The organism is Epilithonimonas sp. (genome assembly GCF_032055105.1).
In the GTDB taxonomy this organism is placed as follows: domain Bacteria; phylum Bacteroidota; class Bacteroidia; order Flavobacteriales; family Weeksellaceae; genus Epilithonimonas.
In genome coordinates this window covers 57,672-115,342 of sequence record NZ_DAMBRK010000011.1, presented here as the reverse complement: position 1 = coordinate 115,342, position 57,671 = coordinate 57,672, and the positions used below count along the sequence as shown (strand labels likewise).

Here is a 57,671-nt window from a genome sequence, read left to right as displayed (position 1 = left end):
AGATTTTCAGAGAGCATTTCGATGCGGATGAGTTGGACTATCGGGAATCTTTCTTTGCATTATATCTGAATCAGGCAAACAAGGTATTGGGAATTAAGAAAATATCCGAATCTGGAATTTCTTCGACATTGGTCGATGTCCGAATTGTATTGCAGGCGGCTCTTCTTTGTAATGCATCGGGGATTATTGTTGCCCATAATCATCCGTCAGGAAATTTAAATCCTTCTTCAAGTGATATTAAAATGACTGCTCAGATTAAAGATGCTTCCAAGGTGATGAATATGACTTTGCTGGATCATGTTATCCTGACTTCGGATTCTCATTATTCCTTTGCGGATGATGGGATGATATAAGTTCTTAAAAGCTGTCTTGAAATGTAATGCAAAGCTCTCAGGCTTTTACAACGTCATGAATTGTAAAAGTTAGGAGTTTATTGAAACTTAATTCTGTTAAGACAGCTTTTTTAAAGATTCATCTTACAATGTTGTTAAAATACAGCAACTCCTATCCGTTGCAGAATGTTTCACTCCATTGTAGACATTTCAAACAAGTTGATATATCAATTTAAAATTAAGGACTAAAGACAATAAAAACAACTCATAAAATCAGCGTCATGAATAATACAGTCAATAATACATCAATTTCAGAAGCCAATACCTTATTGGTACTGCACCACAGTAATAATTCCGTTGGAATGGTTCAGAATGTCAGTCAAAATGGACATCTTATCGATGTTACACCTGATTCTGCTGGTGTCGATTCGATGATACGAATCGATTCTTCAGCAGAGTCTTTTACTAAATTCTATACGGATTTTTACAATCAGCTTAAAAATCCTGAAGCCTACTCATTTTTTAAAGTGACAGAATTTGAAGCGGTAGAAACTGCGATAGGATTACAAGATTATATTGACAGTTCATCATCTATTGATAGAGAAGATTTGAAAAAGTATGAGGTTTCGATTGATGCAGTGGAGGTTTTGAAGAATAAAAAGAAATTGAAGAGTGATAGCTCGAATAATAGCAATTCTTATTCTAAGAAACCATCTGCTGATGTTATTAACCCAAGATACCGTTATCAGATTGAAGATGTAGACTGGAATGCGTTAGCTAAAATTGGACTTGAGCGGGAGATGTTGGAAAAGTGTAATGTTTTGGATGAATTATTAAAAGGATTTAAAACTTTGGTATTGCTCCCTATAAGATGTGATGACGGGGAAGGGGAAGGTAATGTTAATGCTAGATTACAGTTAAAATTAAATGACAATGGGGAAGTGGTGCTTCACGTTTATAAATCACAAAAAATGCCTGATTTCAGGAAGAAGTTTTTAGGTCATAGGTTTTCAAAGGAAGATCGACTAAATCTTTTGAATATCGGAAATATGGGTAGAGTAGTACAGCTTATGAATCCTATCACAGGAGAAGCGATTCCGTCATTGATTAGCAGGGATAAGCTGACCAATGAACTGTTTTCTTTGCCAATGGATTTTGTGAGAATTCCTGCGGTGGTCTGTGGCGTGGTTTTGAGTTTAGAACAGCAGGAGGTTCTTCGTTCGGGAAAACCTTTGTTTGTTGAAAATATGTTATCCAAGAGTAAAAGGCTTTTCAATGCGACCTTGCAGTTTAATGCGGAAAAGCAGTGGTTGGAGTTTTTCTTTAATAAGAGATTGAAAGGAGGTAATAATGAACATAGCTTTGAGTTTATAGTTCCTTCGACTTTCAGAGGTAAAGATCTTCCTAGATGGCAGATTGAGAAATTAAAGGCGGGGGAGATGGCTTATATCAGTGGGTTGGTTAGTGAAAAAGGGAGGGAGTATCAGGGTTACATTTGGGTTGATAAGGAGGTTGGGAGGATCGTTTTTTCTTTTAAGAATCCCATAAGATAATCATATGTATTATGGAGGCTTCAGTAAGCTGATATAAAAGGATTATTTAAGTTTTAGTTGTGCTTTAAGAACCTGTAGAGTGGATGGCTTTACAGGTTTTTGAGGTTGATGGGATAGGGAAAAGTTGCGGCAAAAATGCAATTCCTCTCGCTGGTCGGAATCGCATTTTTGCAGTGTTTGGAGCAACTCTATTTGTAAAACATTTCTCGATTTTTGAAGGGATATGTTTTTGAAAAAGGTTGCCGAAATCTATTGAAGCATAGTTAAAACTTTCTTCGAAATTATTTCATTTGTAAATTCTTTAGTTCTTCCAGTGATTTAAGACCAATTTTATTTAAACATTCTTCTTGATGATTATTGGGTAAATCAATTAATTCAAATTCATTCTCAAATCCTGTAAGCTGTACTATTGCATCATTTCCTACAACAGTATGCATCTTATGTTTATAAAGAGAGCATTCGCCAGCAACTATTAATTGCAATTTTTCTGTTGCAGTGGGAGTTATTGCTATATTGAATCCCTTACCAGATACTCTTACACTCGGATAAAATATACCGTCAAAACCATTTTTAATTGCTATTTCAGAAAATATTGCAGAAATCATATAGTCATAGTCATGATTAATTTCTTCTTTTGCAAACTCATCAGCAAGATATGTTTGAATTTTTAAAGATCTTTCAACAATATCAGGGTGCTCTTGCAATACATCACTTGGAATATTTTCAATTGAAGTATTATACGCTCCAACTAATTCACGCGTAAAGCTGCTTTCTTTAAAATAAGTTCTCTGTGCACTATCGCTAACAAATTTAAATTATCAATTACCTTCCATTTACCAAATGATATTTTTTTATAGAATGAAGATTCATTATCTCTAAGCTCAGGTATTGATTCAAGAACACCTATAATTCTAAGGCTGTCCAATTCTCCAGTTTGTAAATTATCAGGAACAGCTGTTGCATAAAACATAGTTTCGTTTGGAGTACTAGCTCTTTGGTAAGTTTTATTAAATTGTTGCGGTTTAAATGAAAAATCGCTTTTCTTACTAAATCGAACACTCTCACTATCATGAGGCCGTGCTCTCATCACAATTTTACCAGGATGGAAATTTACTTGCATTGATGCCATCTTTCCAATATTATTTAATAAAACTCTAATTTCTTTTTCGGGATATTGTGAAAGATCTAATTTTTTTAATTCAGTTATTATTTTTTCAATTTCCATGAGTTTTTAATTTTTAGATTTGGCGTATTCTTTTGCTTTTTTATAGTCTGTAGATATTGAATTTTTTAACAATTGATGATGACAATTTTTGTATGATTTTCTGCTTCCACAGTAACATTTCGATTTTTCAGTTGCTCCGCCTTTTATCAAAAGATCGAGCTGTCCTTTCCACATTTCGTATTCTAATATAATTCTATTGATATTTGGTGAAATTAAAAATTGCTGATCATCTATTCTTTTACCAAAATTATAAAGTTTAAAAAAAAACTCAGCAATCAATATGAAGTCATCGACTATAATATTTTTAGTAATATTAATCCTAACATTATCTAGACTTTGTCCATTATCTATAAATTTATTATCTGAAACAAATAATATTTCCGCTTTTTTAAGTTGATTAGGAGTTATATCAATTAAATCCCCTGTTTCATTTTCCCATACTGCATGATGCTCGGCTTCGTATATCGATCCATTTTCATGTATATTCCATCCATAATGAATACTGCCCCCATCTTCTAATACTTTCTTCTCTACATTGCTATAACAACTTAGAGGAATCGAGTATTCTTCTATCATTACGGGGACTATTTCAGGGTCGTATTGAACATTAAGTTTTTCTAATAAAATATTGATAAATCTATTGGTCATGTTAATTATATATTTGTATGGGAATTAATTTTTAAATTGATATTATTAATTAAATATGAATCCCAACTTTAGTTGGGATTCATATTTGAAGTCTTTTCTTCGATTTTGTTTAGTTATAATTATATGTTTTCTTTAATAGTAAAATTATCTATATGCTTGCTTAATGGAGAAACAAAGCCTAGATGAAATCTTTTTACACATTTTGCTAATTCTTGGAATGTTACTTGAAAATCAAAAGATTGTATTTCCGCTTTATTGTCATTGTTTTCTAAATATTTAGAAATTTCGTCAAAAGAATTACCGTATTTTTTCGTTTCAAGAAGAAGTACAAAACAGTAAATAGTATTTTGTTTTGAAACATTTGTTAGAGAACTGGTTCCAAAATGAACCCCAACCAAGAAAAACTTCTTCATGTCAATACCTTTATCAGTACATAACTTGTAAAAATCAAAACTATCACTTCGATCGACTTGGATTAAACCACCGAAATCGCCGTATTGTGTATTAACAATATTCTCTAATAGATTTAAATTGAATTTATCGTAACTCATTTTTTAATTTTTTAAGGTAGTTTATATAATTCTTGAAATTATTCTATTTATTATTTCGTTCTGTACAAAGGGCAAAAATTCTTCATAAAGGGTTGCTGCTCTTACATTGGTTAATTTCCCCGTATTTGAAGGTATCGTAATAAAGAATTCTTCAGTGTCGATCCATTCGACAGGCAGTTCAAAATTATTTCTCGTACTAGATAAATTTTCTCCCTTCTCAAATAGAATATTGAGAAATGAATTTCTAACAAGTCCAATTCCTTTAATTCTTAGATCTAATGATCCTGGTCTGTTTGCTTTCAAGTATATAATATCTCCAATTTTTACAGATGAGAGCATATTGTATAAGTCTTGAGCGTCGTTAATATCCCATCCGATCACATAGTTATTATTTGCGAAGAAATCATCTTTAATTTCGTCCCCGTCCCAATTGGAACCTGCACCATAAATTGCCATAGTTATAAATTTTATTTATTGTTCTTTTGAATAATATTTATTATGTTATTACAAATCTATAAGTTAGTATCAGTACTCCCGTACGGATTACCGTAATGTTCGAAATTAGTTATTTTGACAATGTCTGAATTCAGTAGAATCACTGAATTTTGCTATGTATTGCTATGTATTGCTATGTATTGCTATTTAAAAAACTAAGCTCTTTTTTATGTAGATCTGTATGGTGGTTCTGATAAGATAATGATATTTAGAAGTGAAACTATATTAATTATCAGAGGATGTTTTTTATTAGATTGATCAACATTATTTTTATTAATCTTTATGTTCCGAAATATATCCAAACTCAGAGATCGAGAAAGTCCGTTTCTCAAAAATAGATTTCATAATGAGCCACACATTGTCAACAAGTGTATATTCCTTATTATAGCTATCATTTTGGATAGTTAAAATTCCAATGAAATTTATACTGCTGATATATTCTTTAATATTGTTGTGGTGTAATATAGAGTAGGTAAAGTCATAAGCTTTAGCAATAACTAAAGAAGGTTTTTCATGATGAAGCTCATTCTTAAAATTCATTATAGCATCCGATAGCTTATTTTTAATTCCTTTGTGGTTCTCAATAAAGATTTGGTATTGCTGTTTTTCAGTTAATTTTATAGAGTCACCGTTAATAGTCTTTGCACTAATTTCGAGGACCATAGGGCGTCTTAAATTGCTTTTTACATTTAAATTTAGAATTCCGAATTCTAACTCTTTTTGTATGTCATCATCTTCGCTTCCTGTTTCCTGTAATTGAACTAATTTTATATTGTAATGGTTGGCAAATTGTTGGGCATCATTTGTGTAGCCTTTTTTTGAAACAATTATACCTTCTTCTATATCAGAATCAGACATGATTGCCCACAACTTCATAACAGTATCTTTGTTTATCTTTTTATTCCAATATTTGCATTCTATGGCAGTTCTGAAGGAATGAACATCATTGGATTCCGATATTAAAACGTCTATCTGATGCTTAACACCAGATTTTCCTTTAATTTTACAGTCATTACCATATCCCTCTATATTGACTTTGAATTCTTTTTTCAAAGTTTCGTAAATATATTTTGTAATGGACTCATAAGTTTTCCAATTAAGAGTATTTCTTTGTTCCATCAATTTTAAATTCAGATAAAAAGTGAAATAAGTATCAATTTAATAGTGATTAATTACGCATATTCTTACTTCGAGTTGTAGTCGTATTTGTAAAATATCCTAATTCCTGTTTAGCATGCTCGATCTTTCGCAATGTCTGGTCATCTAAATTTTCGATATCAAGATAGAAAATATCGAAAAGAAGCTTTTTCTCAGGATCTTCTCCCATAGAGATTCCAATTACTTTTCTTGCTGATGGATTTTCCTTTCTTGAAATAAGACATCTTAATTCAAGTTCCTTCTCTTTATTGTCCCAATTCTTAGAACTTAGCGGCATAATCACATATGAATGATCACTTCCATTAAATGGCTTTATAATTCTTCCTCTTAATTTTTTTTTGATGGCATCTCTGAAAATCATTCCTAACTCGATTCTGTTCATTCTCGATTCAATTGTCAAAATTCTGGTTGCTGTTTCAAGATCGGACAGCATTTCTGTATTCCCCCTATCAACAATATGGATTTTATGAAGGTGAGAAACTATCTCATCCCAAATAAAACTTTGTGGTAATTCTTTTTGCCAATAAGCATATTCGTCGGTTTTCAAATACTCTTCCCACATCCCATCATCAAGCAAAACACTGTCAGGATCAAAATCAAATTTCAAGGATGTCGAAAGATACAACGCGAGAAAATCAACTTCTCTGGGAACAGAAACGAGCTTGTTTGCTAAAAAATCTTCCTTTGCTTTCAGATATGCTACAAAATCAGTTATTGTGTCTAATTCTTTTAAAACTGTAAATGTTGACTGTTCGTCAAATACATGAACGAATCCGTTTCCAAAGTTTCCATTGTCCAGAGGATAGTTATCCTTTTTACCGAAAGCTACCGCTATTCTAAATATTTCTCTTTTTGAAAATTCAGGTAATTTGATTTTTGTGATTTTATCACTTAATGTTATCTCATTAACTGTTTTTAAATACCGCTCGGCACCATAGATCTGATCTATGGAATCTTCGATTGCCTTTTTCTGCCATCTTTCGTATTGGATATTCTCATCAGGATGTTCGGATACCTTAATGTCTTTTATGGAAATAATGATGACGGTATTTTCGCAAACTACCAAAACATCGCAAAGTTCTTTATTCTTCTTTCCTAAAGGACTTGCAAAACTCCAAAAAGGGAGAAAGGATTTTTCACACAATTCGGATACAAATTTTTCAGATGGAGTCATTTAAATATTTTCTAGATTATTAGTTGCTTATAATTTTTATCGCAATTGCGAATAATTTAATCAAATGTAAAACCTTCAGGATAAACAATTCCAATGAATTCTGCTTGCTCATAGAAATCCATAAATATCATGAATAGGCCTTGTGCAGAAAAGTATTTGTACCTAAATACTTCGGGATTGTTATATTCGCCCTCTTTGAGGAGCTGTGGATGCAAATCCTCCTTTAAAAAATCAACAGCAGCATTGGTGTTGAAACCCTCATAAACAATTCTTTTCGAGACACTGTGAATAATTCCTTTTGCAGGTTTTTCATGATGATAGAAATAAATACCTCTAACTATTTTTTCAATAAATATTTTGGCTTCATTTTCCTTTAAGGAAAGAAAGAAACATGATTTGCCATAGATAGTCCCGGATCTTGCATTTTCTTCTAAATCTTGTATAAAACTTTGTTTTTCCTTTCTTTGCAAACCTCTTAAAACCCTATCTTCAAAGTCTTTTTTTGCAACTGGGTTTGTTTTGAATGCTTTGATAAAAAATTGGAATTTTTCATCAAGTTCCGAAAAGCTATTATTATGCTTTTCACAAGCTGGTACTGTCATTAGATTATTTCTATGACCTTTCGGAAAAAAGGCTAATGGAGGAACATGTTCTCTACTAAAAAAAACTTCTGTCAGAGAACATCCGCACCAGTAACATATATGAGGTAGGTTATTTTTCAACTCGCTGTATAGCTTATAGAATTTACATTTTATCTGATACTTTGATCCTTCATCAAAGCTCGCCATTCCTCAGGTAAAATCTCATTTTTAAAATAACTATGTGCCAGATATCGCATGCATGAAAGTCCCAAATCATCTGTGTCATATGATTTTGATACCTCTTTTTTTTCTATAACTGATTTTTTAAACTCATTAAAATCAGCTTCAGTCTTAAGAAGTGTCATACCATCTTGAACTCTATCAATCCATTCAACATAGTATTCATTATGTAAATGTTTCTCAAACAACAATTTTTCAACATTATATTTATTGAAATCTATTGATACTATCTGCAAACTAAGATTATCATCAACAAACGATAGTATTTTTTCAAATAGCTCTTTAGAGTTAAAAATAACACAAATTTCCAGTAGAATAGCCAATAAAATTGAAGAAGTATCGCAGTAACTTTCCGGTCGGTTCTTAGTAGCAATAAATTCTATGATCAGATCGATGTTATTATGCAATTCTGGTAATCGATCAGACTTTATTTTTTCCAAATGAATATTGGTAACAGTCTTATCAATATAGCTGAATAAAAATTCAACATCTTTCTGTCTCAAGGAATCTTTGTCGCTAAAAAATAACAACAATTGAACGATAGGAATGGAGTGGTTGTCAAAAAGAGGTCTTTTGAAACTGGTGTTATTATTGATCAAATCAATGATAAGGTCTTTCTGCTTATGATGTATGGCGGTCTTATTTCTTGACTCATATAAAGTATTCCGTAGTCTACAATAGTAGATCACATCATCTAAATATTCAAAACTTCTTAATGGATAGCCTACTTTTTCATAGAAGGCACCAAATTCAGAAAAGAGACCATTCTCGGTACGAGCAACAGGGAAAGTTGATTTGAAATATTTGCCAAATATTTCAAATTGACCCTGAAGAATTTTTCTAAACTCCATGACAACTGGTTTTTTATGTTGTAAGTTATTATCTAGAATCCAATGCCATGTTTTGAGAACCAAAAATTTAGAACACTCTTTAGCCGGTACAAGATAATTGTTTTCTGTACTGTAATGAAAGATGATCGAGTTCAATAAGTTCAATGTTGCGAATAACTTCTTAAAAGCCCTACTTCTGATATCTTCAAAAGTTCTGAATTGAATATTGACCAGTTCTTTGAATTCCTTCAATTCGTTGTCTGGTGAATCCAGAAAAGCCAATGTTTTTTTTAATAATCTATTGCTTTCAGCATCGGAAAGCAAATATTCGTCAAATAGATACTTACTGAAAAGATCTGTCAGATGATAGATGTCCCAACGTTCGAATTCACCATCCTTAAATTCGCGGGATATAAAGCCTTCGAATGTATCTCTAATATTGGTTTTTAATATCCCATTATGAACTATGACTATTTTTACAGGTAATTGATTAAAACCTGAAACTGATGAATCTTTAAAGACTGTATCCTTTGCCTCAATGATTGATTCCCTGATTCCATCTGATTTTGAAAAATTAGACTGAGTGATGTCCCTATCTGAATAACCTTTGAGCTCAAAGTACCATCTGTGCTTGATTCCTTTTTCATCCTTTCCTACAGCAATGATATCCTTTCCGTACTGGGATTGTCCTTTTGATTCTTTGGCTGTCTGAATTATTCTGAAACCCATTACATTTAATAAAATGGGGAATAGGTGATCGAGTTCCGTATCCTCTTTTAATGAAGATAGATACTCACGTACAATAATGTTGCTGCTATTCATTGTCAATTGTTTTTATGATGTTTGCAAATTCTTCATCGTTCCAGTCTTGTCTGATCATCATTCCTATTTCCATGTCATATCGGTTTGGATCTATAAAATAACTTCTGGGCATTGTAAAGCTTGTTCCAAATGAACTTAACTGCGCAATTTCTTTTTTTGTACCAAAACGGTATCCTCCTCCTTTGGACAGTTGTACCGTACTTCCTCCCAATACCGAAAGAAAGCTATCTTCTCTAGCTCCCTGATTAATCGATCTGCTCATATTCTTATGAAAAAGATCATTGAATTTTTTGATATGCTTGAAGTGGGTATTGTAAGGATCGAACTCTGAAAGAGCATTTTTTGAATTTGTGTGTTTATCATAAAAATCCCTGATGTATTTTTTAATTCTTTTGATTGCGCTATTATGGGTTGGCTTATTAACGTCAAGATTTTCTTCCAGTACCTCCAGTACATACCCTCCGTAATCTTCTGATATTGCTTCCAATTTGCACAAAAAACTTTCCCTGACCAATTCACTTTTGGAGTCCAACAAAGGTAGCAAAGCATTCAGTCTGTCCTTTGGTTGGTGAAAATCTCCCGTCAGTGCCATCCAAAGTTTATACTGTGAAATTGGCGGTAATGTTAAGATATCAAGTGTAAATCTGTATGGAGTAGGTTGGGACAACTCCTGAAATATCTCAATTCCTGTAAATCTTTTGCTTGCGGTATTATCGGTCAGAAGTTCTATCATCAACCTGTCGATCTCGATCTTATCGACGTTATAAATAAATGTGTGAAATTTCTTTATAAATAGGTTGAAAGGAGAAACATTGATGATGCTCAAAATAATTTGTCGAAAGTATTCGATATTTTTAAAACGCCTTACAGATTGAGCAATTGCAGGTATATATTTATCAATAGTGAAATAATCCTGCTGAATCAACTTTAAAACGATACCGGTCTGTTCAACGCTGTAAGCATCTTTCAGATCAAGATTACGCAATATATAATACGCAGTAATCTCATCTTCTACAGCTGACTTTAATTTTTCAAAACAAAATTGATGATGAACGGCATGGATACTTTTTAGAACTGAGAAAACAAGAGATAGAACAGCTATGGTCAGATTTTTGTCATCACCATATTCTTTTATTATATCTAAAAATAATTCAGAATCTTTTTCAGAAAGATTTGAAACTTTGGACAGTCCAAAAAAGATAGTGTTTAGGTTTTCACCATCAGAAATCATTTTTTTTAGAACTGATGTGTAAAATTCATCATTCTTATTTTCATACAGTCCTGTAATAACAGCAGATGTCAATGTGTCGTTTGTGGCTTGAAGGTTCAAAGACTTTTCCAAAATTTGCAAACCCTTATCGTATTCGTTTTTAGAAACATTTCTGATGCCATTCAAAACCATACCCAAATCAACATTATATTCCATTTCGCTTTTTGTTATTTTTTCCAATATCAGAAAATTATCAACAATTTCATCAACAGATAAATCCAGTTCTGGTAATAAGCTGGAATAAGCTTCTATAAATTCGTAGAAACCTTCAGGAGTATGATCACGATCTATAGAAGTAAGATACTCGGAAAACGAACATCCGTGATCCAAGTTTGATTCCTTGATGATTGTTTTCCATATATTGTTTGAGAGTATCAGATAATCTGTGTTAAATCGTGTGCTATTAAAATCTTGTTCTATATTTTTAATGAATTCTGCATTATTCTCGAATGAGCTACCGATCACAGTATTAAATTTTTGCTTATATTTTGTGAGGAAATGCTTCGTTATTACTTCATAATCAGATATGAATACATGATCATTTTCAATTTTTAAGATTCCATTTTTAATGAGAGAGGGGTCAATATGAATTTGATCCACTGAAAATTGAAGTTTTTTATGTTCAATAAGAAAGTCAATAAACGAATTTAAGCTTTTGTCCATGAGTTAAAGAATGTTTTTATGGGGTGTAAAATTTACTCATTTCGCTTCAAAATATAAATCTATTCTGTTATATTTGTGTATAAATATTAATTAGCAGTATTTGTTAATTATTGTGAATTTGTAATATTATGATAATCAATAAAATAGATTTGCTTAATTTTCGGAACTTCGAAAATTCAACCTTTCATTTTTCTACCCAGTTCACCGTTGTTATTGGAGAGAATGGAAAAGGTAAATCATCCATCTTGCAGGGGCTTCGTGTTGCTGCCGGAACTTTTCTTATGGGAATTGATGAAGCAGAGCGTTATCATATTCAGAAAGAGGATGTACGAAGAATCGATTTAGAAAATAGATTTGTACCGCAGAAAGGATCAAGTGTAAAAGCATATGGTATCGTCAATGATATTAGTGTTGAGTGGATGCGATCAAAAACAGCAAGTCGTACAGATTATAAAAATGCTATTAATATTATTAAAATTGCTGAAGAATTAAATCATAAAGTAAATGTTGAGCTTCAGGAAAATATAGATTTACCAGTTATTAATTTCTTTAGTACATCACGCTTATGGGTTGAACCTAAGCAAACGGTTAAATTGAAGAAAAAAGGCTCTAGATTGCGAGATGGATATGCGCGATGTATTGACAGTCGTACCGATAAAACCTCTCCAATGGAATGGATCAAATCAGCGTATTGGAAAAGGCTTAAGGGTAAAGCTGAAAGTGTATTGTTAGACGCTGTATTTGAAGCTATTGATATTTGCATACCCAATTGGTCACCACAGGAATGGGATGAAGACTCTGATGATCTTGGCGGGATTTTGACGGATGAAAATGGTAAAGAATCATTCATACCTTTATTTTATTTAAGTGATGGACTTAGGACTATGGCTGCGATGGTAGCAGAAATCGCTTATCGCTGTGTTGTTTTGAATTCTCATTTTGGAAGAGATGCAGTTAAAAAATCAAAAGGAATTGTTTTAATTGACGAAATAGATATGCATCTCCATCCCAAGTGGCAACAGGGCGTTGTTAATGATCTTAAAACTGCGTTTCCTAATATTCAGTTTATTGCAACAACACACTCACCATTTATCGTACAGTCACTTAAAGTTGAAGAATTGATTAATCTGGATGCAGTAGTGGAAGAAGATCCGGACAAGATGAGCATTGAGGAGGTGACTTCTCATATCATGAAAGTAGAACCAAGAAGTCTGGAATATCAAAAAACTTATGATAACACTACATATTATCTTGAACTTTTAAATAATATTACCTTAGACGATGATTTTGGTATTCGTAAAGATAGTTTGAAAGAATTAGATAAAATTGAAGAGGATGCTGAAATAAATGATCCCGCAGCGGCTGCATTTCTAAGAATGACCAGATTGGCTGCTTTAGGCTCGGATAAAAAACTAAAAAAAGGAGAACAGTAAATATGCGTCCTGTAGAGCGAGGTCCAGTACCGTTAGAGGCGGACGGAAGTAATAGAGTTTATTCTGCGTATGATCAGGCAAGACGTGATTTGATTGAGAGGATGGGACAGTACTGCTCCTATTGTAATCAAAAATTACCATCTTCTCTAGCTGTCGAACATGTACAGCCAAAAAAACCTAATCCAACATTGGAGCTAGAATGGACTAATTTTCTTTTAGGTTGCACCAATTGTAATTCTACTAAGGGTAAAAAGCCAGTAAATCTTACCGATTATTTATGGCCGGATGTTCATAATACACATATACCATTTACTTATACTCCTGATGGTAAAATTGACGTGAATCCTTTATTGCCAGACCCTTTAAAGGTTAAGGCGCAGAATATGTTGGATTTAGTTGGTCTGCAAAGTTACCCTGACAATCCAACTGCGAGTGATCGTAGATGGCTTAATAGAAAAGATGCTTTTGTCAAAGCAAACATAGCGTTGGTTCTTTATCAGTCGGCTGCTGCAAAAGGAGCATCTTCAGAATTTGAAAAGGCCTTAGGATTATGGGCTTCTGATAATGGTTTTTTTTCCATTTGGATGTTTGTTTTTAATGCATATCCTAATGTGAAAGAACAAATAATACTATCATTTACTGGAACAGCAGCAACTTGTTTCGATGCAAATCTTGATCCAGTAAATAGAACTACGGAGTTGTAGATTATAATAATTCTAATCAAATTGACATAAGCTCTTCTGGATAGATTGAGTAGGATTCTTTAAAATTGTTTCTGATCCAGTCTTTCATTTCTTCATCTGAATATTTAGTAGTCAACCATTGATATCTGTATTTAAACGGTCCTTTTTCTGTAATCCATTGGAACGTCATATCGTAGGTTGTATTGGATTGATAGAAGATTTGAAAGGTTTCCATAGTATTCACTTCATGATGATCATCGAAAATAGTAGGTCTGATTTCTCCACCGATAACATCTATAAATAATGCCTGATGTTTTTTAAATATCTTTTCAACTATATCAAGATCTTGATCTTTACTAAGCTTACTTGTCATCGATCTACCAATCCAGCAGAATATATTGGGGTATTTAACTTTATCTTCCTGAAACCTTATATATTTAGCGGTGAAAAGTCTGATGGGCAAATTTTCGGATTTAAATTTCATTTTACTTTCTTCAGATAATAAATCCTTGATAGAATTATGCTTTTCAGCCCATTCTACAACAATTGCACTTCCTACCCATGGTGGTAGACAGACAATGCTCTCGCACAGCTGCTCCGATAGATTTATATATTCTTTTCGTGAATATTCCTGAACAGCATTAATCCATTTATCCTTATCTTTTGATATTGAAATGCAAAGCAACGTAAATCTCATTCCAGGATCGTTAGAAACAATGAATGATTCGTAGTCCAATATTTTAGAAGGAAAGCCTTCTGTTGGATTGATCGCAATATCGCAGATAAGTAAGAACAAACCAATAACAGAATTATTCAAATTATCTGGTCTTTCAATCTCTGTAAATCGAAGAAAAATATCGAAAGCTTTGATATAAATGCCTTCAAGCATTCCCATCGCCACAAAATCACTATAAGTGAAATTATCACCAGTTGCAATTGATAAATACTGAAGCTGATTAAATCTTGCTTGTCCTTCATAGATTGCAGTAGTGCCCAATTCTGTTATGGTCATTCCTGAATCTGTTACAAATCCAGATGCCTGATCTTTTTCTGCTTGTCTGAAATTCTCTCCCCATTTATTTATCTTTGGGAGGAATTGAAACTCGGGATCTATTGAAACAGAAAGCATACTTATAGAGGTTGACCATAACATATGAAAGCAGTGCCCCATATGTAGAAAAAAGCGAAGGTCTTTACAAATGATTTCAATGTTTCCATTATCGGCAATAAACCCCTTTGCGTAGCTTATGTCGTGATAATAATTCAGAATTCTGTTAACTTCAGGATTATTGTGGTTTCCAGTCTGAGAATAAATATATTTGTCATATCCCATTATGGATTTGAATTTCTGATTGCTTTTTACAAGTATGTTAAGATCACGATGCGTAATATGTGCTAAAGCTGGATAGCTAATGCTTGTGATAAATCCGAGATGCGATCCCACATGTTGCCACCAATGAATAGTTTCATGCATATAAGTTGAAAATGCTTGAATTCTTTCAAAACTAAGATCATCCTTTTCCAATGCCTTATGAACTTCATCATGAAGTCTTATAACTGACTGTATTGGATTATAGATTCCTCTTGCCTTTTCACCATTTAAGCCAGATTCTAAATCCGATTCATAAAGCTCATCGGTATTCAGTAATTGCGGATTTAGTTTATTCATTACTATTAATTTTAACCTGATAGTACGCTAATTATATTAAAAAATTATTAGTAGGATACTCACACCTTACTGTAATTATACCCTAAAATCTCAACTGCATCATTGGCTTTCTCATTTCGAATAGGGTACTTTTCAGGCATTACCCAACCTATTAAATCTTGAATCCCTGACAAGCTAAACTCTTTAAGTTTATATTCTGGATTTACATAGAGATTATGAATTCGTAATTCCAATTCCTCATTAGAATACAACAGATATTTGAATGAAGTTCTTATTTGTTCTATGGAATTTTTGGTTGCAAATTTTTTAGCTGCGTCAAATCTCTTTGTACGCATTGCTCCGGAATGTAAATTAGAAAAGATTTTTTGAGCATCGTCTTCAGTTAAATTTTCAATCCTATTTTCAGATAATAAGAACGAAAAAATTGTTTCTGAATTTTTAGCCATTTCTTGCGTATAGCTTCTATCTGACTTGTCCCAGTCGCAATACTCCTTAAAAAGTTTTTTAATTTTTAAAGCTTTATTAGGTCCCATTCTCAACTGGATTCTATTTCCTGTCCAGATAACTTTAACCCAATGCCAAAAATGATCGATGACCAGATATACGGGTATGTCAGGATATTCTTCTTTCGAAAGCTCTGATACAATGTCTCTAATTTCATTTACTGCAATCCAAAATTTATAATCTTCTTTTGCTTGCCTACAAGTTCTTACCTTTCTGCTTTTAGTTGATCGACCTGATAGAAGTTCCCTTTCGAACTCCTCATATTTTTCTTTTTCTTTTTCAGCCTTTCTTTGAAATTGATCAAATATTATTTTGAATGCTTCAAGATCACTTGGCTGCAATTTGTGAGAGTTACCCCATAATTTCGAAAATTCACGATCAACCTCCTTTAGATATTTCTGATCATCCAGCAATACATTTGTTTCGATATTATTATAAATTCCTCCTGCTGTAAAGTTGGATGAACCTATAATGCATGCAAAAGGCTGGTTGTCAATATAAAAAATAAAGAATTTAGAATGAAAATCTTTTCCAAGAAATTGTACGCTAACTTTTTCTTTATTATAAATGCTATTAAGAGAGTAGTAATTTGTCGGGGGACGCAGTGAGACCAATAAGTTAATGTTTTTATCAGCCTTATTCCATTGATTTATTAATTTGGTATCAGAAAAAAATGCAGTTGCTAGTTTTATAGTATCTGCCTTTTCGGACAAAGAGATCAATAATTCCTCAAAATCTTTACTTCCGTCATTAGTCCAGATCTTATTATTTTTTTTAGCCATTTGTAGTAGAATTCTATTTCATTTAAATAATGATAGTTTAACCTTATTTTGATAATCCCTTGATAATATCTTTTAAGGTTTCAAACTCAGGCTCGTCTAAAATATCTAAAGAGTTGTTCGTAGCAAGAAGTATTGCCTCTCGGCAGACATTAATTCTTCTTAAAAGAGGTATAACGATTGAGTTTCCGTGTAGAACATATTTTTTTATTTCCTGATTACTCGTAGGTATTTTGTATCCTTCACGGCTGCTGGCAATCAGAATACCCTTATCTCTTAAACTTCCCACCATATTTACAAACTGTTCTTTGCTCAACTTTGATTCTCTATTAACATTTAGATGTTCTATGAATTCTTGAGCGGTAGTATAGTTTTTGTAATGATTGGATTCATGATATCTTACGAGAACCTTTAAGAAATTGATGGAATCTTGTATAAGTTGTGTATCAGATGATGTTGTATCAAGATAATCGAAAATACTTCTTAAACTAAGATCACTGATAGCCTGATTATAGAACTCATCGGTAGAAAACTCAGTGTATTCATTGGTTTTATACAATTTGGGGAAATGGTTGATGCTGATGATCTTATCAGAAATAATGTCCATAAAGCTATCAGAAAATGAACTTTTTTTGTGTTCATCAAAAATATATCCCAAGGTTCCCGCCATCAAATCTGCCACTTGTACACCAAGTTCTTCCTTACTTTCACTGACAAAAAAGTCAGAGCCTTCGAATAGGGTTCGAATGTGATTTTGCTTTACATATTCTTTAAATTCAAGCATAAATTCATTACCTCCATGTTCGTCAACTTTAAGTTCAAGTTGTGGGAAGGATTTGTAAAGTTCCTTGTAGAGGATGCCATTCAAATATTTGTAAAATGATTTTTTAAATTTGAAACCTTCACCATAAAGTTTGGTTTTGTCTACTACAACGGAGTAGACATTAAATTTCAGCTTAACAATTTCATTGAGTATAATTTTCCTTCTGGTATGATTGTCCTTAATCTTGGATGATTTTATTTCTCCTGTCTGAAAATATTTTGCTCTTATATTTTCAACACCATCGTAGAATTCATCTAAGTCCTCAATATTTACAATAATCGCCGCTGCAATAAAATGTGTACTTTCCGATGAGAATTTGAATGAATTATTTCCAAATTCGTCGGCAAATGCAATTACTTGTTTCATTTTTTTTACTTGAATTTTAAATATACAAATATTATAAAATAGTTAAAGTTTTAATTTATTTAGAATTAGGTCAATACAGCGGTTAATTAAAAATAAGCGCTTTTTTTTAATAAAAAGTAAGCCCACAGACATTTTAAAGGTTGTATATTTGTAGTTATCGCTCGTGCGAAAATTAAGAAAAATATAAAAAAAATGAGTATTGGCAACGTAATAAGATCCATAAGGAATATAATGAGAAAAGATGAAGGAGTTGACGGCGATGCCCAACGTATTTCTCAGATGGTATGGATGCTTTTTATGAAAATATTTGCAGACAAAGAAGAAGAATGGAAAATAGGAAGAAAAGAGTATAAAAGTCCAATTCCTGAAGAATTAAAATGGCAAAATTGGGCGGCCGATGAAAATGGCTTGGCAGGTGATGAATTGATTGAATTTATTAATGAAGAGCTTTTTCCTGCTCTTAAATCGATACACCCAACAGATACCGATCAGTCCGTAATTATAAAATCTGTCTTTAATGACACTTATAATTACATGAAAAGTGGAAATTTGTTCAGACAAGTTGTTAATGAAATCAATAAAATAGATTTTTCAAGTCGAAATAAAGATATCCACGTTTTTAATGAAATTTATGAATCTATTTTAAAAGAACTTCAAAGTGCAGGTTCATCGGGAGAATTTTACACTCCCAGAGCGGTTACTCAATTTATGGTAGAAATGATAAATCCTCAAATAGGAGAAAGTATATTGGATCCTGCCTGTGGAACTGGTGGCTTTTTAACTTGTAGTTTAGATAATTTATCCTTACAAAATCACTTTGACAGATCTTCACTAAAAATTCAGGAGTCTATAAGAGGTGTTGAGAAAAAACCATTGCCGCACTTGCTATGCACAACTAATTTAATCCTACATGGAATTGAAAAACCAGCTATCACTAGGGGAAACTTATTATCGATACCTTATGATAGTTGGAATACAAAAAACCAAGTAAATATTGTACTTTCGAACCCTCCATTTGGTGGTCAGGAAGAAGACGGGACTGAAAAAAACTTTCCGGAAAAGTTTCGTACCAAAGAAACAGCTGATTTATTTTTAGCATTAATCATTAAAATTCTGAAGAAAAATGGTAGAGCTGCAGTTGTCTTACCTGATAGTTCTTTATCCGGAGAAGGTGTTAAAACCAGAATTAAAGAAGAGTTGCTGACGAACTGTAATCTGCATACAATCGTGCGTTTACCTAATGGTGTTTTCAATCCATATACTTCTATTAAAACTAATCTTTTGTTCTTTGATAAAGGAAAATCCACCAAAGAAGTTTGGTACTATGAGATGCCTTTACCTAATGATGTAAAAAACTTTAACAAAAATAGAATAATAACTATTGAAGATTTCGATTCAATTAGAAAATGGTGGACTGATAGAGAAGAAAATGAATATGCCTGGAAAGTAAATATTGAGTCAATAACTGCGTCTAATTATGATTTAGATAATGAAAATCCTACCCGGAATGAAGTTGAAAAAACAGAATCTGTTGAGGTGTTAATTGAAAAGATAGAAAACTCAATTGTCAGAAGTAAGGAATTAATTAATGAAATTAAAAAGACTTTTTTATGAGAGATTGGAAAAAAGTAAAATTAGGATCATTATTAACTGAATCTAAAATAGTTTCGAAAAATCCAGACACGGATAAACGTCTTAGAGTACGGTTGAATATGCTTGGCGTTGAAAAAAGACCAAAAACAAACGATAAGGAAGGTGCTACAAAATATTATACTAGGAGAGCTGGGCAATTCATTTATGGTAAACAAAACCTACATAAAGGTGCGTTTGGTATTATCCCTAAAGAATTAGATGGTTTTGAGTCCAGCTCGGATATTCCAGCCTTTGATGTGGATGAATCTTGCTATCCTGAATGGATTTATTATTTCTTTAAAAAAGGTAATTTCTATGCAAAACTAGAAGGAATGGCTAAAGGAGTTGGTTCCAAGAGAATACACCCATATCAAATATTTGGATTTGATATTTACTTACCTAGTAAGGAAGAGCAAAATGAAATTTTAAAAAAAATTTGTGAAGTAGAAGAAAAATACAACGGTCTATTATCTGAAATTGAGTACCAAGAGAATTCACTTTCGGAACTTCGTCAATCTGTTTTTGATAAAGCAATTAAAGGAAATCTTACTGAAAATTGGAGAAAAGAAAACCCCAATATAGAATCTGCAGATAAATTGCTTGAGCGTATATCGATAGAACGAGAATTGCTTATCAAAGAGAAAAAGATAAAAAAAGAAATAAAATATTTAATAGATAAAAACAAAATTCTATTTAATGAACCAAATAATTGGGTATGGTGTAAATTGGGAGATGTTATTAAACTGACTTCTGGACAGGATTTAGCTCCTGATTTATATTCAGATACTGTAGACCGAGGAATTCCTTATATAACAGGAGCTAGTAATTTTAATGAAGAGGCAGTTGTTATAAACCGTTGGACGGAATTTCCAAAGTCGATAGCCGTTAGAAATGAATTATTACTTATCTGTAAAGGATCTGGAGTTGGTAAAATGGCTTGGTTAAATTTAGACAAGGCTCATATTGCTAGACAAATAATGGCAATAAATACCATTATAATCCCTGTAAAGTATATCAAGTTAATATTAGATGTAAATAATGATTATCTCAAGAAAAAATCAACAGGAATTATTCCTGGAATTGATAGAAAAACAATTCTCGAAATAATAGTATGTATTCCTCCTGTTGAAGAACAAATTATTATAATAGAAAAAGTTGATCAATTATTAAATTACATAGCTCAACTTGAGCAGGTTATTATAGAAAATAAGATTAATGCTGAAAGCATTATTCATAGCTCGCTTATAAAAATGTTAGGGGAAAACGATTTTGATTTCATAAAAAAAGAACCAAATACAATTGATACGTCAGTCCTTTCAAGAAATATCAAATACGATAGCAAAACCACGCTTATGGAACTCATTGATTTATTAAAAAAGCACGGAAAATTACATGCTGAGGATCTTTGGAAAATGTCCAAACACTTTGACAATAAAAATATTGGAGACAGTATTGATAAGTTTTATGCCGATTTGAAAGAAAAGATTGAGATTGATAAGACTGTCAAGGAAGTAGAAAACGAAAAAGGTTATATTGAATTGGTATGAGAATCGATAAATTATACATAGACGAATTCAAAAATCTTCGTGATTTTAATATAGATTTGAATGAATCCAACATGCATACTGTTTTATTGGGGCAGAATGCTGCTGGAAAATCAAATTTACTTGAAGCTCTTGTTATTATTTTTAGGGATCTTGATTTAGATGATCAAACATCATTTAATTACATCCTTGATTATAAATGTAAAAATCTGAACTTAAGAATTGTTGGTGGACCCAAAACCAAAGGTAATTTCCAGATATATAGTATTACAAAAACGAAAGATGGTTTAGTATTGCAGAATACTAAACCCATATCTAAAAAACTCATAAAAGAAAATAAGTCTGACTATTTTCCTAAATATGTTTTTAGTTATTATTCTGGGGTAAGTAATCGACTATTAGAACACTTTGATAAACATCAATTTAGGTTTTATAAAGCCTTATTAGATGGTGTTGATGCTCCGCAAAGACCTTTATTTTATGCCAGACTAATACATAGTCATTTTGTTTTATTAGCTTTTTATGGATTTAAAGAAAAGACGATTAACTCATTTTTAGAAGAATATTTAGATATTATTGGTTTAGAATCGGTACTTTTTGTTTTGAAAAAACCTCAATGGAAAGGGGATAAAGAAATAGGAGATCCGAAGTTTTGGTATGCAAAAGGTGTTGTTAAAGACTTTTTAAATGATTTATGGGAAGCGTCAATGGCTCCTATATATAGCAAAGCAAAGGTAAGAGAGGACTTCAATAAACATCCTGAACAAGAACAGCTTTACTTATATATATCTAACCAAAGTAAGCTTCAAAAAATTGCTGAAAAATATGGCTCTAATACAGAGTTTTTTAAAAGTTTGGAAAGCACATATATTTCAGATTTGATTCAGGAGATTAGAGTTAAAGTACGTAAGCGTAATGTGAATGGGGATATTACGTTTAAAGAGTTATCCGAGGGAGAACAACAATTACTTACAGTTTTAGGTCTTTTAAGATTTACAAAAGATGAAGAATCTTTGATACTATTAGATGAGCCGGATACTCATTTAAATCCTTTGTGGAAATGGAAATATATGAATCTTTTGGAAGAGGTCGTACAAAAACCTAAGACTACTCAAATTTTAATGACAACGCATGATCCTTTAGTGATTGGAGGTTTAACTAAGAAGGAAATTCGCATTTTCCAAACTGTAAAAAGTGTAGATGATAATGGAGATGAATATCAACAAATCAAAACATTTCAGCCTGATTTTGATCCTAAGGGATTAGGTGTTGCTGGAATTTTAACTAGTGAATTTTTTAATTTGCCAGCAGCGATGGATGAAGACACTTACCTTGATCTAAACCGAAAAAGAGAATTGGAAGTATTAAACAGAGAAAATAAATTGAATGAAGCAGAAAAAGAAGAACTTCAAAAATTAATTATAAGCTTATCAAAAGTTGGTTTTGAGAAAGTTCAGAGAGATCCTCTATATGAAAGATTTATACAAGCGGTTTATAAAAACCCTGATTTGAAAAAACTTCCTTCAAATATTGATGAAAGAAATCAACAAAATGAAAAAATGGCGGCTCTGATAAAGCAAATTATGGATGAAGAAAAAAGCCTATGAGATATATTGACTTAAGTAAAATCGAACTTCCAGCGGGTTGGTTGAATAAAGCCAACAACTTAACTCAACAATTAATTGATGCTGATTCTGAAGAAGCTCGTGATATTATTATTGATAAAAATCAAATTTGGCGAGAATTATTTATTCCTTTAAGTAAATTATCTAATGGAAAATGTTGGTATTCAGAAGCTTTAGATGTAATGTCTGATAGAGATATTGATCATTTCAGACCAAAAAGTAAAGCTATAAACATAGAAGAAATTCCACGAGGCGATAATGATGGTTACTGGTGGCTTTGTTATGATTATGAAAATTATAGATTTAGTAGTCAATACTCTAATGAGTTGAGAAGAGATAAGTTCAATCTTGAGAAAGATACGGGGGGAAAATGGCATTATTTTCCGTTATTTGAAAATAGTGCTGTAGCAAAAAATAAGGGAAGATGTAAAGATGAAGAAATAATGTTGTTAGATCCTTGTGATGAGGATGACCCATATTTATTAACATTTGACTCAAAAGGTAAAGCAATACCAAATTCTGCTGCAATACTAAATGCTAATGATAATAGAAGAGTTTTAACATCAATAAAACTTTATCATTTGGATCATACACCTTTAGAAGAGCTAAGAGAACGGACATGGAATTTTTGCCAAAGGATGATCGATGAAATCAGAAATATTTCTTCAATTCCAGAAGGGCTTTCAATATCAGATACGAATCGAGTGAAATTTTTAAAAAATGAGATTAGACGGATTATGAATAAAGATGAACCTTTATCAGCTGTTGCAATTGCTTGTTGTGAGCAAAATGGACTATCAATTTTAGCAGAGAGAAGATGATAATTCAAACAGGAATAAAACAAAAGCTTGAAGCCGAATTATTAGAATCTAAGTCCGTATGGATTGCTACGGCTATGATTAGCTATAATGGTTGGAAATTTATCCAAAAAAACCTCTCAAAGGAAGTGGAGCAGCATTTTTTAATAGGTATTGATCTAGCTACTGAACCTAAAGTATTTGAAGAAATATTAAATAATCTTCATATCAATGCCCGTGTGTATCAGACGAATTACACATTTCATCCTAAGGTGTATCTTCTTCAAAAAAAAGATAATTCATTTACTGCATTTATAGGATCTTCCAATACTACAAGTTGGGGTTTAGATAAAAATGTTGAAATGAATTTTCAAGTAAATGACCAAAATGAATGTAAAAAAATATTGAAATGGTTTACAGAGCTATATCTTAAGGGGTATCTTATCACAGAAGGCTTTGTAAATACTTATAAATCAAACTTTATCAAAGCTTCTTACAGAAAAAAACAAAATCAAATTGACGTTGATTTAATAGGGGATGAAATTACTAGAGATAAAGATCAGTTTTTTTCGAGAAATGATCATCAAATTTTTGAAACAAAATATCACCGTATCAATAGTCTAGACTTAAAGAGAATTAGAAAAGATGTTAGCAATAAATTTAAGAAATTACATAAGATAATTTATCCCCAATTTAAAAACTATGGATTGAATGAATTATATTGCCATCATAATTCTAGAGAAATCGTTAGTAGACATTTTTTTAATCGTTACAGTGGTAATTATATAAATTCTATTTGGCTTCATTATGGAAAATCTAATGTTGAACTTTCTAAATATTTAAATGAAGATAAGTCTATCAATAAACCATTTTCTTTCATCAATAATATTCGTTTGCAAATTATAATTCACGATGAAAGTTTAGGTATTTGGCTGGTATTAGGAAGAAATAATGGTAGTGGTGCTGATAGAGAATACTTCAAAAATCAATTGCAAAACAAAAGTAACCTAAAACAATATTTTTCAATAATTAAACAACTACAAGATTATTGGATTGATTCTGGAAGGGAATCTGTTGCAATTACAAATCTGAAGGATGAAAATCACTTACTTGATTTAGTAGATAAATCCGAAATTGATAACTATTTTATAATTGGCAAGGAAATTCATTATTTAGATGCAAGTATATCAAATCAAAATATTTCTAATACAGTTTTAGTTGAATTTCAAAAATTATATCCACTTTATATTTTTATGAAAGACTCATGAATATTATTAAAAAAATCGGCATTTCTGGCACAACTTAATTAACAAACTGCTATAAAATCTCCACACAGATTAAAACACCTTCTGTATAACTATACCCGTATCCAAATCCATAACTTCCACCACCGCTTACTTTTTCTGTCTCAGAAAAAACTCTTCGTGAACTTGATATTCCTTCAGAGCTATATTGATAATTATAACGACCGGAAGAGATAGGAACGATTGAAATGATTTTAGCATTTTGCGAGCATAGTTTTTCAAGCTCATTGTTTATATCTGCTGATAATCTTTCTCCGTCAATTTCTGAATCTGACCATCCCACAACTTTGGGTGAAACCACTCTTTTAGTGACTTGTTTTTCTTGTCCTAACCAGTTCTTTTTAGTTTCTCCTGTTGGCACGTCATCAGCTAAATTTTGTATTATAGGTTTGAAATGTGCTGGAATAAATATGGTTTTTATCATTCTGATAATTTAAAATTTTAATATTGGTTTCTTTTAGTGAAAATGACAATTTTGAAAAGAAGCTAAGCTTGAAATCCCAACTATTGTTAAGATTTATTACTTAGATAAAAGTTTTATAGTAAAAACCTAAATTATTTCCTAAGATACTTTTGAACTTTGGCGGCAGAAGTTCAGATAGCTTTAACTTCTGCTTTCAATTGTTTTATGGCAACATCAAATTTTTTTGACTACTGGTCTAATTCTCAATCCTAATCGCGTCAAGAGGTTTTTACTTAAATGATAGCCCATCATAAAAAAAATTGTCTAATAAAAGTAAAGGTAAACAGTTTGTTAATATGATAATTACGGATTTCCGTAAACAAAAATAAAAAGCATCCCAAAAAAATTACTCTGTATTTTTACTGAATTTACCTCACGATTTTTAATGATTTTTTCTAAGAAAAAGAACAAATACGACTTTCGTCGATATTTTATACAATTTACGGGCTTTTTTGAAAACTTAAATTTATTTTCGAATTATCTCATCACTTTAGCAACAGATATTTCAAATGCTTTAAAAACTTCTTTCAAAATTTAGTTCTTAAAATTTATTTTTTGACAAATAGTCTAATATTTGAAAAAGTTTTTATTGACATAATGATGTTTAGTGCAAGATGATCCTCTAATTTTATGCGACAAAAAAATATTTATTGTATGATGATTATGAAAGACCTCATGTAACTATAAAGATACTTTTCAACTAATTAGAATTTAGATTAGTTCAAAAATAAAAAGAGATTATTTAGAATGTTATAATTATTTAACTTCTTTTTATTTTTCTTCGTCTAATTGCCTTACCTGTATTAAGTGATTTTTGCAGACCATAATGTATCGAGTATCTAACATCTTCTTTAACCTTTGGATTAATATTTGAGTAGGTTCGTTCTCTGAAAGACCAATGTATATGTGTATCATTTTCCGTATCTTCAATATAACAAATTATATTCAAGTCATATAAAAATTGAAGAAGGCTATCGCTTGACTCAAAAAAATATGGTACATTTAATTCATCCTTTTCGATATATGTTGCGAAATCTTCATATGATTTTAGATATTCATCATAAGTGAAACTTGCTTTACCATCTAAATATTCAAAAAATTTCAGAAATAATTCATAATCTTTATCTGAATGGTAGAATGCTAGATAATCTTTTATTTCACCTAATAAATAATCAGAATAATTATTTCTAAATTCTTGACTTTCAAAATCATTTTTATCTATAAGTGGAAACTTTCTACCGGCATTTATTTCCATTTTTACCTTCTCTTGTAGTAAAGTCATCATCGTTATTATATCTCTTGGTCTAAACATTGAAAATCTAAGAAAAGATACAAAGGAGTTTTCTATTTTACCATTTACAGTGGGTGTGAAGTTGAAGTAATGATTCCAACAAGTACCAAGATCAAAAGTTTCTTCTTGTTGAGAAGATAAAATATTGTCACTCAATTTAAAGATTTTTGATGTATTAAATATTGGATAGGTTGTTCGCCAATCTAATAATACACTATTATCGCGAATTTTAGTATTTAAATTTTGCAATCCTAAGTGTGAAAATATATCAGGTCTAAGTAATAAAATTACCTTTATACGTCCTTTTGAACCTTTTATATTTGCAAAAAAATCATTATTTAAGCTCCAAGTGGCATTAGCCAATCCTTTAATACATTCTAAATAATCTTCATAATCAATATTTCGGGGTCTAATATCTATGCCATCAATAAACTGGATATGGTTTTTTTCCAAATTAAGAGAACTTAAAGCTGTCTCAAATTTCCTTTGAATAAACATTAGATTAACCTGAAATTGTGATTTGTTAAAACTTTCAATTTTTTTGTCGTAACCAGAGATATTAAAATTTTTGCTTAAAATAGATGCTGCAACTTGTGATTCTTCAATAATATTTATAGCATTAATTATTTCTGGAGAAAATGCTGATTTGTAGAATTCATCAATTGCATCATTTAGTGGTTTAAATTTGGAATGAATTGAAAATAAAACGTTATCTTTTTCTGACTCTTTTATTTTAACACTGATTAGAAGATATAAAAGAACTTTCCATATATTGGTATAATCAGTTAAGTCTAAATTTTTTGATTTTTTTAAACTAATGAATTTAGAATATTCAGTTTCCCGTATATAATTGATTTTTGAATTTGTATTTTGATATTCGCTATTTGATAAATATATGGAATACGCTGTTTTACCTGTACCTTTATCTCCGATAAGAAAATAAATATTCTGATTTATTAAGGAATTTAATTCGTCAGTTTTAATAAAATATTTCTTTAGTAAATTTTTATTTTCTCTCTTTTTATAATTTTCTGCATCTGCAAAGCCTAAATTTAAATCTGTAAATATTTTCATGTTTTAGTTTTATTATACACTATCAAATATACAAAATGTTACTATTTTAAAAAATGAAATAATTTTTTTATTAGCTTATTGAAAAATTAATGGTGTATTTAGATATTTTGTTTCAATATAAAGAAATCATACTCTTTAAGATTCTTTATATGCTTTTTTGACCAATATTCCTTTACGATCTTTTCTAAATTTTAGTAACTTATTTTTATCTTCAACTCTTTTGAAAAACTCTGACATGGAAATTTCGAAATAATCGCAAATTGCAAATAGTTTGCTGCAAGTAATATTATGGTCTGTAGAAGTATAGCGTTCTAAAGCAAGATTTTTTCCAAATTCACTATAATATTCATTATTGACATCTAGCAAAGCCTTACCGCTCTCTCTATAAAGTTCTTTAATCACATCTGAAATTGCATCAGTTAGTTCTGGAATTTTTGTTTGCTTTCTCATATTAACAAATGGAGTGATAAAAAACAATCTTAACAATTACACATGTGTAAATTAATTTTGGTATATTCGCATTATGAAACATCAAATTATTGATGTAATTTTGCGAAACTTCAAAAAATATTAGAAGCCATTCGCTTAGAATCTCGGATAGAAAACTGGCACTTTTTAGCAACGAGACGATAAGCAGAAGGCTCACGACCATGGCGTGAGCTCTCTTATCTGTTGCAAGGTATGCCAGTACCTCTATCCAGTAAGTAGAGTTTCACGCCGTTTTATTTCAATGTTGTCAGATATTTTCTCTACACCCTAAGCTGCTTTCTAATATAATAACTGACTGCACGATACAATGGGGTGTACAACTCATTGCGGCTTTAAAGCTTTCACGGGACATAATTTCATTCATATTAAATGGCTTTCAGGTGCCTTGCGGTTATCTTAGGCGAAATCCTTTACCAAAGGGCACTGCGAAAGTTTTGTTTTCAAATACCTGAATCCAGAAGTAATAATAAAAAAGAAGAAATGAAATAGAATCATCCTCCGCATAAAAAAAGCTCCTCCCATAAGTTTGCAGACCCGGGAAAGAGCTAGAGTTTATTCGAGGATTTTAATAAAATTAAAACCCATACAAAACTATGAAAAAATCCTATTCTAACATAGGAAGCATCGGTCTTGTGTTTATGTTTACCGTAATATGCGGAAACATTAAAGCGCAGACCAGGACAGTGACAGGAACTGTTACTGTCGGAGACAATCAATCACCGCTTTCGGGAGTTGTGGTCTCGCAGGAAGGTAGTGATCAGGTTACTTTAACCAATTCAAAAGGTATTTATCAATTAGAAATAACAGGAGAAAATCCATCTGTCATCTTTCGGCATCCTGAATATGCGGAAAAGAAAATCGCTCTTGGCGGTAGAACAGTTATCAATCTTAAGCTGGATCAAAAGGAACAGGGCATTGAGGAAGTGGTTGTCAATGCGGGATATTATAAGGTTAAGGACAAGGAAAGGACAGGAAGTATTGCTCGGGTTTCTGCTAAAGAAATTGAAAACCAGCCTGTGACGAATGTGTTGGCATCTGCACAAGGTCGTATGTCAGGAGTAAGCGTTATGCAGAACTCTGGTACTGCTGGTGGTGGATTTGATATTCAGATCAGAGGAAAAAACAGCCTGAGATTTGATGGTAATTATCCTTTAATTATTGTTGACGGTGTACCCCTCAATGCGCAGTCCAACTCTTTAAGTACTTTATCGAATAATATTCTTTCCAAGGGAGAATCAAGTCCGCTTAATTCCATCAATCCGAATGATATTGAAAGTATGGAAGTTCTTAAGGATGCTGATGCAACGGCAATTTACGGTTCCAGAGGAGCAAATGGGGTTGTGATTATAACAACAAAAAAAGGTAAAAAGGGAAAATCTTTGCTGGAATTTAATGCCATTACTTCTGTATCAAGAACTAATAAGTTGGTAGAAATGGCCAATACTGAGCAATATCTTCAATTGAGAAGAGATGCCTATGCCAATGATGGAATCACAACCTATCCTGTAACAGCATACGATATTAATGGGAAATGGGATCAAAGCAGTAATACGGACTGGTACAGAGAATTCATTGGGAAAACTTTTATAAGCCAGCAGCAACAGCTCGCTTATTCAGGAGGATCAGAAATTGTTCAGTATTATCTGGGGTTGTCTAATTTGGAGCAGGGTAGTGCTTTTGGTCATGGTTTAAGATACAAACGTTCTGGATTTAATTTTAGCACCGTCATTACAAGCCCCGACAAGAAGCTTAAAATAAGTCCGACTATTTATTATACTAAAGAAAATAATAATCAGACAGATGCAGATCTTACCCGACAGATTTTGCTGGGTCCTGATGCTCCAATGTTATATCAGTCTGATGGTAGTCTTAATTGGGAAGGAAATACTTTTACCAATCCTCTGGCAAAACTGGAAAATAAGTATTTAAATGCTATCAAATCATTGGTAACCAATGTTAATGCATCTTATGAGATTTCAGGACATTGGGCTTTAAAATTGAATGCAGGGTATACACAAACGCAACAAAATGAATCAAGAATCAATCCCTCCTCCGCCTTCAATCCAAGTTTAGGCTATACGAGCAGTATTTCTGCACGTTATGAAGGATTGGTCTCTAAGACAAGTTGGATTGTTGAACCTCAGCTTCACTGGAATACAAAATGGAATAATCATTCTTTCAGCGCATTCCTGGGTTCTACATTTGAGGAAAGAAAAAATGATATCGTAAGATTACAGGCATCTGATTTTACTTCAAATGAATTTATAGATAATTTGTCCAATGCGAAAGTGCAGAAAATAATTGAAGATACGAATATCGACTACCGCTATACTGCTTTTTTTGGACGTTTTAATTGCAATTATTCAGGGAAATACATTTTTAATCTGACAGGTAGGAGAGATGGTTCCAGCAGATTTGGTCCGGACAAAAGATTTGCCAACTTTGGTGCTGTAGGTGCAGCCTGGTTATTTTCCGAGGAAGGCTTTATTAAGCAAAACTTAAAGTGGTTGAGCTTTGGAAAGCTGAGAGCTAGTTTAGGGACTTCCGGAAGTGATCTGATTGGAGATTATCAGTATTTGAATACTTATACAACCACATCACAAGCTTATGATGGAACAATAGGAATTTATCCTTCAAGATTATATAATCCGGATTTCAGTTGGGAGAAAACGACAAAGCTTGAGTATGCTTTAGAACTTGGATTTCTAAAAGATCGGATTAATCTTTCTGTAGGCTGGTTTAGAAACAGATCATCTAATCAATTGGTAGGAATTCCTTTGCCTGCTACTACAGGTTTTGCAACAATACAAAGTAATTTTTCTGCAAAAGTTCAGAACTCAGGAACTGAGGCGGATCTGAGTATTTCAATTTTAAGGGGACAAAATGTGAGATGGAAAATGACTGGAAACTGGACTCTTCCAGAGAGCAGGCTTTTGGAATATGATAATTTGCAATCATCATCTTATTCTTCTACTTATGAAGTGGGGCTATCATTAAACATTAAAAAGGTTTATGAACTTAAAGGGGTTAATCCAACTACAGGATTGTTTGAATTTTCTGATTTAAATGGCGATGGTAAGATAGATTCCAATGATAGAACGAAAGTGGTTGATATAGGTGTTAAAAATTTCGGTGGAGTAGGAAGTCAGGTTTCATATAAAAACTGGTCATTGGATTTTCTTTTTCAATTCGTTAAACAGAGACAATTCAATTTAGATTATAGTTTACCATTATTAGGTTCTATGTCCAACGTTCCAACCTATATGCTCGATTACTGGACTCCTGAAAATCCTAATGCACGTTTTCAACGACCCAGTACAGGTTCTAATAGCAATGCATCCAGAGCTTTTGCGCAGTATCAAGCCAGTGATGCAGTCATTGTAGATGCTTCATTTATAAGGCTGAATAATGTACAGATAGGCTACAAAGTTCCTCTGTCGGGAACTTTGATTAATGATCTGACACTACAATTGCATGCGCAGAATCTTGTGACTTTCACTAAGTACAAAGGTATTGATCCCGAAGTGCAGGGGTTATTTCTGCCTTTGGCAAAAACGTTCGCCTTTTCAGCTAATATTAAATTTTAACAAAATGAAAAATTCATATCATTATAAAAAGTATTTCTTACACTCTATTATTCTATTTTTCGGTTTCTATGTGATAAGCTGTGAGAAGTTTCTTGAAGTGGATGACCCAAACAATCAGATATCGCAATCTATGGTGTTTAAAGATAAAAGCCTTGCTTATGCAGCTTTGTCGGATGTTTATTCCAATTTAAGAGCCAATACGCTTTTAAATGGTTCGCTTTATGGGGTAGGAACATTAATGGGCTGTTATACGGATGAGCTCAATTCTGTTAGTAATCAGTCTCTGGATTTTAAAAGCTTTTTTGATCTTAGTGTCCAGCAAAATACCACTGTTGTTAATACGATCTGGGTGAATGCCTACAAGCAGATCTATGCTGTTAATAATATCATTGAAGGAGTTGAAAAAAGTACAGCTTATCTTGATCAGCAGACCGTTAATCAGATTTTGGGCGAAGCTTATTTTATACGAGGGTTCTTACACTTTTACCTGGTTAATCTTTATGGTGATGTACCGTACATCACTACTACTGATTATCTGCAAAATCAATCTGTTTTAAGACAGAGTTTAGATAATGTATATGTTCATATTGAGGAAGATTATCAGAAAGCAGATCAGTACCTGACAGACCAATATCCTACAGCCAATCGTACGAGAATTAACAGATCAGGCGTCAGATTGGCATTAGCCAGACTATATTTATACAAGCAGGAATGGGCAAAAGCCAGAATAATGGCGGATTTGATTATTCAAAATCCATTGTATACAATGGAAACGGATATTTCAAAGACGTTTTTAAAAGACAGTAAAAGCGCTGTCTGGCAATTTATGCCTTTAGAAGCAGGAGTCAATACTTTAGAAGGACAGTATTATATTTTTGTCACTTTGCCTCCGCAAAATGTCGTTTTATCTCAAAATTTATTGAATTCATTTGAACCCAATGATCAGAGAAAACTAAAATGGACAAAGGCTTTATCTAATGCCACGATGAATTATTCTTACCCCTATAAATATACCCAGAATAATAAAACTTCATCATCATTAGAATTTTCAATTGTATTGAGAGTCGAAGAGGCTTATTTAATTTTGGCTGAAGCGGAAAATGAGTTAGGAAATATTCAGACTGCAATGACCCGATTAAATCAATTGAGACAAAGAGCAGGGCTTGTTGGTCTTGATAATTTAAATCAACAGCAGATAAGAACTGCTGTGATGGATGAGCGTCGACACGAATTGTTTACTGAGTTTGGACATAGATTCTTTGATCTTAAAAGAAAAGGTCTTTTAAATATCTATATGCCAACAGTTAAATCCTCTTGGAAAAACTATATGTCTCTATTGCCCTTACCTGAAAATGAATTGATTGCCAACCCATCTCTTAAACCTCAGAATAATGGCTACTAAATTTTATGCATCATTATTGGCTTTATTGTGTTTTTGTTGCGGAGAAATTTCTGGACAAAAGGTTTTAGATGATCAAAGATTTGATAAATGGTACAAGATTGTTAATTCAGATATCAGTAATAATGGTCATTGGAGTTCATTTAATAAAATTTATGACAACTCAGAAAAAAGAATGGTTCTGTTAAATGCACAAACTAAAGACACCATCTCTTTTAAAAATGTCGTTAAAAGTTTTCTCAATAATAATCTCTTTGTAGTGCTTCAATCAGATAATAGTCTATTAATAATCAACTTAAAAACTAAAGAGAAAAAAGTAATTAAGGATGTATCTGATTTTAATTTTAAAGATGATTTTCAATATGGTTTTATCATTACACGTTCTAGCAGCCAGCTTGTTAGCATTTGTCAACCCTTTAAATCATCTAATATTGCTCAAGGGGTCACAAAAATTCAACCCCTTGATGATGACCTGTCATTGGTTTTAGGCAGTGATTTTTCTTTTATCGTTAGTTATAAGACAGGTAAGATCATAACGAGATTTGACAGTATAAAATCGCAAGAGCTGATTAATCACACACCTGATATTTCAAATAGATTATCAAAGTTTATTGTAAAAGATAGTGGAAGATTGAAGGTCTTATTCTACAATTGGAATGGAGAGAAAAGATTTGATAAATATATTGATAATAAGTTTAATGATTTTACGGGGTTTGGATTTGGTGATCATGATATGCTTATTGCATCAAGAAAAAACAAACCCATTTCCTACAAAGATAGCATTGAAAATTGGTATAGTAATGATCTAGCTTTGAAACCTAATTTCGAGGCAAGAAAAAATAGAGATTTTGAAGCATTACTGCTCAATCTCTCAACCGGGGAACAGATATCTAATGAAAGTGATCCAAATGTAAGCAATCGTTATTTGATTTTTAATGATCAGTATATTTTAGAGGTTCTGGATTTTGCCAATGGTGATTCCGATACTGAGTTTTTAATTCCTTCCATTAGGATTAGAAATGTTTATAGTCATAAAGTTGAATTTGAAGTTCAAAAAGCGAAACAATTTTATCCGGTAGGAAAAGGGGTATTGATTTACTTTGAGAATCGAGATTGGTGGATGTATAATTTACATTCCAAGAAGAAAGAAAATCTGACGAGTAAAATAAATGAAAACTTTTATCGATTTAACAGGCAAAATGAGAGCAACATCAATTCAGCAGGAGATCTGTTTTTTTCGAATAATATGAGTAAAATTTATCTAACCTCAGTTAATAATTTGTGGGAATACGATCTGAATTCTAAAACATATAAAAATATAACTAACTCTTCTGATCCGGAAGTATCCTTTAAGATATTAAATAGAGCAGTAGTGACAAGTGCACCTCTTAGATGGACTAGATATAGGAAAATCAAAGAAAATTATATTTTAATTAAGGTTAGTCATAAAGATGATATTAGAGAGGGGCTTTCTGTGTATGATGATAAGAAACTTGAAAGGATTTCAGGTTTGGATTTTTATAAGCTGGATCAATTCGTTTGTTCTACAAGTAATATTAGTTTTACTAAAGAAAATGCTAATACGCCCTATATGTTAGAAAAATACAACATCAGAGATAAAACATTGAAAGTGATTTATGAGTCCAATAAGGAAATGTTTCAGAAAGAAAAATTTCCAAAAGCAGAATTAATTGATTTTAGGGATGATGTTGGAAATACAACGTATGTAAGTGTTATTTTACCTCCGGGCTATCATCATGATAGAAAGTATCCTGCCATAGTATGTGTCTACGAAAATGAAGCAGCTTCCTACAAGACTTTTTATTTTCCCAGTGTTTTCAATCAGTCCGGATTCAACCGATCTTTGACTGCTATGGAAAATTATATTATTATTTTACCAAGGATAAAGTATATTATTAATCAACCTGGGGAATCTGCTCTTAGGTCAGTTAATAAAGCTATTGAAATAGTATCTGATTCTTTTAGTATAGATCAAAGTAAAATAGGAATAATGGGGGAATCTTTTGGAGGATTTGAAACAAATTATATCATTGCGCACTCGGGATTGTTCAAAGCAGCAATAAGTGGAGCTTCCTTATCTGATATTACAGCCTCTTATTTTTCAGTCAGTAAAACCAATTTTAGACCAAACATTTGGAAATATACAGATCAAAGTTTTAGATTTTCTGGTAATTTTTATGATAATAAAAACGTGTATTTTAATAATAATCCTGTCTTTAATGCTGATAAAATAAATACACCGCTTTTGCTGTGGGCAGGAAAAGAAGATCGGCACGTTGATTTTGAGCAAAGTATTGCAATGTTTGTAGGATTAAGAAGTCTTAAGAAACCTGTTGAACTTATGTTATTTCCACAGGAGGGGCATACACTGATGAAACCTGAAAATCAAAAGAAAGCAACGCAATATTTCTTGAATTGGTTCAACCATTATCTTAAATAGAAACTATGATAAAAATAAAGAAAGCTGCCGATAGGCAGCTCTTTTTATTATGGTCTGTAAAGAGACTCAGGGCAACTGGTTCCCTGAAGTTCTCGCAAAACGTTACCGTTGCCATCCTGACAGGCAAAAGCCGAAGGAATGGTTGAACATGCAATAAATGTATTTTCACATTTTGGATTAGCCGGATCTGAAACATCCAGCATATGTCCATCTACAATAGCACTGTTATGCGCTTTGAAACTTTGAGTTGTCAATGCTGCTCCTGTAGCTAGTAATCCTACACATACAGGTAAAATGAATTTTTTCATAATAAAGTAATTTTAGTTTTTGCCTACTCTTTTATAGGTTTTGGGCTTTCCCTAATCAATTGTTTTGATATCACTTGCGCATAGCGGTACCTTACAATTTCGCTTCCAATCAATGTATAAAAAAACTGATCGGTTGCTAACATTTGGGTCATCTTATTGTCACCGCGGTTTTCGACGTAAAAACTTCCCAGATATTCTCTTTTACTGATGTTATACATATCTACAACACTATTGTTTTTCCAGTGTTTTCTTAGTTCATATCTTCCAATTAAATTCGATTTATTAAATAAAATATCCTGCTGAACAGTGGCATATGCATTGACAATCTGTGGTGGTGCAGCCATTTTCTTAATACCATTTTTCATTTCGACCACTTTAATTTGAGGCCTTGATATTGTATCAATGGTATGATGTATCGATTTTTGACTTATGGTTTTATCAAAAACATCAAAACGGTTTTTGTAGTAATAAACATAGATCAATGACTCACTAAACGGGCTGTATAATAACTGTCCATCTGTTTCAAATAGACCATTTCCATCTAATGAGGTATCATTCAATTTTACTTGGTTATCTTCTGAAAGATTTAATATTCCTAGTGTATTTGAACCACTATGACTGCTTTTAGAACGCAAAGCGATATGATCATTGTCGACACTTTCCAAATCACTGAAATAAGCGTCGTTTTCACTAATGATCTTCATTTCAGATTGCCCTATCTGCGCTTTGTAAATTACAGGAATTTTTCCATCGTATAAAAATACATACGGAGGAGCAACTTTAATCTTAGTACTTGACCACTTGAATTTCTTATAATTTTCAGGTTTCAGTAAATACTGTTTATAAAGTTTTAAGTCTTTTGAGATTTCAGTTAGAAGAAATGGAGAAGTATAATTTCCAAGATAGATTTTATCATTATCATATCCTGCAAAATAAAATGAATTGAACTTCAAATCATAACGATCTATTTCAACCACGCCATGATGAGGAAAACGCCTGATAAAATTGTTTTCTTTTTTTATCACATATTCAGAGGTATAATACAATAATACCACTATACCACTACTAAATACCAACATAAAAAGAACTACCGAGATTGTTCTTTTTATGTTAATATTTCTGTCCTTTTCTACTATAAAATAGGAGATTATGGCAATAAAAATACAGCCCATGTTGAAAATTAGATGTGTATTCCAATCCATTTTTTCCAAAATACCGCCACAAGAACAAGGTATAAATTCACTATAATTCAAAATAATATAAATGTAAGCTGTAAATGCTCCCATCAGTCCTATTGAGGAATACAATCCAAGCCTGCGAGTGGTAGGTATAGCTAGTAAAAAAGAAATCACTATTTCAATTACTATAGTGAAATAGGACACAATTCCTGCATAAGCACTTAACAGTGGTGATTGCCCTATTTGTATTTGAAAATTTTCAAAATCTAATATCTTACTAATGCTGGCGTAGCAAAATAGCAGTATAAAGAAGTAACAGGTGAATTCAACGAATATTATCCCTAATTTTTTCATGGTTATGTTTTAATTTTAACCTGGTTTTAGCAAAATCCATTTTACTTTCTTTCCACAGTATAAAGGCATTGATTCTCCTTTGGAGACGTACACTATTGTGCTGATTGTACCACTGGATTCCCATTCACCACTAGCTGTACATGTCTTTCCTGATTCAATGATAATTTGCTTGCGTATTTGTTTGTCATGCTTTTCATTTTTTGATGATTCAGCCATTATTTAATACTATCATTCTGGATTCTCCAATGTGATTTATCTTTCCTCGGCTCATCATCATCTCCTGTTTCAATATTATTTGAAGAGGGATTTTCAGGAGCTGTGTCATTTTCAGATCTGGAATATATCTTCTCCGAAGTACTTGTTGTTTTTGGTAGAATTTCATTTTCAGAATCTATATTAAGATCTGATCTTTCACATGATTGCAGAACTACTGCCGTAATTAAACTTAATATTGAGATATACTTTTTCATAGAATTTTAATGATTTTAAAAAGTTATCCCGGCCGGTTTTTGATCGAATTCGTTAAGCGAAAATACTTGGCTTGTATCGATAAACAAAGGGAATATCGTGACAAGAGATATTTAATTACGTGATAAAAGATACTTTGTCACTTGTGTTTTTGTCTGTAATTAACTGGTAAACAATTAATTATTTTAGAATCGAGTATTCGGCGATCACAGAGGACGTTTGCTCTGTACATTTTTTTTTTAAATTTGATGTAACAACACCATGAAAATCTTCAACAAATTTCTTTTATTATTACTGTTTTTCACATTCTGTAATTTTCAAAGTCAGGATGTTAAGAAGTACACCTATTCAGAGCTCAATAAACTTTTCGATGACTATCCTGAAAATGATAGCCGTGCAATGATCTTTGTCAATTTATATATTGACAAGGCTAAAAAAGAAAAAGAACTATCAAAGCTCATAGCCGGCTATGAGGAAGCGGTCTATTATAATCGTTCGGTAGAAAGAAAGATAAAATATGCGGATAGTGCTGTTGCTGTAGCTCTTGAAACCAACAATGGAGACAGAATCTCGATGGCGTATTTAAAACGAGGAATTATCTACTACTACAATGAAAGGAATTACAACAAAGCGTTACAAGAATATTTGACTGCATTTAAGTATTCAAAGAATACAGAAGATCATTATCTGTATCATAAAATATTATATCACTTAGGAATTGTTAAATGTTATTTAGGCTTTTATCAGGAAGCGGCAATGCATTTCAGTGAAACAGCTTCTTACTACGAAAAAGAGGCTTCTCGCAAATTACACCCTAATTTAAGACTGAACAATGAACATGGCTATCTAAACAGTATTTACAGGTTAAGTTCGTGCTACAGAAATCTAAAATTTTATAAGAAAGAAGATTCTCTGATTCAGATCGGCTTTGAAAGAGTCCAAAATTCTAAGCAATTTGCTCTCGAACTGGCCTATTTTCAGAAAGCAAAAGGTATTCAAAGTATAAGAAAGAAACAATCTTCTCTGGCTTATCAATATTTGAAAAGCTCAGAGAGAACTTTAAAGAATGAAGACGATTTTGTATCACTGGCGACAGTGTACTTTTATCTTGGAAAATTAAATTTTAACAATGACGACCAAAAGAGTGCTTTGCTATATTTTAGCAAGGTTGATTCAATTCTCAATAAATTTAATTTTGTTACTCCGGAAGTCGTCAATAATTATAAGTACCTCATCCAATATGCAAAAGAAAAGGGAGATGACCATCTTCAGCTTTATTATACCAATAAACTATTGAGAGCGGATTCTATCATTTCCTCGGACTTTTCTACATTATCTACAAGAATCTATAGTGAATATCAGGTTGATAAATTAAATCAGAGCCGGGATAAGCTTATCAGAAAACATAATTGGGAAAGTTCTTTTCTTAGTTTGATCATAATTTGTGTGTTGTTAATATTTTTTTACTTTTTATTTCGTCACAGACAAAGGCAAAAAATTCTAACAAAAAAATACGATGATCTTTTAGAAAAAATAAAGAATAATGATTTAGCAGATAAGGAGCCAAGAGTACTTAATGAAAATGTAATTAAAAGTATTTACAGTGACGAAACTATTGATGAGATCAGAAAAAATCTACAGATTTTTGAGGACAAAAAACAATTTCTAGATAAAGATCTCAAATTACCGGATGTTGCAAGATTGATAAAAAGTCACAGATCAGCATTATCATTTGTTTTAAATGAACATATGAATACTTCTTTTACCCAATACATTAAGATCTTAAGGATTAATTACATCACCAAAAAGATGATGGAAGACAAGATCTACTTGAAATATAGTATGGATACGTTGGCTTCAGAATGTGGAATGAAGAATAGGAATGTTTTTTCAAATCATTTTTTAGAAATTAATGGAATTAGACCTACTGATTTCGTTAAGAAAAGGCTTCAGGAAAGGGAAAACAACTGAATTTTATTTTTTTTAGCCCGATTTTTACGTAAATAAAAAAATAAGACGTATGAACGGAAAACTTTTCAGAAAGAAGGTCGATCAGCTATGGAGTAATCTCATGGCAAATGTAGAGCAGATCAACAGAGGTGAAAATGATATTATCGGTCGGGCTGAGGAAATTTTAATGGAAACAGATGCTGCAATAAGGCAATTGAAGATTATTTTACGACAATATCAATTTGCAGATTGGAGTGAAGAGATTTATTTTTTCAAAAATACTAAGCCACAGTTTGTGGCGATGTATATCTATTACTCGAAGATTCTATCAATAGAGGCATCAAAACCTTTTGCCGACCTCGATGCATTGAAATCATACTATCAGAACGAAAGAAATAACCTTTTATATTTTTACAACGAGCAGAAAGATTTTATTAGTTACTACCGTAGAAAATCGACTTTTTTAGATAAAAAGTACTTTATGCGTTTTAAGTTCGATTTTAAATTAAAGCTAAGTCCGGAATTGTACAGCTATGATGAGGAATTTTCAACATCTCATGATCATTTGGTTTCTCAGATTATTGCCAATGATTTAATGGATCAGTACTTAACGAATAAAATTAATTCGAACCACAATGCAGAGACTCCAATAAGCCAGATTAAAAGTTTGGAGTGGACAGCTCCCAAAGTGGCCTTGACTGAATTACTGTATGCTCTTTATCAAAGTAATTGTTTCAATGGCGGTCATGCTGACCTAGCTGAAGTTTTCAGATGGGCGGAACATTCGCTTGATATCAATTTGGGGAACTATCATAAAACCCTCGCTGAAATCAGATTGAGAAAAACAGACCGATCCAAGTTTCTCACCTTGCTTCAGCAAAATCTTAATCAATATATTGATGATCTTGATAGGTGATGTAGAAAAACTATTCTAATTTTTACTTTTAGAATCATCCTGAATTTCTGTTCCGATTTGAATTTCTCGGTAGTAACGAAGAACTACCGAAAGTTATTGGTATGCATTATTTAGAGTTCTTGAAGATAAGAATAACCCTCTTTTTATCCATTATCAACACTAATTCTCTTGTCAAATTTTTATTCAATGGGTTAAAAAAAACTTTCGGTAGTACCGAAGAACTACCGAAAAAACTTTGAGGTAATGAGGAACTTTGTCAGACAATCTTGATGTTGAGATTGTCAATTTCATCAACGATTACGTAGTTACTAAATGATAAAAAATAAAAGTTTATGAAAAATATTGATCCTAAAACACCGATCTCACAATTGACAGTGGAAGAATTCTTAGAGATTTCAAAAAGCTTTGCTACTCAGAAAAAGTATGAATATGGACTGAAAGGTCTGGCGAAAATTTTAGGCTGTTCTGTTTCTAAAGCTTCAGAGGTGAAATCATCAGGTATATTGGATAAAGCGATTATACAAAATGGCAATCTTATCATTATCAATATAGAAATGGCATTAAAGCTTTTCGGGAAAAAGAAATAAAAAATGTATTACCTTGAAATGATTCAGCGTTTTTGGGAATTTAATAAGGCAGCAAAAATAACTCCGACAGAAGTTTTTCTGTATTTGTATCTATTGAAAATTGGATATGACAACAATCGATATGATTTCAAGATTTCTGATATGGAATTGGGATCTGAATTAGGACTGGCAAGAGGTACAATAAGATCGACAAAGGAAAAGCTTAAAGATAGAGGTCTTGTAAAATTTCAAACTTCTAATTCTCATCCCTGCCATTATCGCTTAGTACTGGATTATCCCTTTTTTATTGAACCAGCGGAAAAAAAAGAAATACAGAATTCTACTGCCCAGAAACTTCCTCCTCAGATTGAAAATCAAAATAAGGAAAATGGGAATATTCCTTCCTGGGAGGAATTTATAGGATATGCAGAAACATTGGAAGGCTATGAATCAAAAATGGGGTTGCTTATTAGGAAAAAATATGAAAGCTGGATTAGTAAAGGATGGAAAAATTCTTCAGATCGCCGAATTATTAACTGGAAATCGACACTGAAAAGCCTACTTCCTTACATTAAAAAACTCCAAGGAAGATATCGCAGAGTCGTTACAAGACATTCCAAATATTAAGCGGCCTAACTCTTAATCAGTATTAATTAAATCAAACTACAAATAACCATGAAAAAAAAAAGAAATGACAATATCCGATTTAAAACTTGGACAAAAAGTAAGCATCAATGGTATGATTGTAATATACAGAGGAATTCAAAAAGTACGCATTCCTCATTTAGGGAAAGTGGAAAAAAGAGTATTTCAGGGAGAAGGAATTAATATTTTCAAATATTACAGTTTAGCTGACGGATCAAAAACTCTTAAGAGCGAAAAAATAAAGTTGCTTTAGTTCTGCTCATCGATTTTTGAAATGTATTTAAAATAAATCTTGCGAAAGCTTAAGCAAAAGTATGGCTGATATGGATAAGGATTTAAGGTTAATCCGGAAAAAATTTGAAGATAAAAGCGAAGTTGTTCATGACAGAATACGAATCGGAAATCGCTTTGTCGATGACTTTATTTTCGATGACAATGAAGCCGCTGATATTCCAATTAATGCGCTGCGAGTTATTTTTAACATCATCTCCATTATTGGTAATGAACAGTTTCGTCCAGAAGACAGACCTAAGCAACTATCTCTGTTCGATGAAGAATTTGAGACCGAAAACAACATTTTTGCTTCTATCAAAATAAGAAACAGCAAAATTTCTCCAAGCGGTTCAACACAACAAGTGATTAGTGCTTATGAGTTTCTTACACGATTTAAAATGGGCTGGTACAAGTCGATAAACTCAAAAGGAAAAGAAATAAAAACTTTCGGAGGATTGATTTCCACTCCGAGTTACGATAAAAGAGGTTATACTACATTTTTAGTCAGCAGCTATTGGCTTAAAAAATTGTTAGTAATACCTGAATACAACTATGTTTTGTACAATTTGGTATATAACGTAAGAAACAATAAACACATCATTTTTGCCATTTGGCTTTCTAAATTACCTGAAAGCGGAACTGTTCTGAAGTTGTCTACATTGAATAAAAAGTTTAATCTCAATTATAAAACAGCCAATGATTTCTGTTTTAAATTTCTAAAACTCGCAAGAATAGCTCTTGATCAGTATAATAGCTTGTCTTTTAATTACAGATGCAAAGCAGATTCTATTTTCATCATTCCTTATCAAACTAAAATCAACTCTGATGTTCCAATTGCTGAAAAACAAAGTAAACCATCTGAAATAGCGAGAAGACTAAGCTATTTTCGGAAAAGGTTTGGTTTACAGGAATCTGAAATGAACCAATTCTTTCATCAATACCGGAATATTCCGCAGACCCGCATATTGATAGAGAAAGCTTTTACAAGGTTCATTAAAATATGCAGATTGAAAAGAATACAGTCTACTGTATTTCAAGGAACAGATTTTTTACAAGAGATTCAGCGATTAGTTATTGAAATTTATCAGGATAGCAGAACAGGAAAATTGATTCCTAACGGTTATCCGATCATCCTTTGAAATCGGAATTGCACTCATTTAGATTTCGGAATTGCGGTAGTTGGTGTTAAGTAAATCTTAAAAACATAAGCGTTTTAGCTTCTGTTTTCGGAATTGCGCTCATTTCAAAATTTGGAGAAAGGGCTAAACCCCAGATTATTTGTAGAATTGAGTATAACTTCAATAATTAATAAACATTAAAAAAATGAATTCGGATTTGCACTCATGTCAAAATTGGACTTTTCTCGGAATTACGCTCATTTCTGTTTCGGAATTAAACTCATCTCAAAGTCGGAATTGCACTCTTTTAAAAAGTATACGTAAACTGTTGTGGTAAGTCGATATAGCGAGTTGGTAAAAGTACATTAAAAGTAGATAAAAGTTTTTTTATCTAAAAGGAAAAACGGAGATGAAAAATTTGCTTTAAAAAGAAAAAAAATGAATTGCGAAGAAGTTAAACAAAAAATAGGTATCAGAACAGTTATGGAATCGTTCAATTTACTTCCGTCAAAAGATAATCACAGGTCAGCTTTTTACTTTGCAATTGACAGAGAGGAGAGGACGCCCAGTTTTTCTGTGGATTTTGTGAAAAACAATGCATTTGATTTCGGAACAGGCAAAAGTTATGATGTGATTTCAATTGTACAGCAAATGAAAAAATGTTCTGTTTCTGAGGCTTTGAAATATCTTGAAAAGTTTGATTTTTCTACAACGAATGAAATTCAGAATGTTCAAGAAAAGCAAGAAATTGAATATGAAATTCTTAAAGTCAATAGCATTAGACACTTAGCGTTGATTCAGTATTTAATATCGCGAAAGGTTTATGAGCAAAAAGATTTAGTCAAAGAAGTCCATTACAAAATGTATGGTAAAAAGTATTTTGGAATAGGCTTTTTGAATAATTCTGGCGGTTTTGAGATACGAAATAAATATTCTAAGATATGTTTGGGTAGGAAAGATGTTACGTTACTTAAGAATCAAAATAACAATTTTACTGAGATTGTTATTTTTGAGGGATTTTTTGATTACCTAACTTACAGAAATTTGGAAAAGGAACAAAGCTCAGATTATCTCATTCTTAATTCTACTTCGATGCTTTTTAAAGTCGAATGTGAATTGGATCAATATGATAAAATCTCATTGTTTTTAGATAATGATAGTGATGGAAAAGATGCTGCAATTAAAATTCAAAATCAATTTAGTAATGTGGAAAATTGCTCTATGGTTTATAAAAATTTTAATGATTTGAATGAATGGTATTGTGAACAAAAAAGTGAATTTCCATAGTGCTAATTATTGTCTAAATTTGAGAGTCGACATCAAAATCTTTTATTATGCGAATAGCTTTTACAGGTTCACATAGAGTCGGAAAAACAACTTTGGCAGAAGAGATTGCAGAAAGTTTACCTGATTATGAATTTATAATTGAGCCTTACTTACAACTTGAGGAAGAAGGATATTTGTTTTCAGAAATACCGACGTTGGAAGATTATATGGAGCAATTCAATTTTTCTGTAGAACAACTGCAAAATAGTGATGACAATGTGATTTTTGACCGTTGTCCATTAGACTTATTAGCATACATTTATTCGGTAGGAAAAAAGAAAAATATATCCGCTCTCTATGAAAAAATGACCACGGCAATTGCTGAAATTGACCTTTTGATTTTTGTTCCCATAGAAAAAGTAGATGTAATTTCCTATCAGGAATCAGACTTACCAAATCTAAGACGCGAAGTGGATGATAGTCTAGAAAACTGGATTGGAGATTTTAGCAATGAAATTCTGGAAGTAAGCGGAACTTTAGAGAACAGGAAAAAGCAAGTATTGGATAAGATACTTGATATGGAAAAATAGAATTTTACCTCTGTCTTTATTTGGAAAGGTCTTTCTCTATAAAATTATTGAATTTCGCTAATAAATTTTCTGCTGCATTTTCTTTGTTCCTTATTAATTCCTGCTTTGTCATTGGACTTCCAGTGTTTGAATTAAACAAAATTGTTTCTGACAATTCCGAAGAGCTGTGCATTAGTTTAATGTTTTTTGCAGGATCTTGTATATATTCATTCCAAAGTTGATTGAATCTTTCTTTTGTAATAAAAATCTCTTTTGTCTTTGAATCTATAAGCGAAGGTGTATAATCGAGTTTCTGACTACCCACTAAATTAAAAATATGAGTTTTTCCCTCATCTTCGATATTTAATATTAATCCAGGCAAACCACAAAACTTATACGGTCCGTCTTGGATCTGAATATTATTAGTAAACCACGCAATCCAATTTCTTCCTCCAAATTGAGTTGTTGATTTCTGAGCTTTGAAGCCTTCTATACTTTTTGTTTCCGGAAGAATAGTCCAATTCATTTTCTTCGTTTCTTTAACAGCGACATTACTTGCATTAAGTGAAGTGTGATAAACTGTTTCCAGACTCGGATAGGTTTTGGAAACTCTAAAATTAGCTTTTGGATGATTGATTTTTCGAAAATCAATACTAATGGAATTTGACATTTTTCCCTTTTCAACTTCAGCTTTGAAAAGAGAATCTCGCATAATCAGCAAAGCACTGTAAAAGTAAGAACCATCTTTTGTAATATCAAGATTCATAATTTCCTTGTCAACATTTTCTTTATTTAATGAATCCAGCTTGAATGAATATTCATAAGTAAATCTTTGATTTTGAGAAAATAGAATTCCTGATATGAATAGGAAAAGAGCGAGGATGATTTTCATTTTTATTAGTGATAGTTTTGAATTTATAGAAGATTTCTAATGTTCTTCAAATATAAATAATGTTTCTCACAAAGGGTTTATGATGTTTTGATTACTCAATATCAAATTTGTATAATCAAATCAAATGAGTGTATAAATTTTGTACGGTCAAATTGAAAATGGGTATAAATTTTATACAGTCAGCTTGCAAAAGGTGTATAAAATAGATACACCTTAATTGTAAACGTGTATAAAAAAGATGCAGGTTAAGAATCTGTTATTTTCATTCTTTTTTCTTTCTAAAGCAGAAATTCTAAAAAATGTTTCATTTTCAATATAATACATGGTTTTTTCAGAACTCTGAAAAATTGAACTTTTATACAGCAAGATGTGTCTTTGTATATACAAGACTCTCTTGCCTTTTTTGCAAAAAGGGGAAAAAACTGCGGAACTTGTTTTTTTGTTTTCCTTGAAATCAGGTTTAAGATTCCAGATTAATACAATTTATTCCTTATTAATTTTCAAATATTCTATACTCATCCAGTCGCTTCTTATTTAGCCCAACTACGATTAAAACTATTGTTTTCAAAGTTTTGATGTCTCAATTTTGCAATAGAAATTTATCAAAAGAATGAAAACATTAATTTATTTTTTTATGTCCTTTCTTTCAATATCGGTAATAGGACAAGTCGGAATTAATACTCAAATTCCCCAAGCAACCTTAGATGTTGTAGGAAAGCCCAACGATACTTCTCATTATGATGGAATAATACCTCCTCGAATTACAGGAAATCAGCTGGCCGCTAAAACATATTCGTCTGCTAAAGAAGGAGCAGTTGTTTTTGTAACTTCTGTGCCTAGTAATTTAGTCGGTCAAGTTATCAATATTAAAGAGTCCGGATTATATTACTTTGATGGTACTATTTGGCAACCGTTTTCTAAAGAAAAGAATCCCATCGAATATCATATTTTATTAACATTTGATCCAACAAGCACATCCGGGCTCACAGCAACTTCCACGTGGTCTACTGTGGTTAATAAATGGGGAAATACCAACGCTTATTTAACATCTTCCAAATCCTACACCATCGGAACTCAAAATTTTGGAGGTTTAAAAGGCAACGTGTCATTCAGAAAGATTTAAGGGATAGTAAATGTCCGCTTTCAGATTTATAGATCCTCCAATTCTGCACCTATTACAGGAAATGCTTTTATAGGCATTGGAGATATATACAGTGATATCGGTTATATACCCAATCAGATTGTTTTATTGCATACAGAAAACTCAACCCAATATTTTTCTGCACTATTAGAAAATTACGCCATACAAATTCCCCAGACGTCTTTAAATGCAATGTCAACAATATATTATACATATGGTGAAGTTCAAGGATATTCTAATTGGCGACAACCATATTTACCATAGTTTCAAATAAAGTAATTGAACTTATTAGAAATGGAAAACGATAGAAAAAAAGATACAATTATCCTTAGAGTGCAAAAAACTCAAAAAGAGAAGTGGAAAAAAATCTGTCAGGAAAAGAAAATCTCAATAACGAGTTTGATTGTTAATTCTGTAGAAGAAAGAATGATGGACGATGAGAGAAGAAAAGTATTATCGTTCATTGAAAAACAGGACAATGTCTTCGTCAAGATAGAGACAAATATTAATCAAGTTGCCAAAATTGTCAATATCCAAAAATCTATTAGTCCTAAAAATTTAAATGATTTTTTGGAAAGGCTTTCAGAAATAACAACACTGAAACAAGAGCAAAATAAAATATTTGAAAATATTTATGCCTTGTTGTCAAAGTGATTGTAAAAATAATGGATCCGGCAGGTTCCGATTTTCCAGGAGTAAATTATAATGATAAAAAGATCGAAAAAGAAAAAGGAGAACTGATGATGATGAAAAACTTTCCATCCTTCATCAATGAAAATAGTGATAAACAGCAGGTAAGAGATTATTTGAAAGCTGTTTCATCAGTAAATAAAAAAATGCTTAAACCACAATTTCATGCGACAATCTCAACAAAGTTTAGAGAACATTCTAAGGAAGAACTTAGCAAGATTGCTGAAGACTTTATGATTGAAATGGGATACGGGGAACAGCCATTTATTGTGGTTTTTCATAATGATACAGAGAACAATCACATTCATATCGTTACGACCCGCGTAGATAACCAGACTGGAAAGAAGATCAATGACAGCTATGAGAAACTGAAAGCTCAAAAGGCGTTGAGTAATACTTTGGAAAAGCTGTACGGAATCAAGTCAGAAGAAGAATTTAACAAGTTGCTGAATTACAAAATAAGTTCGATCAATCAGTTTGAAACTCTGATTGAGAGAAGTGGTTTTAAGTTGAGCAAAAACACAAATGATGAAAAATTTTTAACCATTTTAAAAAACGGAGTGATCCAACGAATAGTATCAGGAACCCAACTTGTTTATCATAATAAGAAAAATGAAAAACGGACAGGGCAGTTGAAAGCCATTTTTTCAAAGTATAAAAGTATTTACTCCAACAAGGTTTTCAAAGTTGAAGATTTTAGAAAACAGGAGGCAATGCTTCCCGAAGAAAAGAAAAAAGATGATTGGACACCGAAAATTGAATTCGAAAGTGAACTTCAGAAGAAGCTGAGAGATGTTTTTGGAATCGACATCGTTTTCCATCATAAAAGTGACATTCGACCTTTTGGTTACACCATCATTGATCATAAAAGTGGAGCAGTCTACAAAGGAAGTGATATTATGAAAATGAATAAATTGTTTGACTTCACTTCAGAGAAAATGGATAAGAAATGGTTTGAAAGCTTAAAGGATTACAATATTCCAAATGAGGCAAGCAAAATATTGCTGCTGAATTTTTTCAATACCAAATATCCGGAACTCGAAATCAAGGAGTTTATGCTTTTTGAAAATAAAAAACAAAAAAGTAAGGAAACATTCAATCCTATCAGAGCTGATGTAAAAGAATATCTAAAAACCCAAAATGAAGAAGATATCAGCATTGTAAAATCGGAGGATGGAAAATATTACGTCATTCACTCGAGACAACATTATATAGGTGAATTGGAATCGATGATTGGTGAAAAACAATATCAGAAATTTCTAAATCCTCGATTGGAAACAATACAGGAAAAGGAAAGTAAAGAAGGACAAGAATTTAAAACGGCCATCAGTGAACTGCTTTTTGAACTGATGAAAAGTTCCGGTAATTCTAAAGATCCGGCAGAAAATGAATTGAAGAGGAGAAAGAAAAAAAGAGGGAAATAATATGAATTCTGGTTTTTGAAAATCTATAGTCAATTATAAAATTATGATAATCACATTTGCAACGCAAAAAGGAGGAACTGGTAAAACAACATTGGCAATAGCTTTTGCTAATTATGTTTCTGTCAATTCAAAAAGAAAGGTCAATGTATTTGATTTCGATTTTCAGAAGTCATTTTATCATAAATGGAAAGAAGACGAATTACTAGAAATCCCCAAACTGTACGATGTACAGATCATAGATGAAGAGAATGAACAACCTTTCACTGATTTTGAGACTTTAATCGAATTAAAAGAAAGTGAAGAGCTCAACATATTTGATCTTGCAGGAACATTGGATGTTAAATATAGTGACCTGCTTGTTTACAGTGATGTAATTGTTATCCCTTTTGAATACTCCAATGTCTCTGCGAAATCAACTTTGGTGTTCATTAATTTTTTGGGGCTATTGGAAAGTCAGGCTGAAAGGATATTCATTCGCTCGAAATATGATAAAGGCTTTAAATACCTGAATCAGGATGGGATGGATGCAGAAATCAGCAGATATGGAATCTTATTGAAAAGCCCTGTATTCAAAAGGAATTGTCTACAGGTAATTGACACAAGGAAGCTTACTTATGAACAAAAATATGCTGTAAGAAATCCATTCACAGAATTAATAGAGCACATCAACAAATGCTTTGAAATTACTTTATAACTATAAACACTGTACTCACGATGATCAAAATAATTACGACCATTATAGCTATTTATCTGCTTTATTACACAGGAAACATAATCTACGATCTTTTTTTGAAGAGAGACAACTCAGGAAAACAAGATGAATCTGAGGAGTATTCCCTGACTGAATTTTCAGAAAAAATAAAAACTGAAGTGAAGGAAGTTGGAATCGATGATGTTGAAAATATCAATACACCTAATTCTTTTAGTAGAAAAGAGCTTTTTCCATTTAATCAAGATGACCAACATGAACTTCGTAACCTTGATTACTGGCGAAATAAGTTCGAATTGGAACAGGATATTGATTCTTTTGATAATCAACCGGAAATAAGGGACAAACAAGAAAAAGAAAATCTAGATTTTGATTCCGAAGAAAAAAATACAGAGGTGATTTCATTTCCGAAAAATGATTCCTTTAGTAAACAGTTCAAAAACTTTCTAAACCTTGCTGAAACCAACGTTCAGGTTCTGTCAGAACGTGATGGCTATAAGGTCTATCAATCCATGATCTAAGAGGTTAATCAAAACTTTTCAATACTAAAATGATCCGCCCCATAAAAGGTGGATAGCACACCCCTCATGCCTAGTTCTAAGCAAAATAAACACAATTCTAAACATAAATCCTTAATCATTATGAACTACAAATCGAAACATTACAAGCTGTTTAAAAAGTTAATGACTGCTTGTGTAATTCTTCTTGCTGTAACTCCTGCATTTGCACAGGGTGGTGCGACGGCAATCTCTAATGCAGCCAATGACATCAGAGATTATTGGGATCCGATCAAACTTATCCTAAAAGCAGTTGGAGGATTGGTCGGTTTTATCGGCGGTCTGAGAGTGTACAACAAATGGACGAATGGCGACCAGGATGTCAACAAAGAAATCTTGGGATATGGAGGTGCTATGATCTTTTTATTGGTAGTTCCGGAATTCGTAACAGCATTCTTTGCTTAATATGGGGTTCTATCTCTACAAGGGGCTTAAAAAACCCCTTGTATTCTTCGGGCTTAAAGGCAAATACATCTTTTACGCAGTAGGAGTCATTGGTGTCGGTGTCATCGTAGCACTGATATTATCCAAATTCGGATTGCTGAGTTCTCTTTTGGGACTCGCAGTTACAGGAGGAGGTGTTTATTTCATCTTCCAAAGACAGGATAAATATGGTTTGTACGCAAAGACCAAAAACTTCAATCAGGTTTTGATTTTTCCAAAAAAAATAAACAATAAAACACTTTTAGGTTATGTCCAAAATAAAGAAACAAGTATTTGATATTCCTTTTATCGGTTTTGATATTGGAAAAGATTTCGGATGGGATTTTGATGTTTTATTTGGACAATACGGAAATCCTATTATTGGAATCAAAATAAAAAATCCTGTTGAGCAGTATTCCGCAGATCCTGACAATTATCTGAATTTCCACACGGTTTTAAATCAGGCAGTATCCATTATAGGAGAGGGTAGAATCGTTCAGAAACTCGATTTCTTTTCCAAGAAAAAATACACAGCTGAAGAGTCGAATCAATTTCTACAGCAGAAATACTCAGAACATTTTGAAGGGCGACTTTTTAAAACCATTGAAACTGTTCTTCTTTTCACAGATATTGTAGATGATAAGCTGAAAAAGAAAATGAAGCACTATCATTTCTCTGATAAGAGTTATAAAGAGCTTCGTGATAAATGCCAAAAGGTATTTATGCTTTTAATGCAGAATGATTGTGAACCACAGTTTTTGTTTGAAAAGGATTTTGAACATTACATATCCGGCGTATTGTCGATGCAGTTTTCAGATGTTCCCGCTTTTGATAACATCAAATCAGCCAGTGAATATCTGCAGATAGGAAATAAGTTCGTTAAGAATATTTCATATGTTGATGTTGAAAACATTGATCTGCCTTCTGAAATAGAGCCTTATTCCATACTCGGAGGAAATGGTGCAGCATCAGAAACGGCTGTCGATAATTTTACATTTATCAATGATTTGGAGCATTACGAAACCATCATTTACAATCAGGTAATTACGATTCCCCTTCAGGCACAGCAACAGAGAGAACTCGACAAGAAAAAGAAAAAGCACGAGGGTGCAGCCAATAATTCTCCGTCCAATGCCATTATAGCAGAAGAAATTCAAACGCTTCTCCATAATATCGCTACTGATGGTCAATTGGTCGTCAATGCTCATTTTTCATTATTATTTTCAACCGATGCTCTTGAAAAAATGGAGGTGATACAATCCCAGATTGAAAACAAACTCTTCACGAAAGGAATCATTGTTTCCAAGAATGCCTACAATCAGCTGGAACTATTCCGGTCAGCCATTCCAGGGAATGCTACAGAACTTAGGGAATACGATCTATTTATGACGACAAGCGAAGCGGCCTTGTGTTTTTTTTTTAAAGAGAGTTACCCCGTCAATGAAGAATCCAATTTCTATCTGAGGTTTACGGATAGACAAGGAGTTCCATTAAAAGTTGACCCTGCTGACCTGCCTATGAAAATTGGCAGAATTAACAATAGAAACAAGTTTGTTCTCGGACCAAGCGGATCAGGCAAGAGTTTTCTAATGAACAATATCATTGAGCAGTATCTCACCTACAACTATGATGTGGTCATCGTTGATACCGGTGATTCCTATTCAGGAACCTGCAAGTACAAAGGGGGAAGATATATTCAATACACAGAAGAAAAGCCAATCACAATGAATCCTTTCCTTATGGACAAGAAAGAATTCAATATTGAAAAAATAGAGTTTTTAACCAATCTGATCTTCCTTATCTGGCAAGGTCCTGATGCGTCAATGTCATCTGCCCAGAAATCAATATTGGATAATGTGCTGATCTCCTATTATCATCAATATTTCAACTCTGGAACCGAATGGTATGAGAATAAAACTTCAGAAGAGTTAATTCTTTATTTGATTAAATACAACATTCACGAGGAAGATATCTATGCTCAATATGAGAATGAAGTCAATGAACAGCGGACATACTACGATGTTTTAGGAATTGCTTTCAACGCAAGTTCCGAAGAGATCAAGGAAGCCGGAAGGAAACTATTGAAGTTCTACCATCCTGACAAGAATATTAATAATCCTGATTACGACAATGAAAAATTTTATATGATCTATGAAGCTTATGAAACGTTGGGTGATGAAGAGAGAAGAAGAATTTACAATGAAACCCAATTGATTCTCATAAAATCTAATGAGATTATAAAACAACCCAAAACAGAAGAAAACTGGAACGAAACGTTTAGAAAAGCCATCATTAAAAAGATTAAAGAACTCGAAGAAAGACTTGATGCAAAAGAACTTTCCTTCAATGGTTTCTATGATTATTGTGACAAATTCCTACCTCTTTATCTGAATAATAAGAAACACAGTATCACAGAAAGAGAGTTTAATCTTAGAACTTTTCTATTTGTTCTGCGGGATTTTTACAAAGGTGGACGATATGGAACAACGCTTAATGAATCTGCTGATAACACTTTGTTTGATGAATCATTTATAGTATTTGAGATTGATAATGTAAAGGATAATCCAAAGCTTTTTCCTATTGTGACTCTCATCATTATGGACACATTCATTCAGAAAATGCGTCTTAGAAAAGACCGCAGAAAAGCTCTGATTATCGAAGAAGCGTGGAAAGCAATTGCAAGTAAACTGATGGGAGGGTATATTTTATACCTATACAAAACGGTAAGAAAATTCTGGGGAGAAGCGGTGGTGGTAACACAAGAACTGGATGACATTATTGGGAATGCTGTTGTAAAAGACAGTATCATCAACAATTCCGACACTTTTATTCTTCTTGATCAGACCAAATTCAAAGACAATTTCGATAGGATAGCGGCATTACTTTCATTGAACAAAGTCGAGCAGAACAAAATATTCACGATCAACAACCTTAATAACAAATTCGGACGAAGCAGGTTCAAGGAGTTTTATCTTAAAAGAGGTTCTAAAGGTGAAGTTTATGGCAACGAAGTTTCAATAGAGCAGTATTTAACCTACACGACAGAGAAGCCGGAGAAATCGGCAGTAGAGTATTATGTGCAGAAGTATGGAAATTATGATGAAGCACTTATCAAGATTGTCTCTGATTTAAAAGTTTTTGGTGACAGCCTTGAAAATCTTGTTTCGCTGGTCAATTTGTATAAAAATCCTTTAGACCAAAAGATTGTTTCCTATTACCGCAGGATGAAAAATGAGAACAAAGGAAAAAATGTTTTCAAGGTCATTTCACAGGAACTTGAAGACCATCAAATCAGTTTTACAGAGTTAATCACTAAAAATTATCAGTATGAAAAAGCTTAGTATTCTCTTTTTAGGATTAGGAAGTTTTTTATCTGCTCAGAATACCTACATCGATCCTACGGTAACGGCTGCAATGATATTGTATTCAGAAAATCTGAAAGCCAAACAGAATGAGGTCATCGAAGAAACATCAAAATTAAAGGATGCACAAACCTGGGTCGGAACCCAGATGATTGCCGCCAATGATATTCAGAATAAAATATTAAAAGGCTTGAAGGAAGTTTCCGGAACACTACAAAATGGAATTCAGGTTCAACAGATTTACACTGAGCTGAACAAATGCTATGATTATTCTGCTCAGGTTGTTCAATTGGCTTCACAGCATCCTCAGTATGCCATATTTGGAACCAAGGCTTCACAAAAAACCTATGAGCAAAGTTTGAAAATAGTAACAGATATCACTGATATTTTGGCATCAGGAGAACTGAATCTGGCTACTGCTGGAGACCGCTATAAAATTCTGCATAATATCTCAGGAAATGTAAAAAATCTGAAACTATGGCTTTTGGCGATAAAGCTAAGACTTGAAAAAGCCAACCGATTGGGATTCTGGAATTCCATCAATCCTTTTACTGGATACATCAATACCGATAAAGGTATTGTGGAGAACATAATGAACAAGTATAAAAGGAATTTTTAAAAATCAAGAGATGAGAAAGATTTTTCTGATTCTAATTATTCCACTTTATATCGTGATGACTTCTTCAGGTGGCAGTTCTACACCTGCGTGGCAGCAGGAAAATGTTTCCTTTCCGATGATGGATTTAGAGATCAATGCCGCAATGAAAGAACACGACCGACAAAAAGAAATGAGGCAAAAACAGACTATAAATGCTACTGTGGAAACTGTTAATCAATCACAATGGAAAGATTTCAAAGATAAGATTACCAAAGTGCAGGACAGGTTACGAATTGTCTCATTTGCTGTTCAGGCAATACCCACAGGAATCGCTATGAGCAGAGAGATAACTAAGATTACGGATAATCAGACCGCTATTATTAATGAGATCAGTACTGCGCCCTATTCAATTATAACTGTTCTGCCATCGCAAGTACAGTTTGTGGATGACCTCCAAATGGTCACTCGGTTAATCACAGGAATCATCCTGTCTTATGGAGCTATCAACCAGATGGAAAAATCGGAGCGTAAGATTCTGCTTGATTATGCACTGGGAGAAGTCAAGGCAATCAGTAGAAATTCAACACATATGCTTTTAAAAATAAGAGATGTCAAAGCAAAAGTCTTAAGAAATAAAAGAGCATTCCAATACTATGTTAATAGAGATAAACAGGTTGTGGAAAGTATTATGAACAATATCAAATCTTTTTAAAATGAAAAAAGTATTAACCCTTGGAGTAACTGCATTATTTGGCATTTTAGTAAAAAGCCAGCAGATTGTCATCAATGATAAACTGCTGTCACAGATCACACTTAATCACGGCGTTCGATTGGCAAGTGAACAGGCTTTTCTGGATTCCTATGAAAAACAAAAGGACCTATATGATGATATTAACAACAAGACAACTCAAATCATTGCGATTCAGGAATATATCTATCAGCAGCTTAAAAATGTCAATTCGGCACTAACACAAAGCAAAAAATTAATCTATCTGTATCAGTATTTAGGAAAGATTGTTACCAATTCCAACAAGATGCTGGATTTGTCGGCACAACATCCGGAATACGCTGTTTTAGTCTCAAAATACTATACCGAAATAGGCAAACAAGTCATTAAACTCCAACAGGAGGTTACCCAAGATGTCTTGAATGAAGACAAAGATTTCCTGATGGATGCGATGGATAGGGAAATGCTGATTGAAAAGGTATTTACTCGGGTAAGAAATATCAATGGTAACATCCTTTACATCATTTTAAGATTAAAGAATGCCAAGAAAATCCCATACCTGTTTCAAGTCCCTGTGCTTAGAAATTACCTCAATGTAGATAAAGCCATTGTCGGAGATATTATTCAAAAATACAAACACCTATTCAATTAGACTTATGGAAAATCTATTTAAAAAAGGGAAATTTTTTCTCTTCCTATTTGTTATTGCAAATGTTTTCGGGCAAGTGAGTGTAAAGAGATTGAATGATCCTTCTATCGTTGCACAGCACAAACGGATGACGTTTGAAAGCTGGGGAGACTGGCGACCTTATCCAAAATATTTTCTGGGTATTCAAACCAATTTTGCCTATGCAACGGTCTGGGGAATTTGGGCTCCTAAAATCAATAGGGATTATAAGTACGGTGACGATATAAGACCACTCAAACCAACAGGTGAACAAAACCTGCGATTTGCCCAACTGAAATTTCAGGAAGAAGAGGCGAAGAAAATCAAAGCTGCTTCCGATACAATTTATAAAAGAAGTGTTCAGGATCTTGCCCATTGCACTTCTGCAACTGTCGATGCCGACCCTCTCTGGCTTTTGTACTATAAGCGAATGCTGAAACCAATCACTGAGTTTCCGGACACGCCACAAAACTTTATTGAATGGAGACTGAAAGATCAGCAGACGTATGAAACGCTCAGTACGACCGGTACATTAAAGAGGCTTCAGGAAGAACTGGATCTCATTAAAGATAAGTACTCAATGTCCCGCTCTATGGATATGCCAAGAGGAAAGAGGTTTGTAATGTATCACGAAATGCTTATCAAATGGAGAAAATTTGTTCAGGAATTAAGGAAGCATAATAACAAAACGACGTTGCTACTGGACTACAAAAATATATTGGATAGCCATTTGCCTACAGCTTTACCAACACAATGGACGCCTGCTTCTGATAAGCAGATTGTTCAAAATGTGATGCAGCAATACAAACACAGATACTAATATGAATAGAAAATTGACATACTTTTTTTGCCTTTTTGCAATAGGACTGCCAATAATGGGCTTTGCCCAGACGGATAGTGATTACAGCAATCTGTTACAGTTTTTAAAAGGTGATGGTGCTTTTGAAAAATGGTTTATGGAAGTCTTTACTAAACTGGATAACAGTGTACAGGATAGTGCAGAAGGTTCAGCATTGGTTGGAAGAGCCATAGGCGGATTGGGTGCACTGATGTATCTCGGTTATATGGGATGGCAGATGGCAGCCGGAGACCGCGAATGGGAAATCACCCCGATGCTCAAACCTATTCTTATTGGATTCACATTGATTTATTGGATGGGATTTGTTAATCTATTGCAAGCACCTTTTGAAGCACTTGCAGAACCGGGACTAGCCATTTTTAGTGACATTGAATCAGGGGTAAATGACCTAAGAGTTCAAAGGTTCAAAAAGCAACAACAATTGTTGGATGCAGTCATTAAACTCAATGCCGAGGAAGATGCCAAGCAGGAGGTCATCAATAATACAAGTGAAGATGCTGATGACTCGTGGTTTGATATTAGTGATGGGATAGATAAATTATTACA

54 protein-coding genes (2 of these 54 cut by a window edge) are annotated in these 57,671 nt (G+C 32.6%); 33 read left to right on the top strand and 21 right to left on the bottom strand.

Annotated elements, in window-relative coordinates; all coding sequences use genetic code 11:
- Both RTY06_RS10955 and RTY06_RS10950 read left to right on the top strand, forming a co-directional pair.
- Positions 1-353: the 3' portion of a JAB domain-containing protein gene (locus RTY06_RS10955; RefSeq protein ID WP_312824872.1), read on the top strand. It extends 61 nt beyond the left edge of the window; 353 of the gene's 414 nt are visible here — the last part of the coding sequence; its start codon lies beyond the left edge, outside the window; its stop codon occupies positions 351-353.
- Positions 354-613: 260 nt separating this feature from the next.
- Positions 614-1,885: a DUF4099 domain-containing protein gene (locus tag RTY06_RS10950; protein ID WP_312824871.1), complete on the top strand. Its 1,272-nt coding sequence runs from the start codon at positions 614-616 to the stop codon at positions 1,883-1,885.
- Between the two features lie 281 nt (positions 1,886-2,166).
- On the opposite strand, the gene RTY06_RS10945 is transcribed toward RTY06_RS10950, so the two are convergent.
- From RTY06_RS10945 to RTY06_RS10900, 10 genes are all read right to left on the bottom strand, one after another.
- Positions 2,167-2,589, bottom strand: a complete 423-nt coding sequence (locus RTY06_RS10945; protein WP_312824869.1) for an RES domain-containing protein — start codon at positions 2,587-2,589, stop codon at positions 2,167-2,169.
- A gap of 44 nt (positions 2,590-2,633) precedes the next feature.
- Positions 2,634-3,110 (bottom strand): hypothetical protein, encoded by a 477-nt coding sequence (locus RTY06_RS10940; protein ID WP_312824868.1) that lies wholly within the window; start codon positions 3,108-3,110, stop codon positions 2,634-2,636.
- A 6-nt stretch (positions 3,111-3,116) separates the two neighbouring features.
- Positions 3,117-3,686, bottom strand: coding sequence for a hypothetical protein (locus RTY06_RS10935; RefSeq protein ID WP_312824867.1), 570 nt, complete (start codon positions 3,684-3,686; stop codon positions 3,117-3,119).
- 191 nt (positions 3,687-3,877) lie between these two features.
- Positions 3,878-4,309: a hypothetical protein gene (locus tag RTY06_RS10930; protein ID WP_312824866.1), complete on the bottom strand. Its 432-nt coding sequence runs from the start codon at positions 4,307-4,309 to the stop codon at positions 3,878-3,880.
- Between the two features lie 21 nt (positions 4,310-4,330).
- Positions 4,331-4,765 carry a hypothetical protein gene (locus RTY06_RS10925; RefSeq protein ID WP_312824865.1) on the bottom strand — a complete coding sequence of 145 codons (435 nt, stop codon included), beginning with the start codon at positions 4,763-4,765 and terminating at the stop codon, positions 4,331-4,333.
- A gap of 312 nt (positions 4,766-5,077) precedes the next feature.
- The gene (locus RTY06_RS10920) at positions 5,078-5,923 is read right to left on the bottom strand and encodes a restriction endonuclease (protein WP_312824892.1); all 846 of its coding nucleotides are present in this window, start codon (positions 5,921-5,923) and stop codon (positions 5,078-5,080) included.
- A gap of 49 nt (positions 5,924-5,972) precedes the next feature.
- Entirely contained in the window at positions 5,973-7,136 is a 1,164-nt protein-coding gene (locus RTY06_RS10915; protein ID WP_312824864.1) for a nuclease-related domain-containing protein, read from the bottom strand.
- 56 nt (positions 7,137-7,192) lie between these two features.
- On the bottom strand, positions 7,193-7,738 hold the full coding sequence (locus RTY06_RS10910; RefSeq protein WP_312824863.1) for a hypothetical protein: 546 nt from the start codon (positions 7,736-7,738) through the stop codon (positions 7,193-7,195).
- 149 nt (positions 7,739-7,887) lie between these two features.
- Positions 7,888-9,609 carry a hypothetical protein gene (locus RTY06_RS10905; protein WP_312824862.1) on the bottom strand — a complete coding sequence of 574 codons (1,722 nt, stop codon included), beginning with the start codon at positions 9,607-9,609 and terminating at the stop codon, positions 7,888-7,890.
- A complete protein-coding gene (locus RTY06_RS10900) occupies positions 9,602-11,344 on the bottom strand; it encodes a hypothetical protein (RefSeq protein WP_312824861.1) in 1,743 nt (580 codons plus the stop codon). Before RTY06_RS10900 ends, RTY06_RS10905 begins: the two co-directional genes overlap by 8 nt.
- Positions 11,345-11,670: 326 nt before the next feature.
- Here RTY06_RS10900 and RTY06_RS10895 point away from each other — a divergent pair, with 326 nt between their 5' ends.
- Entirely contained in the window at positions 11,671-12,975 is a 1,305-nt protein-coding gene (locus RTY06_RS10895; protein WP_312824859.1) for an AAA family ATPase, read from the top strand.
- 2 nt (positions 12,976-12,977) lie between these two features.
- Positions 12,978-13,679 carry an HNH endonuclease gene (locus tag RTY06_RS10890; protein ID WP_312824858.1) on the top strand — a complete coding sequence of 234 codons (702 nt, stop codon included), beginning with the start codon at positions 12,978-12,980 and terminating at the stop codon, positions 13,677-13,679.
- A 16-nt stretch (positions 13,680-13,695) separates the two neighbouring features.
- Here RTY06_RS10890 and RTY06_RS10885 read toward each other — a convergent pair whose 3' ends face one another.
- The 3 genes from RTY06_RS10885 to RTY06_RS10875 form a co-directional block, all read right to left on the bottom strand.
- The gene (locus tag RTY06_RS10885) at positions 13,696-15,183 is read right to left on the bottom strand and encodes a hypothetical protein (RefSeq protein WP_312824856.1); all 1,488 of its coding nucleotides are present in this window, start codon (positions 15,181-15,183) and stop codon (positions 13,696-13,698) included.
- A 203-nt stretch (positions 15,184-15,386) separates the two neighbouring features.
- The gene (locus RTY06_RS10880; protein WP_312824855.1) at positions 15,387-16,613 is read right to left on the bottom strand and encodes a phospholipase D family protein; all 1,227 of its coding nucleotides are present in this window, start codon (positions 16,611-16,613) and stop codon (positions 15,387-15,389) included.
- 43 nt (positions 16,614-16,656) lie between these two features.
- Positions 16,657-17,799 carry a DUF3800 domain-containing protein gene (locus tag RTY06_RS10875; protein ID WP_312824854.1) on the bottom strand — a complete coding sequence of 381 codons (1,143 nt, stop codon included), beginning with the start codon at positions 17,797-17,799 and terminating at the stop codon, positions 16,657-16,659.
- A 192-nt stretch (positions 17,800-17,991) separates the two neighbouring features.
- Here RTY06_RS10875 and RTY06_RS10870 point away from each other — a divergent pair, with 192 nt between their 5' ends.
- The 5 genes from RTY06_RS10870 to RTY06_RS10850 are packed head-to-tail and all read left to right on the top strand — an operon-like array spanning position 17,992 to position 24,665.
- Positions 17,992-19,413 carry an N-6 DNA methylase gene (locus RTY06_RS10870; RefSeq protein ID WP_312824853.1) on the top strand — a complete coding sequence of 474 codons (1,422 nt, stop codon included), beginning with the start codon at positions 17,992-17,994 and terminating at the stop codon, positions 19,411-19,413.
- Positions 19,410-20,978 carry a restriction endonuclease subunit S gene (locus tag RTY06_RS10865; RefSeq protein WP_312824852.1) on the top strand — a complete coding sequence of 523 codons (1,569 nt, stop codon included), beginning with the start codon at positions 19,410-19,412 and terminating at the stop codon, positions 20,976-20,978. The genes RTY06_RS10870 and RTY06_RS10865 overlap by 4 nt, the downstream gene beginning before the upstream one ends.
- Positions 20,975-22,582, top strand: coding sequence for an AAA family ATPase (locus RTY06_RS10860; RefSeq protein WP_312824851.1), 1,608 nt, complete (start codon positions 20,975-20,977; stop codon positions 22,580-22,582). The genes RTY06_RS10865 and RTY06_RS10860 overlap by 4 nt, the downstream gene beginning before the upstream one ends.
- Positions 22,579-23,421 (top strand): hypothetical protein, encoded by an 843-nt coding sequence (locus tag RTY06_RS10855; RefSeq protein WP_312824850.1) that lies wholly within the window; start codon positions 22,579-22,581, stop codon positions 23,419-23,421. The genes RTY06_RS10860 and RTY06_RS10855 overlap by 4 nt, the downstream gene beginning before the upstream one ends.
- Positions 23,418-24,665, top strand: a complete 1,248-nt coding sequence (locus RTY06_RS10850; protein ID WP_312824849.1) for a phospholipase D-like domain-containing protein — start codon at positions 23,418-23,420, stop codon at positions 24,663-24,665. The genes RTY06_RS10855 and RTY06_RS10850 overlap by 4 nt, the downstream gene beginning before the upstream one ends.
- Positions 24,666-24,714: 49 nt before the next feature.
- Here the strand turns inward: RTY06_RS10850 and RTY06_RS10845 are convergent, their stop codons facing one another.
- From RTY06_RS10845 to RTY06_RS10835, 3 genes are all read right to left on the bottom strand, one after another.
- A complete protein-coding gene (locus RTY06_RS10845) occupies positions 24,715-25,125 on the bottom strand; it encodes a hypothetical protein (RefSeq protein WP_312824848.1) in 411 nt (136 codons plus the stop codon).
- A 799-nt stretch (positions 25,126-25,924) separates the two neighbouring features.
- Entirely contained in the window at positions 25,925-27,529 is a 1,605-nt protein-coding gene (locus RTY06_RS10840) for a P-loop ATPase, Sll1717 family (RefSeq protein WP_312824846.1), read from the bottom strand.
- 135 nt (positions 27,530-27,664) lie between these two features.
- Entirely contained in the window at positions 27,665-27,979 is a 315-nt protein-coding gene (locus RTY06_RS10835) for a hypothetical protein (RefSeq protein WP_312824844.1), read from the bottom strand.
- Between the two features lie 632 nt (positions 27,980-28,611).
- Between RTY06_RS10835 and RTY06_RS10830 the strand changes: the two genes are divergently transcribed.
- From RTY06_RS10830 to RTY06_RS10820, 3 genes are read left to right on the top strand one after another with little or no spacing between them, the layout of a single operon-like run.
- Positions 28,612-31,605 carry a SusC/RagA family TonB-linked outer membrane protein gene (locus tag RTY06_RS10830; protein WP_312824842.1) on the top strand — a complete coding sequence of 998 codons (2,994 nt, stop codon included), beginning with the start codon at positions 28,612-28,614 and terminating at the stop codon, positions 31,603-31,605.
- A gap of 4 nt (positions 31,606-31,609) precedes the next feature.
- On the top strand, positions 31,610-33,007 hold the full coding sequence (locus RTY06_RS10825; protein ID WP_312824840.1) for a RagB/SusD family nutrient uptake outer membrane protein: 1,398 nt from the start codon (positions 31,610-31,612) through the stop codon (positions 33,005-33,007).
- Positions 32,997-35,465, top strand: a complete 2,469-nt coding sequence (locus RTY06_RS10820) for a prolyl oligopeptidase family serine peptidase (RefSeq protein ID WP_312824838.1) — start codon at positions 32,997-32,999, stop codon at positions 35,463-35,465. Before RTY06_RS10825 ends, RTY06_RS10820 begins: the two co-directional genes overlap by 11 nt.
- Before the next feature lie 47 nt (positions 35,466-35,512).
- Here RTY06_RS10820 and RTY06_RS10815 read toward each other — a convergent pair whose 3' ends face one another.
- The 4 genes from RTY06_RS10815 to RTY06_RS10800 are packed head-to-tail and all read right to left on the bottom strand — an operon-like array spanning position 35,513 to position 37,775.
- The gene (locus tag RTY06_RS10815) at positions 35,513-35,773 is read right to left on the bottom strand and encodes a DUF6520 family protein (RefSeq protein ID WP_312824836.1); all 261 of its coding nucleotides are present in this window, start codon (positions 35,771-35,773) and stop codon (positions 35,513-35,515) included.
- A 23-nt stretch (positions 35,774-35,796) separates the two neighbouring features.
- Positions 35,797-37,305 carry a MauE/DoxX family redox-associated membrane protein gene (locus tag RTY06_RS10810; protein ID WP_409450845.1) on the bottom strand — a complete coding sequence of 503 codons (1,509 nt, stop codon included), beginning with the start codon at positions 37,303-37,305 and terminating at the stop codon, positions 35,797-35,799.
- 15 nt (positions 37,306-37,320) lie between these two features.
- A complete protein-coding gene (locus RTY06_RS10805; protein ID WP_312824832.1) occupies positions 37,321-37,521 on the bottom strand; it encodes a hypothetical protein in 201 nt (66 codons plus the stop codon).
- Complete coding sequence (locus tag RTY06_RS10800; protein ID WP_312824831.1) at positions 37,521-37,775, bottom strand: hypothetical protein; 255 nt, start codon at positions 37,773-37,775, stop codon at positions 37,521-37,523. Before RTY06_RS10800 ends, RTY06_RS10805 begins: the two co-directional genes overlap by 1 nt.
- A gap of 259 nt (positions 37,776-38,034) precedes the next feature.
- On the opposite strand from RTY06_RS10800, the gene RTY06_RS10795 reads away from it, so the two are divergent.
- From RTY06_RS10795 to RTY06_RS10760, 8 genes are all read left to right on the top strand, one after another.
- Positions 38,035-39,744, top strand: a complete 1,710-nt coding sequence (locus RTY06_RS10795; RefSeq protein WP_312824830.1) for an AraC family transcriptional regulator — start codon at positions 38,035-38,037, stop codon at positions 39,742-39,744.
- A gap of 49 nt (positions 39,745-39,793) precedes the next feature.
- Positions 39,794-40,639, top strand: a complete 846-nt coding sequence (locus tag RTY06_RS10790; RefSeq protein ID WP_312824829.1) for an RteC domain-containing protein — start codon at positions 39,794-39,796, stop codon at positions 40,637-40,639.
- Positions 40,640-40,971: 332 nt separating this feature from the next.
- Positions 40,972-41,226 (top strand): DUF3853 family protein, encoded by a 255-nt coding sequence (locus tag RTY06_RS10785; RefSeq protein ID WP_312824828.1) that lies wholly within the window; start codon positions 40,972-40,974, stop codon positions 41,224-41,226.
- Between the two features lie 3 nt (positions 41,227-41,229).
- Positions 41,230-41,832 carry a hypothetical protein gene (locus RTY06_RS10780; protein WP_312824827.1) on the top strand — a complete coding sequence of 201 codons (603 nt, stop codon included), beginning with the start codon at positions 41,230-41,232 and terminating at the stop codon, positions 41,830-41,832.
- Between the two features lie 64 nt (positions 41,833-41,896).
- Complete coding sequence (locus RTY06_RS10775) at positions 41,897-42,103, top strand: hypothetical protein (protein ID WP_312824826.1); 207 nt, start codon at positions 41,897-41,899, stop codon at positions 42,101-42,103.
- Positions 42,104-42,173: 70 nt separating this feature from the next.
- Positions 42,174-43,262: a hypothetical protein gene (locus RTY06_RS10770; protein ID WP_312824825.1), complete on the top strand. Its 1,089-nt coding sequence runs from the start codon at positions 42,174-42,176 to the stop codon at positions 43,260-43,262.
- A gap of 417 nt (positions 43,263-43,679) precedes the next feature.
- Complete coding sequence (locus RTY06_RS10765) at positions 43,680-44,528, top strand: toprim domain-containing protein (RefSeq protein WP_312824824.1); 849 nt, start codon at positions 43,680-43,682, stop codon at positions 44,526-44,528.
- A gap of 47 nt (positions 44,529-44,575) precedes the next feature.
- Complete coding sequence (locus tag RTY06_RS10760; RefSeq protein ID WP_312824823.1) at positions 44,576-45,097, top strand: AAA family ATPase; 522 nt, start codon at positions 44,576-44,578, stop codon at positions 45,095-45,097.
- 16 nt (positions 45,098-45,113) lie between these two features.
- Here RTY06_RS10760 and RTY06_RS10755 read toward each other — a convergent pair whose 3' ends face one another.
- Positions 45,114-45,968: a GLPGLI family protein gene (locus tag RTY06_RS10755; RefSeq protein WP_312824822.1), complete on the bottom strand. Its 855-nt coding sequence runs from the start codon at positions 45,966-45,968 to the stop codon at positions 45,114-45,116.
- 634 nt (positions 45,969-46,602) lie between these two features.
- On the opposite strand from RTY06_RS10755, the gene RTY06_RS10750 reads away from it, so the two are divergent.
- From RTY06_RS10750 to RTY06_RS10690, 13 genes are all read left to right on the top strand, one after another.
- Entirely contained in the window at positions 46,603-47,091 is a 489-nt protein-coding gene (locus RTY06_RS10750) for a hypothetical protein (protein WP_312824821.1), read from the top strand.
- A 312-nt stretch (positions 47,092-47,403) separates the two neighbouring features.
- Positions 47,404-47,763, top strand: a complete 360-nt coding sequence (locus RTY06_RS10745; protein WP_312824820.1) for a plasmid mobilization relaxosome protein MobC — start codon at positions 47,404-47,406, stop codon at positions 47,761-47,763.
- A gap of 11 nt (positions 47,764-47,774) precedes the next feature.
- Complete coding sequence (locus RTY06_RS10740; protein WP_312824819.1) at positions 47,775-49,223, top strand: relaxase/mobilization nuclease domain-containing protein; 1,449 nt, start codon at positions 47,775-47,777, stop codon at positions 49,221-49,223.
- 43 nt (positions 49,224-49,266) lie between these two features.
- Positions 49,267-49,917, top strand: coding sequence for a ParA family protein (locus RTY06_RS10735; protein ID WP_312824818.1), 651 nt, complete (start codon positions 49,267-49,269; stop codon positions 49,915-49,917).
- A gap of 20 nt (positions 49,918-49,937) precedes the next feature.
- On the top strand, positions 49,938-50,453 hold the full coding sequence (locus RTY06_RS10730; protein WP_312824817.1) for a hypothetical protein: 516 nt from the start codon (positions 49,938-49,940) through the stop codon (positions 50,451-50,453).
- A 120-nt stretch (positions 50,454-50,573) separates the two neighbouring features.
- The gene (locus tag RTY06_RS10725; RefSeq protein WP_312824816.1) at positions 50,574-50,894 is read left to right on the top strand and encodes a DUF4134 domain-containing protein; all 321 of its coding nucleotides are present in this window, start codon (positions 50,574-50,576) and stop codon (positions 50,892-50,894) included.
- Position 50,895: 1 nt separating this feature from the next.
- Positions 50,896-51,210 carry a DUF4133 domain-containing protein gene (locus RTY06_RS10720; protein WP_312824815.1) on the top strand — a complete coding sequence of 105 codons (315 nt, stop codon included), beginning with the start codon at positions 50,896-50,898 and terminating at the stop codon, positions 51,208-51,210.
- A complete protein-coding gene (locus RTY06_RS10715) occupies positions 51,182-54,253 on the top strand; it encodes a TraG family conjugative transposon ATPase (protein ID WP_312824814.1) in 3,072 nt (1,023 codons plus the stop codon). The genes RTY06_RS10720 and RTY06_RS10715 overlap by 29 nt, the downstream gene beginning before the upstream one ends.
- Positions 54,240-54,893 carry a hypothetical protein gene (locus tag RTY06_RS10710; RefSeq protein WP_312824813.1) on the top strand — a complete coding sequence of 218 codons (654 nt, stop codon included), beginning with the start codon at positions 54,240-54,242 and terminating at the stop codon, positions 54,891-54,893. The genes RTY06_RS10715 and RTY06_RS10710 overlap by 14 nt, the downstream gene beginning before the upstream one ends.
- 10 nt (positions 54,894-54,903) lie before the next feature.
- Entirely contained in the window at positions 54,904-55,584 is a 681-nt protein-coding gene (locus RTY06_RS10705) for a hypothetical protein (RefSeq protein WP_312824812.1), read from the top strand.
- Between the two features lies 1 nt (position 55,585).
- Positions 55,586-56,251, top strand: coding sequence for a hypothetical protein (locus RTY06_RS10700; RefSeq protein WP_312824811.1), 666 nt, complete (start codon positions 55,586-55,588; stop codon positions 56,249-56,251).
- A gap of 73 nt (positions 56,252-56,324) precedes the next feature.
- Complete coding sequence (locus RTY06_RS10695; protein WP_312824809.1) at positions 56,325-57,086, top strand: hypothetical protein; 762 nt, start codon at positions 56,325-56,327, stop codon at positions 57,084-57,086.
- A gap of 1 nt (position 57,087) precedes the next feature.
- Positions 57,088-57,671 carry the beginning of a type IV secretion system protein gene (locus RTY06_RS10690; RefSeq protein ID WP_312824808.1) on the top strand. 664 nt of this gene lie beyond the right edge of the window, so the window shows 584 of its 1,248 coding nt (coding positions 1-584); the start codon lies at positions 57,088-57,090; its stop codon lies beyond the right edge, outside the window.

Coding starts and splice junctions, on each gene's coding strand:
- RTY06_RS10950 (WP_312824871.1), top strand. CDS start 614: ATGAATAATACAGTCAATAATACATCAATTTCAGAAGCCAATACCTTA.
- RTY06_RS10940 (WP_312824868.1), bottom strand. CDS start 3,110: ATGGAAATTGAAAAAATAATAACTGAATTAAAAAAATTAGATCTTTCA.
- RTY06_RS10935 (WP_312824867.1), bottom strand. CDS start 3,686: ATGATAGAAGAATACTCGATTCCTCTAAGTTGTTATAGCAATGTAGAG.
- RTY06_RS10930 (WP_312824866.1), bottom strand. CDS start 4,309: ATGAGTTACGATAAATTCAATTTAAATCTATTAGAGAATATTGTTAAT.
- RTY06_RS10925 (WP_312824865.1), bottom strand. CDS start 4,765: ATGGCAATTTATGGTGCAGGTTCCAATTGGGACGGGGACGAAATTAAA.
- RTY06_RS10920 (WP_312824892.1), bottom strand. CDS start 5,923: ATGGAACAAAGAAATACTCTTAATTGGAAAACTTATGAGTCCATTACA.
- RTY06_RS10915 (WP_312824864.1), bottom strand. CDS start 7,136: ATGACTCCATCTGAAAAATTTGTATCCGAATTGTGTGAAAAATCCTTT.
- RTY06_RS10910 (WP_312824863.1), bottom strand. CDS start 7,738: ATGACAGTACCAGCTTGTGAAAAGCATAATAATAGCTTTTCGGAACTT.
- RTY06_RS10905 (WP_312824862.1), bottom strand. CDS start 9,609: ATGAATAGCAGCAACATTATTGTACGTGAGTATCTATCTTCATTAAAA.
- RTY06_RS10895 (WP_312824859.1), top strand. CDS start 11,671: ATGATAATCAATAAAATAGATTTGCTTAATTTTCGGAACTTCGAAAAT.
- RTY06_RS10890 (WP_312824858.1), top strand. CDS start 12,978: ATGCGTCCTGTAGAGCGAGGTCCAGTACCGTTAGAGGCGGACGGAAGT.
- RTY06_RS10880 (WP_312824855.1), bottom strand. CDS start 16,613: ATGGCTAAAAAAAATAATAAGATCTGGACTAATGACGGAAGTAAAGAT.
- RTY06_RS10875 (WP_312824854.1), bottom strand. CDS start 17,799: ATGAAACAAGTAATTGCATTTGCCGACGAATTTGGAAATAATTCATTC.
- RTY06_RS10870 (WP_312824853.1), top strand. CDS start 17,992: ATGAGTATTGGCAACGTAATAAGATCCATAAGGAATATAATGAGAAAA.
- RTY06_RS10865 (WP_312824852.1), top strand. CDS start 19,410: ATGAGAGATTGGAAAAAAGTAAAATTAGGATCATTATTAACTGAATCT.
- RTY06_RS10860 (WP_312824851.1), top strand. CDS start 20,975: ATGAGAATCGATAAATTATACATAGACGAATTCAAAAATCTTCGTGAT.
- RTY06_RS10855 (WP_312824850.1), top strand. CDS start 22,579: ATGAGATATATTGACTTAAGTAAAATCGAACTTCCAGCGGGTTGGTTG.
- RTY06_RS10850 (WP_312824849.1), top strand. CDS start 23,418: ATGATAATTCAAACAGGAATAAAACAAAAGCTTGAAGCCGAATTATTA.
- RTY06_RS10845 (WP_312824848.1), bottom strand. CDS start 25,125: ATGATAAAAACCATATTTATTCCAGCACATTTCAAACCTATAATACAA.
- RTY06_RS10840 (WP_312824846.1), bottom strand. CDS start 27,529: ATGAAAATATTTACAGATTTAAATTTAGGCTTTGCAGATGCAGAAAAT.
- RTY06_RS10835 (WP_312824844.1), bottom strand. CDS start 27,979: ATGAGAAAGCAAACAAAAATTCCAGAACTAACTGATGCAATTTCAGAT.
- RTY06_RS10830 (WP_312824842.1), top strand. CDS start 28,612: ATGAAAAAATCCTATTCTAACATAGGAAGCATCGGTCTTGTGTTTATG.
- RTY06_RS10825 (WP_312824840.1), top strand. CDS start 31,610: ATGAAAAATTCATATCATTATAAAAAGTATTTCTTACACTCTATTATT.
- RTY06_RS10820 (WP_312824838.1), top strand. CDS start 32,997: ATGGCTACTAAATTTTATGCATCATTATTGGCTTTATTGTGTTTTTGT.
- RTY06_RS10815 (WP_312824836.1), bottom strand. CDS start 35,773: ATGAAAAAATTCATTTTACCTGTATGTGTAGGATTACTAGCTACAGGA.
- RTY06_RS10810 (WP_409450845.1), bottom strand. CDS start 37,305: ATGAAAAAATTAGGGATAATATTCGTTGAATTCACCTGTTACTTCTTT.
- RTY06_RS10805 (WP_312824832.1), bottom strand. CDS start 37,521: ATGGCTGAATCATCAAAAAATGAAAAGCATGACAAACAAATACGCAAG.
- RTY06_RS10800 (WP_312824831.1), bottom strand. CDS start 37,775: ATGAAAAAGTATATCTCAATATTAAGTTTAATTACGGCAGTAGTTCTG.
- RTY06_RS10795 (WP_312824830.1), top strand. CDS start 38,035: ATGAAAATCTTCAACAAATTTCTTTTATTATTACTGTTTTTCACATTC.
- RTY06_RS10790 (WP_312824829.1), top strand. CDS start 39,794: ATGAACGGAAAACTTTTCAGAAAGAAGGTCGATCAGCTATGGAGTAAT.
- RTY06_RS10785 (WP_312824828.1), top strand. CDS start 40,972: ATGAAAAATATTGATCCTAAAACACCGATCTCACAATTGACAGTGGAA.
- RTY06_RS10780 (WP_312824827.1), top strand. CDS start 41,230: ATGTATTACCTTGAAATGATTCAGCGTTTTTGGGAATTTAATAAGGCA.
- RTY06_RS10775 (WP_312824826.1), top strand. CDS start 41,897: ATGACAATATCCGATTTAAAACTTGGACAAAAAGTAAGCATCAATGGT.
- RTY06_RS10770 (WP_312824825.1), top strand. CDS start 42,174: ATGGATAAGGATTTAAGGTTAATCCGGAAAAAATTTGAAGATAAAAGC.
- RTY06_RS10765 (WP_312824824.1), top strand. CDS start 43,680: ATGAATTGCGAAGAAGTTAAACAAAAAATAGGTATCAGAACAGTTATG.
- RTY06_RS10760 (WP_312824823.1), top strand. CDS start 44,576: ATGCGAATAGCTTTTACAGGTTCACATAGAGTCGGAAAAACAACTTTG.
- RTY06_RS10755 (WP_312824822.1), bottom strand. CDS start 45,968: ATGAAAATCATCCTCGCTCTTTTCCTATTCATATCAGGAATTCTATTT.
- RTY06_RS10750 (WP_312824821.1), top strand. CDS start 46,603: ATGTCCTTTCTTTCAATATCGGTAATAGGACAAGTCGGAATTAATACT.
- RTY06_RS10745 (WP_312824820.1), top strand. CDS start 47,404: ATGGAAAACGATAGAAAAAAAGATACAATTATCCTTAGAGTGCAAAAA.
- RTY06_RS10740 (WP_312824819.1), top strand. CDS start 47,775: ATGGATCCGGCAGGTTCCGATTTTCCAGGAGTAAATTATAATGATAAA.
- RTY06_RS10735 (WP_312824818.1), top strand. CDS start 49,267: ATGATAATCACATTTGCAACGCAAAAAGGAGGAACTGGTAAAACAACA.
- RTY06_RS10730 (WP_312824817.1), top strand. CDS start 49,938: ATGATCAAAATAATTACGACCATTATAGCTATTTATCTGCTTTATTAC.
- RTY06_RS10725 (WP_312824816.1), top strand. CDS start 50,574: ATGAACTACAAATCGAAACATTACAAGCTGTTTAAAAAGTTAATGACT.
- RTY06_RS10720 (WP_312824815.1), top strand. CDS start 50,896: ATGGGGTTCTATCTCTACAAGGGGCTTAAAAAACCCCTTGTATTCTTC.
- RTY06_RS10715 (WP_312824814.1), top strand. CDS start 51,182: ATGTCCAAAATAAAGAAACAAGTATTTGATATTCCTTTTATCGGTTTT.
- RTY06_RS10710 (WP_312824813.1), top strand. CDS start 54,240: ATGAAAAAGCTTAGTATTCTCTTTTTAGGATTAGGAAGTTTTTTATCT.
- RTY06_RS10705 (WP_312824812.1), top strand. CDS start 54,904: ATGAGAAAGATTTTTCTGATTCTAATTATTCCACTTTATATCGTGATG.
- RTY06_RS10700 (WP_312824811.1), top strand. CDS start 55,586: ATGAAAAAAGTATTAACCCTTGGAGTAACTGCATTATTTGGCATTTTA.